The sequence below is a fragment of the Bacteroides luhongzhouii genome (assembly GCF_009193295.2).
In the GTDB taxonomy this organism is placed as follows: domain Bacteria; phylum Bacteroidota; class Bacteroidia; order Bacteroidales; family Bacteroidaceae; genus Bacteroides; species Bacteroides luhongzhouii.
Map to the genome: position 1 here is coordinate 2,595,209 of NZ_CP059973.1, position 57,671 is coordinate 2,652,879.

Sequence of the window (57,671 nt, forward strand, 5' to 3'; positions counted from 1 at the left end):
GCTCCTGAAAAATTGCATCATTTTTGCAGATGTTAGTTTTTATTCTCTCTTTATGCGATTCATTAACACCTCTATATTGAACAAACGCCTATATTTGCAACACGTTTTTTTCATAGAGATTTAGATTTAAGGTTAGAAGAATTGTGGAAGTCGTGAGACTTCCCTTTTTTTCATCTTAACGTTTACTATACTTCATTATAGGAATGCAAAAACACTGTTTTTAGTGTTTCGGTTAAAAAATTTGCAAGAGGATGATGCAGGATAAGTAAACCTAAAAAGCCTTCTTCGTGAGAAGAGGCTTTTTTATTTTTCATTTTTTGAATAATTGGTTAGAAAACAAAAGAGTAACTCGGCGACGAGTTACTCTTTTGTTTTCTAACGATTCTATCTGTACGAATAGATTTAATCCAATACGATAGGTTTGTATTTCGGAACTAAAGCCTTCATGATAACCCAACCCAACAGATAAGCTACTGCACATACGCAGAAGATAACGAAATATCCGGCCGGTTTACCTTCGAATCCCATGAATGTCATGGCAGGGTGTACAAATTGTGCCCCTTGTTCCAACAGCTCTTTCGTCATTTCCACTTCATGACCGTCAACCATCGTTGTTCCGGAAGCATACACGAATAAGTTACCTGCCACTTTCTGAAGAATCATAGAGCCTACGCCTCCTGCCATACCACCTATACCGGTGATACTTGCAATAGCTGTTCTTGGGAACATATCGCCTACGGTAGAGAATATATTGGCCGACCAGGATTGATGAGCAGCTCCACCAATACCGATTAAGATAACCGGGAACCATGGAGAAACAGTACCTAACGGTTGTGCTAACAGTACAACCAGCGGGAAGAAGGCGAAAATTAGCATCGCTTTCATACGGGCTGCATACGGATTCATACCCGTTCTGTTGATGAAGATAGTAGGTAGTTTACCACCATAGATAGATAACATAGTCACTGCATAAAGTGTAAAGATCAACGCCATACCCAACGGGTCGGAGGTTTTGATACCGAATTGAGTATTCAGATAAGACGGAGTCCAGAAAAGGAAGAACCACCATACGCCGTCAGTCATGAACTTACCGAAGACAAAGGCCCATGTTTGTTTGTAGCTGAAACATTGCCAAAACTTCATTCTCTTTTCATCTTTCTCGTCTGTCATCGGAGCACTGCCTACTTCGCGATGGTCTTGCTCGATATAGTCAAGCTCTGCCTGATTGACATGTTTGCTTTTCGATGGGGCATCATACATAAACACCCAGAATCCCATCCAAATAAAGCCAAGTCCACCAATTACGATAAATGCCATTTCCCAACCGAACATTTTTGCCAGGATAGGAATGGTAAGAGGAGCGATCAACGCACCGATAGATGCACCGGCATTGAAGATAGAAGTAGCGTAAGCACGGTCTTTTTTAGGGAAGTATTCCGCGGTTACTTTAATGGCGGCAGGGAAGTTACCAGCTTCTCCTAAAGCAAGGATACAGCGGGCAGCGAGGAAGCAGTACATACTGACCGTAGCAATAGTCACCACTACATCTCCTGTGGCACCTGCCAGTTCTGCTGCGCTATGAAGACCTACCTGTGCTTCTGTGATAACACCACAAACGGCATGAAGACAAGCACCTGCCGACCATACACCGATAGCCCATAGAAAACCTTTTTTAGTTCCCATCCAGTCGACAAAACGACCGGCAAACAGCATACATATAGCGTATACAATGGAGAAAACAGAAGTAATAGTACCGTAGTGAGATTCGTCCCAGTGGAATTCCGGTTTGATAAATTCATCCCACGTCAATGAGAGAACCTGACGGTCGAGATAGTTAACTGTAGTAGCAAAAAATAGCATAGCACAGATGGTCCATCTGTAGTTTGTCATCTTTTCACCTGTTTTTTGAAATGCATTCATGATAATGGATTTAAATAGATTTTGTTTCGTTGACAAAGGTCGGTATTTCGACTGAATTTTATTTGTAAAAATTGGTCAAAATCATGTATTATTCGTTGCATTATAGTTGGATTTTGTTACATCCTATATATAATATGGTAACGAGGTGTTTGTTCTCTGGGGGAAGAATACGTAAAATCCGGAAAACTTCATCCCTTTCTCTCGGAAGAGAAAAGGATGAAGTTTTTCGGATCATTGATTATATGTATGAACAGGAATACGCAACGGTTAGCGCATTTCTGTATATTTGATCTTGTCCATGTCTCCGTAGTCGAGGTTTTCACCTGCCATACCCCAGATAAACATGTAGTTGCTTGTTCCGGCAGCAGCGTGGATAGACCATTCCGGTGACATAATAGCTTGCTCGTTCTGCATCCATACGATGCGTTCTTCTTGAGGTTCGCCCATGAAGTGACAGATAGCATTTCCAGCCGGTACATTGAAGTAGAAGTATGCTTCTACACGACGAGAGTGAGTGTGTGCCGGCATAGTGTTCCATACGCTACCCGGTTTCAACTCTGTCAGTCCCATCTGCAATTGGCAAGGGCCTTCTTCAAGTACGTTGTTAACAATCAACTGGTTGATAACGCGGTCGTTGCTTTCTTCCAGCTTTCCGGCAGCAAATGAGTTTGCTTTCAGTGAGCCTTTGCGTCCGTCGATAGTAATCAATTGAGTCTTGTATTCCTTGTGAGCAGTAGCCGAGTTGATGTAGAACTTGGCAGGATTGCTGGAATCTTTGCTCTTGAAAGTCACTTTCTGTTTGCCTCTACCTACGTACAGAGCATCTTTGAATTTCAGCGTATATTCTTTACCGTCTACCGTTACGATACCTTCGCCACCAATGTTGATGACACCCAGTTCGCGGCGTTCGAGGAAGAATTTAGATTTCAACGGGTCGATTGTTTCAAGTACCAATTCTTTTGTTGCAGGTACTGCGCCACCGAAGATCAGACGGTCATACATAGAATAAGTAACGTTGATTTCGTTCGGGACCATTACTTTTTCCATCAGGAAGCTACTACGCAAGCGGTTAGTATCGTACGTTTTCACGTCTTGCGGACTGCAAGCCACTTGCATCTTGTAATTCACTTGGGCAGAAGCAGACATCGCTGCGATACCCAACATCATTGCAATTGCTAATTTTTTCATCATCTTTTCTTTATAGTATTTATATTATTCTTTATTGGTTGATGCGTTTTTTGCGTCGTTTCTGGTCATGCGGATACGGTTGTAGATAGCCATTCCGAGTGCCAGTGCCACGAGGATGGCAGGGCCGATAATCTTCAGACTGTAAGTCAGGTGGAAGATACCCCAGCAGAAGAGGCTGGAAGCAAAGTCGAGTGCTCCACCTTCAAAACCGGCGGGGATATTCACTGTCGGGTCGCCTGTTGCGGCATATACGTCTTTGGCGGCCAGTGTGAAGAAACCTGCCAGGCCGGTTACGAAATACAGGCCGATTGTCAAAGCTACCAGGCCGATGATGAATGATTTCACTACGTTCCCTTTTGTAATAGGCAGAATCATCGGGAACAAGTAGAACATACCTGCCAGAGAAGCCAGCGGTAAGAAACGGTTGCCCGGAAGGATAACAGCCAGGAAGATAGTGACAGGGATCAACAGCAGAGATACCACCAAGGTAGTCGGGTGACCGATAACCAGTGCAGGGCTCATACCGATGCTCAATCCGGTGTTATTCTTATATTTCTTAGCGATCAGTTCGCGGGTAGCGTCAGAGATCGGTTTCAAACCTTCGATAAAAAGACTGGTGATACGTGGAATCAATTCCATCACCGCACCCATCTTGATACCCAGACCCAATATACTTGGGATACTGTCCACTACTTCTTTCCAACTTCCGCAGCCCAATGCACCGATACCGCAACCAATTACGATACCCAAAAACAGCGGTTCACCCATCAATCCGAATTTCTTTTTCAATCCTTCAGAATCGATATTCAGTTTGTCGAATCCCGGAATTTTATCCAATAGTTTATTGATTATAAGAGCAAACGGAACGAAACTTTGGCAGAACGGTTGAGGAATAGAGATGCCGTCCATTTTATCATAGAACTTCTGGAAAGCAGGAGCAGTCATATCAGCCATTACCAGCGTAATGATGTAGCAGATGATGGCAGCGAAGAATCCCCAATAGATATTGTCGGAAGCAAAGTACACGATAGCACCGATAAATGCGAAGTGCCAATAGTTCCAAAGGTCGATATTGACGGTACGGGTTGTTTTGGTAAGCAACATTAATAAGTTAACTCCCAAGCAAACAGGGATAATGAAAGCACCGACTGAAGTGTTGTAAGCTACCGCCGCAGCAGAAGGCCAACCCATGTCGAAAATTCCCAATTCCAATCCGTAGATTTCAACCATTTTACTTAATGCCGGACCCAGACTGCTGGTGAGCAATGCCGTCACTACTGATAAACCAACGAAACCGACACCAACCAACAAACCGCTTTTTAGCGCTTTGGGAAATTTAATACCGATACATACTCCTAAAATCGTGAAAATGATTGGCATCATTACTGCCGCTCCAAGACCGATAATGTACTTAAATACTTCTTCCATTCTGTTCTATTTTTTCTCTGTTTTAATGATAAATTACCTGTGTTTCCCCAGAGGGTATTAGTTGTAAACCGTGCCAAAAGTAAGACCTTTTTTGCTTTCTTCCAAAACGAAACTCTTAATTTATGAGATATTGCATCAAAAATGGACATTTTTGACGTTTGCGTGCACAAAATTAGTCGTTTCCGTGCACGAAAAACAAAAAATGCACCTACTTGACTAAAAAATCCCACTGGGTTTGGAGGAAAAACACTACTTTCGTAGCGTGAAAAAAGACTATGTTGAATCCTTAAAATAACAAACCATGAGACTAACTCCTTTTTATAATTTTTTTATAGTGGCTTTATTGGTTACAATGACCGTTTCCGTATCGGCACAACAGGTAGACAGCAAGCTTCCCTGGTCTGTACGACTGACTGAATCGGAAATGATCCGTTACCCCGAATCCTGGCAGCTCGACTTTCAGCCGAAACTGAAGTGGGATTATTGCCACGGACTTGAACTGGGAGCCATGCTCGATGTGTATGATACTTATGGCGACAAGAAAATTCGCGATTACGCTATCGCGTATACAGATACAATGGTGCACGAAGACGGAAGCATTACCGCTTATAAATTAACCGATTACAGTCTCGATCGTATCAACTCCGGAAAAATCCTTTTCCGTATCTATGAGCAGACCAAAAATCCTAAATATAAGAAAGCGCTCGACTTGCTTTATAGCCAGTTTGAAGGACAACCGCGTAATGAGGACGGTGGTTTTTGGCATAAAAAGATTTATCCCCACCAAATGTGGCTGGACGGAATTTACATGGGAGCTCCTTTCTATGCGGAATATGCATTCCGTAATAATCTTCCGCAGGACTATGCAGATGTAATCAACCAGTTCGTCACTTGTGCTCGTCATACATACGATCCTAAAAATGGTCTTTATCGTCATGCGTGTGATGTAAGCCGCACCGAACGTTGGGCGGATCCGGTGACCGGACAGTCGAAACATACGTGGGGACGTGCGATGGGATGGTATGCGATGGCATTGGTGGATGTGCTCGAATTTATTCCGCAGCATGAAGCCGGAAGAGATTCTTTGCTTGATATATTGAATAATGTAGCTGTGCAGGTGAAGAAACTTCAGGATCCGAAGACCGGAGGATGGTATCAGGTGATGGACCGGAGTGGTGATAAGGGAAATTACGTAGAATCTTCCTGTTCCGCCATGTTTATTTATTCGCTCTTTAAGGCTGTTCGTTTAGGATATATTGATAAGTCTTATCTGGATGTGGCATTGAAAGGCTACAAAGGATTCCTGGATAATTTTATCGAAGTGGACAACAACGGATTGGTAACCATCACCAAAGCTTGTGCAGTGGCAGGATTGGGAGGAAAGGTATACCGTTCCGGCGATTATGACTATTATATTAATGAAACTATCCGCAATAACGATCCTAAAGCCGTAGGACCTTTTATTATGGCTAGCTTGGAATACGAACGTTTACAAAAGTAATTTCCGACGATGAAAAGGACTATTTTTAAAGGAATGATGTGTTTGCTTCTACTGGGTGTGGGAGCAACATCTGTTTATTCACAACAACAGCAACGCAAAGATACATTAGTCGTGGCACGCGACGGGACAGGGGAGTATCGTAACATTCAAGAAGCCGTGGAAGCTGTCCGCGCTTTTATGGACTATACGGTGACGATTTATATCAAGAACGGTATATATAAAGAAAAACTGGTCATTCCTTCCTGGGTAAAGAATGTGCAATTAGTGGGTGAAAGTGCAGAAAAAACGATTATCACTTACGATGATCATGCTAATATCAATAAGATGGGTACTTTCCGCACTTATACGGTAAAAGTGGAAGGAAATGACATCACTTTCAAAGACTTGACGATTGAAAATAATGCGGCTCCACTGGGGCAAGCGGTAGCTCTTCACACCGAAGGTGACAGACTGATGTTTGTCAACTGTCGTTTCTTGGGAAATCAGGACACTATTTATACAGGCACCGAAAGGGCTCGTCTCTTATTCACGAATTGCTATATCGAGGGAACTACCGATTTTATTTTTGGCCCTTCCACCGCCCTATTCGAATATTGTGAACTGTATAGTAAACGTGATTCGTATATCACTGCTGCTTCCACTCCTCAAAGTGAAGAGTTTGGTTATGTTTTCAAAAACTGTAAGCTGACAGCCGCTCCGGGAGTGAAAAAAGTATATTTGGGTCGTCCGTGGCGTCCTTATGCGGCAACGGTCTTTATCAATTGTGAGTTTGGTAATCATATCCGTCCCGAAGGATGGCACAATTGGAAGAATCCGGAGAACGAAACAACAGCTCGTTATGCCGAGTTCGGAAATACAGGTGCGGGCTCGGATACTTCCGGGCGTGTGATGTGGGCTAAACAGTTGACAAATAAGGAGGCAATGAAGTATACTCCACAAAACATCTTTAAGGAAAGCAGTAATTGGTATCCTTATAAATAAAACAAGTAATATGGACAATCGTTTGTCGGTTTGTTAATCCGGTTTCATGCTTTGATACATTTTGTTTCACGGTGAGAAACTAAAGTTTCCACTAAGGGGAAACAATGGTTTCATTACGGGGAAACTATAGTTTCCCTATATGGAAACTATCAGTTCCAAGCCATTGAAACTAAAGTTTCAAGTAATAAATAAGAGGTGACAGGTTGAATAAAGAACCTATCACCTCATCTAACCCCGATGAATAAGGCTTTTGCTTGATGGCGGTGATAGAGGAAAATGATTTTTTTGTATGGAGAGTAGCATAATAATAATAGTAGGTGGATATGAAGACACAAAGACATAAAATGATGGGGTTGCTGGCAGCCGTTTTTATTCTTTTTTCTGCATTTCGTGCAGACAAACCGGTAATCACTATCTTTATGATAGGCGATTCGACAATGGCTAACAAGAAAATAGACGGAGGAAACCCCGAACGTGGTTGGGGAATGGTACTTCCCGGATTCTTCTCCGAAGACATACGGATAGACAATCATGCCGCCAACGGTCGAAGTTCCAAGAGCTTTATCAGCGAAGGACGCTGGGAAAGAGTAATTTCTAAAGTGAAAAAAGGAGATTACGTTTTTATTCAGTTCGGTCATAACGATGAGAAAGCAGACTCTACCCGTCACACCGATCCGGGTAGCACTTTTGATGAAATTCTTCGTCGGTATGTGAATGAAACCCGCGCCAAAGGTGGAATTCCGGTATTGTTCAACTCTATCGTCCGTCGAAACTTTGTGCAGCCGAAGGATGATGCCATCGCAAAAGATGTACGTCGCACACCGGGGGAAAAGGAACAACCGAAGGAAGGAACTGTTTTGTTCGATACGCATGGTGCCTATCTGGATGCTCCCCGCAATGTGGCAAAAGAACTGGGAGTGACTTTTATCGACATGAACAAAATCACCCACGACCTGGTGCAGGGACTTGGACCTGTAGAATCAAAGAAGTTGTTTATGTTTGTCGAACCTAACCAGGTGCCGGCTTTCCCGAAAGGTCGTGAAGACAATACTCATTTAAACGTATACGGAGCACGAACAATTGCCGGACTGGCAGTGGACGCTATCGGCAAGGAAATTCCGGAACTGGCGAAATATATCCGTCATTACGATTATGTGGTGGCCCAAGATGGTAGCGGTGATTTCTTTACCGTACAGGAAGCAATCAATGCTGTTCCTGATTTTCGCAAAGATGTTCGTACCACTATCCTGATTCGTAAAGGAACTTATAAAGAGAAGCTCATCATTCCTGAATCCAAGATTAATATCTCTTTGATTGGAGAAGACAGTGCGATACTGACTTATGACGGTTTTGCAAACAAGAAAAATGTATTAGGCGATAACATGGGAACTTCCGGTTCGTCCAGCTGTTACATCTATGCCCCTGATTTTTATGCGGAGAATATCACATTCGAGAACTCATCAGGCCCCGTAGGACAAGCAGTTGCCTGCTTTGTGTCTGCCGACCGTGTCTATTTTAAGCACTGTCGTTTTCTAGGTTTCCAGGATACGCTCTACACATACGGTAAGCAAAGCCGCCAATATTACGAAGACTGTTACATCGAAGGAACGGTTGATTTTATTTTCGGTTGGTCTACGGCTGTTTTCAACCGTTGCCACATTCATAGTAAGCGGGACGGTTATGTCACCGCTCCTTCTACTGATAAAGGCAAAAAATATGGCTATGTATTCTATGATTGCAAACTGACTGCGGAACCGGAAGCCACAAAAGTGTATCTGTCTCGTCCCTGGCGTCCGTATGCGCAAGCTGTATTCATCCATTGCGAACTGGGGCAACATATTCTTCCCGTTGGCTGGAACAACTGGGGCAAGAAGGAAAACGAAAAAACTGTCTTTTATGCCGAATATGAAAGTCGGGGAGAAGGAGCCAATCCGAAAGCACGCGCTGCTTTCTCCCAACAATTGAAGAATCTGAAAGGATATGAAATAAATGCTGTTTTGGCGGGAGAAGATGGATGGAATCCGGTAGAGAACGGAAACAAACTGATAACGGTAAAGCGTTGACCAGCTGACCAGGTAAAGAAACAAATGACTAAATAAAAAACAAATTAGCCGGTACAGAAGCAACGATAGCCGCGGCGGAAGTACCAATTAAACGGGCAGATGAACAAAAAACAGAATCCGACAAGATATTTTGTTTTTTGTTCATCTGCCTAAAATAGATAACTTGTCTTATAGAATGGCCCGATTCTGTTAAATAGCCGCTAAAGATTGCATTAAACTACAAGTATTTTTCTATCTTTACGCCACAGAACCGAGTGATATGATGAAGAAAACCTTAATTTCAGTAATCCTTTTGCTAGCTATTGTGTTCTCAACACATGCGCAGCAACACTGTTTTTTCACCCACTATTCTACTGAAGATGGATTATCCCAAAATACGGTGATGAACATCTTGCAGGATCACAAAGACAACCTCTGGTTTGCCACCTGGGATGGCATCAACCGTTTCAACGGTTATACCTTCAAAACATACAAGGCCCGTCAGGGAAACTACATCAGTCTGACCAATAACCGCGTAGACCGTATATATGAAGACCGTTACGGCTTTCTGTGGTTGCTGACTTATGACAACCGTGTTCATCGTTTCGATCCGAAGACAGAGACTTTCGAACAAGTGCCAGCTGCCGGAGAGGAGGGAAGTACTTTCAATGTACATACCATTGAAGTGATGCCGAACGGAACCGTCTGGCTGCTGACGGAAAACGACGGAGCCATCCGCATCCTGACGCATCCGGATGAGAATAATCGCTTGACATGGGATATTTATTCCAGTAAGACGGAACTGTTTCCTTCTTTACATGTATTCAAAGTTCATCAGGATAAAGCAGGCAATGACTGGCTGTTGACGGATAATGGCCTCGGTATGATCCATCCCGGAAAGAAAGAACCGGATTCCTATTTTACGGAGACAAAAGGAAAGTTTGGCGGAATGAACCAGGCTTTCTATGCTGTGCAGGAACGTGACAAAGATATTTGCTTCGCCTCAGACCATGGACGTATCTGGTCTTATCAGAAAGAAAGTGGAGAATTTACGTTGATCGAGCTTCCCACAAAAGGACAGATCACCTCCATTCATCCCGTTGCACCAGACGTATCCGTTATTACCACCGATTCGGATGGTTTCTTTACTTACAACCTGCGAACAAAAACAAATGTACATTACTCGTTCCTGACTTGTAGGGCGTTACCCGCAAAGCCGATCCTTTCTGCTTATGTAGACCGTTCCTCGGAAGTGTGGTTCGAACAGGAAGAACCGGGCGTTGTAGCTCATTTCAATCCCTCGACCGGAGTGGTGACCCGTGAACAAATTCCTATAGAATACAGTAATCCTGAACGTTCCCGTCCGGCTTTTCATATCCATGAAGACGTAAACGGTTATCTTTGGGTACATCCTTATGGAGGAGGTTTCTCTTACTTCGATCCTCAAAAGAAATGTTTGGTTCCTTTCTATAACGGACTGGGTAGCCGTGACTGGCGTTTTTCCAATAAGATTCATTCAGCCTTTTCCGACAAACAAGGTAATCTGTGGCTTTGTACCCACTCTAAAGGATTGGAGAAAGTGACTTATCGAAATGTACCCTTTGCGATGATGACCCCTATGCCTCATGAACACGAATCGTTGCATAATGAGGTGCGTGCCCTGTGTGAAGACAAACTGGGAAATTTGTGGGTTGGCTTGAAAGACGGTATACTTCGTATATATGATGCAGGCAAAACTTATAAAGGATACCTCACCGAAAGCGGCACTATCTCTATCACCGGTACTCCCATGCAGGGAACCGTTTATTTTGTTATTCAAGACTCAAAAGGAATCATCTGGATTGCGACAAAAGGAGACGGCCTTGTTCGTGCCGAGCCGACTTCCTCTAACGGAATGTCCTATAAACTGACCCGTTATCTTCATCGTGAGGATGATATGTACAGTTTGAGCGATAATAATGTATATTGCGTCTATGAAGATCATTATGGCCGTATCTGGCTGGCAACTTTTGCCGGAGGTATCAATTATATCACGGAGAATGAAGCAGGAAAAACATTGTTTATCAATCACCGGAACAACCTGAAGGGCTATCCTATTGATCCTTGTTACAAAGCTCGTTTCATCACTTCCGATAATAACGGACGCTTGTGGGTAGGAACAACTACGGGTGCCGTTGCTTTTGACGAGGACTTTAAGAAACCGGAGGATGTGCAGTTCTATCATTTCTCCCGTATGCCGAATGATACGCAAAGTTTGAGTAATAATGATGTCCATTGGATTATCTCCACTAAGAAAAAGGAACTTTATCTGGCTACTTTCGGTGGGGGACTCAATAAACTGGTATCTATCAGTAAGGACGGTCATGGAGAATTTAAATCATATTCCGTACTGGATGGTCTTCCATCCGATGTCCTGCTTTCCATCCGCGAAGATAGTAAGCAGAATTTATGGATTAGTACGGAGAATGGAATTTGTAAGTTCATCCCCTCTGAAGAACGTTTTGAAAGTTATGACGAACGTAGTATTACTTTCCCTGTACGCTTTAGTGAAGCCGCTTCGGCATTGACTGCTAAAGGAAGTATGCTTTTCGGTGCCAGTGGCGGAGTCTTTATATTTAATCCTGACTCTATCCGTAAGAGCAGCTATATCCCGCCTATCGTATTCTCCAAACTGACAGTGGCCAATGAGGACATTACCCCCGGAGTCAACTCATTGTTGAAAGTGGATATTGACGACGCTGATAAATTGGTGCTTTCGCATAAAGAGAATATTTTCTCCGTTCATTTCGCGGCACTCGATTATACCAATCCGCAGAATATACAGTATGCTTATATTCTCGACGGATTTGAGAAACAATGGACCTTTGCCGACAAACAGCGTAGCGTGACTTATACGAATCTTCCGAAAGGAGAGTATGTGCTTCGCGTCCGTTCTACCAATAGCGATGGTGTGTGGGTGGATAATGAACGTATCTTGGATATTGTCATTCTGCCTTCTTTCTGGGAAACGCCGATGGCTTATGTGCTTTATATACTTTTCATTCTGATTATTATTCTTGTGGCTGTTTATATCCTGTTCACCATTTACCGGTTGAAGCATGAAGTGTCGGTCGAACAGCAGATTTCGGATATAAAACTGCGCTTCTTTACGAATATATCCCATGAGTTGCGTACTCCGCTTACGTTGATAGCAGGTCCGGTAGAGCAAGTTTTGAAGAATGATAAATTGCCGGCTGATGCCCGCGAACAGTTGGTTGTGGTTGAACGGAACACCAGTCGTATGCTTCGTCTTGTTAATCAGATATTGGACTTCCGTAAGATTCAGAATAAGAAGATGAAGATGCAGGTACAGCGAGTGGATATTGTGCCTTTCGTGCGCAAGGTGATGGATAATTTTGAGGCTGTAGCCGAAGAACATCGGATTGATTTCCTGTTTCAGACGGAAAAGGAGCATCTTTATCTTTGGGTGGACGCCGATAAGCTGGAAAAGATTGTATTCAATCTACTTTCCAATGCATTTAAGTATACGCCAAATGGCAAGATGATAACGATGTTTATTCGTGAAGATGAGAATACTGTTTCTATCGGTGTACAAGATCAGGGAATCGGAATTGCGGAAAACAAAAAGAAGTCCTTGTTTGTCCGTTTTGAGAATCTGGTAGACAAGAATCTGTTCAATCAGGCTAGTACGGGTATCGGACTTTCATTGGTGAAAGAGCTTGTAGAGATGCACAAGGCTACTATTTCCGTGGATAGTCGTTTGGGAGAAGGAAGTTGTTTCAAAGTCGATTTCCTGAAAGGGAAAGAACATTATGATAAGGAAGCCGAGTTTATCCTGGAAGATACGGATGCTCCGGCAAGAATGGGGCAGGTAGTGGATATAGCCAACTCTTCCATTCAGTCTGAAACGCTGGTGGCCGATGATTCGGAGAAGATAGAAGATGTTTATGAGGAGGAATCTGCAAAAGAAGAAAACTCTAAAGAACTGATGTTATTAGTCGAAGATAATCAGGAATTACGTGAATTCTTGCGTAGTATATTTTCTCCGATGTACAGGGTAGTGGAAGCTGCCGATGGCAGGGAAGGAGCGAATAAAGCATTGAAGTATCTCCCGGATATTATTATCAGTGACGTGATGATGCCCGAGAAAGACGGTATCGAAATGACGCGTGAACTGCGTGCGGATATGACGACCAGCCATATACCTATTATCTTACTTACTGCCAAAACAACGATTGAAAGTAAACTGGAGGGACTGGAATACGGTGCGGATGATTATATAACGAAGCCTTTTAGTGCTACCTATCTGCAAGCTCGTGTGGAAAATCTGTTGATGCAGCGTAAAAAACTGCAAAGTTTCTATCGGGATAGCCTGATACATATCAATATTTCTGCCGGTCAGGAGGATACACCTGTTGCTACGGATGTGCCATCGGCAGAAGAAGATACTTCCGAAACTGTACCTGCAACGCTCGATATGTCTCCCAACGACCGCAAATTTATGGATAAATTGGTGGAATTAATGGAGCAGAATATGGATAATGGTGAACTGGTGGTCGATGATTTGGTTCGGGAACTGGCTGTCAGCCGCTCTGTCTTCTTCAAGAAACTGAAAACACTAACCGGACTGGCTCCTATCGAATTTATCAAAGAAATGCGTATCAAGCGGGCCACGCAATTAATAGAGACCGGAGAGTTTAATATGACGCAGATTTCATATATGGTCGGTATTAATGATCCGCGTTATTTCAGTAAATGTTTCAAGGCGAAAGTTGGGATGACGCCAACGGAGTATCGGGATAAAGTGGGAAGATAATAAGAAAGGCTATCATTTATCTGATAGCCTTTCTTATTCAATATGTATTTTCGGACATTCTATTCTCTTATTATTCTTTCCAACGTGGATCGCCTACATTAGCTGTAAACAATGGATCCTTAATTCTGAAGTCTCCATTTTCTGCGTCGACAAACAACTCGTCAGATTTGCTACATTCTATCCCGTCCATTGTGCTGTCAAATGTACAATCGGAGGTGACATAGACCTTACTATAGGTACATTTGTTCTTTACATTACAAGCTTTGATTGTATTGGTTGTAGTTCCTTTGGCAATGATTGTATTTTCCATATACATACTTGTGTCAGCTTCTTTATTAGATAATTCGAGAAATGCTTTTGTGCTACCGATTCCATAAAAGGTACAGTCGCTGACTTTTATCTGCGATTGGTTAATCAGATAGAAGTATTGTTGAGTGATATTCATCACTGTACTGTTTGTCAGTTCTATGACAGGAACTTGCGCAACAGCTGATTCTTTAAATGCAAACAGGGCTGCAGAGCTTCCGTTGATGATACAATTATTGATAGCTGCTTTTCCGATACGTACAACTGAACCGTTCTTTGCGCGAATTACACCCTTGCTCTTCTCTACTACACAGTTTTCTACTAATACAGTGTTAATATCAGCATCCACATCCTGAAGGTTGAACATATAATCACCTTGTGGATCGATATGCAAGTTGTAGAAACGTATCATATCCTTTGTTCCTTCTGCTGTAATGGTTTTAATTTTCATCGTGGCTTGTGCCTCGCCACCACTTGCTCCCCAAAATATGATTGAAGTTATGGAGCTAGGAATTGTAACTTTCTCATTGAAATCAATAGCTGTAGAGTGAGGGATGACAAATACTATATTTCCACTTTGTGCAGCAAGTACCTCGTTTGGATCATCAGCAGCAGTAAGATATACAGGTGTGTAACCATCCGGGAAGTTTTCTGTAGTTTGGAATGATTTCTCACCTCTCAATACATCTTCACCGTTAACAGTATTGTATATACCGATAGTGTATGCGGTAGAAGCTGCCAGACCTGTAAGTTGATAACTGCCTTTTGCATTCATTTCCGAAGAAATTGGAATGTTTGTTACTGTTGAAGTCTCTGTGTTCGTCAGTAAGAAGTGGGTTACGCTCTGATTCTTTTTCCATGTGATAATGGCAGTAGAACCAGTGATGGTTGAGATATCCTCAATTAACTGTTCTGTCTTGGTCTTAAAGCTTGTATTTTCCGGATATACCCATTTGGAAGGTGAAGCTGTTTCAGAGCATGAACGGATACGAATATAATAACTGGTATTTGCATCCAATCCTTCAATAGTGTACGGAGAGCTTTTTATACTCTTATCCTCTCCGAAGATAACAGATCCTTCCTGATAATTTTCAGCTGTAAGTTCAGAAGTATTTACTTCAATGATGTAATAATCTGTATTGATCGTATTATTCCAAATAACTTCTGCATTGTTAATGCTAGGGCTGACTGCCAATTTAGTACTACGGAACAGACGGTTATAGGCACTATCTGTTTCCCAATCATTTGCTTTCTCACACGATGAAAGCATTACGGTCAGGGCTATAAAAAGCCCTGATAAAACCGTGTATCTTGTTGATTTGATAAAATTCATGTTCATGAGATCAGTTATTGAATGATATTCATAATTTATTAGAAATTATAAGAGTTCTCTATGTAACCGTTGGCATCCGAAACAGTCTTGGAGCCTATCGGTAATAGATGTCTATTTTTGATCGTAGCATTTAAACCACTGCTGATATCATCTACATACTCAAGATTTGTATCATTGGTTGTTTTACTAGTATCTGCTACTCCCTTCTTCCATTCATAGTTGGTTCCCCAACCGGTAACATATTCATAACCTGCAGTTTTAGCTGCTTCCTTCACTTTATCAGGATCTTCAAGGTCTCTAAGTTCATTAGGAATTTGTTCAGTACGCCAAGTGATACTATTCATGTCAATTGAATACGGATCATCTGTCTTCATTTTATAGAAGATAAATTTGGGAGCAGTCTCAATCATAGCTTTGTAGTCTGTTCTGAATTGATCCAGCTTTTCGGAAAGTGTTCCCCAACGTATCAGATCATATTTACGAACACATTCACCTGCAAACTCCCATGCACGTTCTTGATCAAGCGCTTCCATGAAATTGTTTCGGGCGGATGCTTCAATAGCGTTTTTAGCGGCATTTTGGGTAGCAGTGTCAAAGGCACGGATATGTACTTCTGTCAAAGCTTCAAGTGCAGTTTTTGTAGTGGTACCATTGGGATTGCTGCCTTCTAATCCATACAAGTTATACATCACTTCAGCATACATTAATAAAATATCGGAATAACGCATCACTACCCAGTTAATACCTGGAGCCCATTTCTGGTCTGTGTTTTGTGCCAAAGAGATGATTGCATCATCCATTTTACGAATGTCCCATTTTGCTACATAGGCACTGAAAGGAGCATTAGAAAGCAATGTCTCTTTTATAACAGCTTTATTGTCTACTGTCGTTTGTTTTAATTCATAGTAGGCGCATGTAATATCTCTACGGCTGTCGTTATTATCAAAAGATAAAATATAAGAAGCTGTAAGTCTGATATTACCACTGCTATTACCTTTTGCGCCATATTTGTTGCTGGCACCATTGATACGAACTCCGGTACTGTAACCCATTTCGCCAGATCTACCTAATCCGTGAGCTACCTCATATAGATTTTCATAATATTTAGTATCCAGTGTCCGCTTATTGATTAAGTCCCATTGGTTTTCAAAAGATGGATTCAACTTATGAACTTGTTTGCTTACTACAATATCCAAATGTGCTAATGCACGTTCGTGCAATTTTTGAACTTCTGCTTCTGACGGACGTTGAGTAGGGAATTGTCCGTCACTGCAAGTCGGATGGTTTCTATAACCTGTTTTTGCTTGTTCGCGGATGCTATATCCGGCGCGTGATAAAGCAATACGTGCAAATAATCCATGTGCAAAACCTGCAGTGGCATGCTCTGTTGTGTATCCGTCTTCACCTGCCCAAGGAAGGTAATTGGCAGCTTCGTCCAAATCATCTAACAACTGGTCTAAAATAATATCCCGGTCTGTTTTTGCTGCATACATGTTAGAACCATCAGGTTGGGTAGGCTCAAAGCGCATCGGAACATCTCCGTAATTCTTAACTATATCATAATATACCATTGCACGCATGGTTAATGCTTCTCCTAAATAACGGAGCATTGGTTTACGGGTGGTAGTTCCTTCTGCTAATAAGTCGCTATTACGAATACCGTCAATAACGATATTGGCATTTTCAATAATAGCAAAACATCTTTCCCAGTTCGTATCAAGTTTATCCCATCCTTTGCTTAGATAGTAATTACCTAATCCTCTTTCTGAATTTTGATGAACTTCCGATTGCTTGGTTGCATTTGCTAGTTCAATATCCGTATTATTACCGAAATTGATAGGGATACGAGAACCATACGTGTGGTCGTATGTCAAATCGGCATATACCTTGTTTAACGCTTGCTCTGTATACACGACAGAGTTAAAAACATTTTCTCCTTTCAACTCCGAAGGGGAAGACTGGTCGAGAAAGTCACTGCATGAAAGCAAGCTCAACAATCCGGTTCCTAGTAATATTGATTTTATATAAGTTTTCATATATGTATTTCCTTTCTATTTATGGGTTAGAATGTAACATTAATACCCCCTACAAATGAGCGGCTTTTGGGATATGCAGAATAATCTACGCCCGGAGTCATTGGAGTACTGCGACGTGTATCTACTTCCGGATCTGCTCCCGAGTATTTTGTGAAACAATACAAGTTGTAACCAGTCACATAGATACGTACGTTTTGCATAAATATTTTGTTTACAAAAACTTTAGGTAGTGTATATCCGATTGAAATGTTATTGACACGGAGGAAAGAACCATCTTCTACTGCCCAGTCAAGTAATGGCATTTCTGTGATTGAGCCTGGATTATACATGGAAGCTCCGGCATTTATTTCATTTAAACGATTAATAGTATAATCGAGCCCATTACTCTTGATATATGAACTTTTCAGCATGTTTTCTCCTGTTGACGGATCAATCCAGGAATAACGTTTGGCTAATGTAAAGTTATCATTTAAGTTCCATCCTTTTTTAGTATCATTATAGTAACTTGAACCTAACTTGGTTGCATTCACAATCTTGTTACCAAGAGAGTAATTGAAGAAGGCTGATAAATCAAAGTTCTTATAACGCATGTTTATACCGAAACCACCGGTAACAGTTGGAACTGTATTTCCTAGACGTTTCTTCGTAAATTTGCCATCTTCATCAGCTTTCAGTTTTAGTGCACCCGGACCAAAATTGTTATATTTAATCAGTTCTGTCGGATCTGTGAGATTTTCGTTAAGCACCCACTTGCTGCCGTCCCATGAAAAATCGTCAGTAGTATAGAAGCCATCCAATTCATATCCGTACACTTCTCCCAGACGTCCTCCTTCCTCAATGAAGAAGTCGTTTTGTCCGGCAGGTTTACCTCCCCAGTTACTACTTTGCCAGGTTTGTCCTCCGGCTAGCTTATCAATTTTAGCTCTATTATAAGAAATATTGAAATTGGCGTTTAAACCAAAGTCCTTAGTATCTACTATGACTGCGTCTAATGCTAATTCTATACCTTTATTTGATGTCTGTCCAAAGTTCTTATATTGGGTAGAAAAACCAGTGCTTGAAGGTATTGTTGCATTCATCAACAAGTCTTTAGTTGTATTCCAGTATGCATCAATACTACCGGATAAGCGGTTATTCCAGAATCCGAAGTCAATACCTAAGTTACGGGTAAGTGTTGTTTCCCATTTTAGGTCAGGATTAGAAAGATTAGAAGCATGTTGTAATACAACAGCACTTGTTTCATTGAAATAAATGTTTTTATCACTTGTTTCCGCTAATGAGAAAGTAGAATTAATGGCACCCGATTTAATACGGTTATTACCAGCTGTACCTACACTTAAACGAAGTTTTAGGTTGGATAACCATTCTTTGCTTCTTTCCATCCATGCTTCGTCAGATATTCTCCATGCTAAAGCTAATGATGGGAAATATCCCCATTGGTTTCCTTTTGAGAATTTACTGGAACCATCGGCACGCATTGTGAAAGTCATTAGATACTTGTCTTGTATCGTATAGTTGACACGTCCGAAGAACGATAATAGATTGTCCTTAAAACCAATATAAGTAGAGGTAGGCAATGCCGTTCCGTTACTCATGCCGGAGAGTACGTCATTAATAGTCATATATTTGGAGAAAGCAACGGAGGTGTTGATAGTCTCGTGATCGTAACTACTTGAAACTTCATGTCCTAACATAACATTTAGTTTGTGAGTGTTATTCAAGAACTTAGTATCATATGTTACTGTATTTGCATTACGCCAGTTTTTATTAACGACCTTATTTAACAGAGCTTGTGGCTGTCCATAATAACCATATTTAGAATTACTTGTAGCTTCCACTCCCCATACTTGGTCAGTATTGTTATATCTCCATCCATAACCAAACTCACTTCTGAATGTTAATCCTTTGATTGGTTTCCAGTTAAGTCCTACGTTATAGTTTTGTTGCAAGCGGGTTTGTTTCTTGTAAGTTGCATTTAAACGTTCCAGTGGGTTATATTGTGCATTGTTCACATTCTCATCATCATCGCTGTCCGAACTTGTTGTATTAATTTCCTCTACCGGTTTGTAGATGACGGAACGTGATATTAGTGAATTGGCTGCACTTGATTCGTTTGCATCTGCTCCACCACTGATACCATCAATTGTTTGGTAACTAAAACGGGCATTAAAGTCCATTGTTAACCATTTGTTGATATTGGTATTAAGTTTGGCATTAATATTCTCTTTTGAGAAACCCGAACCAAGCATGATACTTTTTTCTTCGTTATGTGCATAACTAACACTGAATTTGGTATCTTTATTACCTCCACTCACACTCACATTGTATTGTTGTTGATTTCCTGTACGACCAAAAATCTCATCCTGGTAGTCGGTGCCTTTCATAGATTTGTAAATATCCAAATCATCAAACATACCATATTTCATCCCTTCTTGGTCAATTTCTTGTTGCCATAATACATATTCGTAAGGGTTCAGTACATCTACCATTTTAGTAACTTTACGAACACCGAACGAGGCCCCCAAATTCACCTGAATCTTACCTTCCTGACCGGATTTAGTAGTAATGATGATAACACCGTTTGCACCGCGGGCGCCATAAATAGCAGTAGAAGAAGCATCTTTCAATACATCTACCGATTGAATATCTGTTGGAGCAATATCAGAGATACTTGATACGGGAAATCCGTCTACAATATAGAGTGGTGAATTATCTTGAGATAGAGAACCGCCGCCACGTACGCGGATTTTTACATCTGCATCAGGTGAACCTTCAGTGGTTGTGATAGATACACCAGCCATTTTCCCTTGTAGTGCTTCCGATGCGGAAGATACCGGAATAGCAGCAATCTGTTTGGCACTAACGGAAGATACAGAACCGGTCAAATCCTTTTTTGCAACGGTCCCATAACCAATTACCACAACTTCGTCCAACGCTTGTGTATCATCGGAAAGAGTGACATTAATTTGACTTTGTCCTTTTATAGCAATATCCTGAGTTTTCATTCCGATATAAGAAATTGTAAGGGTTGCTTTTGAAGGAACCTTGATAGAATAGTTACCATCTAAATCGGTAATTGTACCATTGGTAGTATTACCTTTCTCTACTACAGAAGCTCCGATGATCGGTTCTCCCGTTGTGTCTTTCACATTACCTTTTACGGTAATTGTTTGCGCTGATACGCTAAGCGATATCGCTGCAAATAGCATTAGCAGCCAACTGCGCATGTTTTTCACCTTGTTAGACATTCTTTGCATGTTTATTAATTAATGGTTATTGTTTTTAATTATGTACTCACATTTAGGGTTAATTCCTCGATACAAAAGTATATGAATGTGAATATAGGTATGTGCAATATTTGTTTTTCACCTAGTATTTTTTGTTTTTTAATAGCCGGTCGGCATTTTTATAATAGTTTTAAAACAAAAAATACACATGATAGCCCGAAAAGCCTTGTTTTGTCGATTTCAATGACCTCGAAAAACAAAATTTGAACAAGACTTTTTTTTATCCTGCCTACTTTTGCCCTTATTAATCTAATAATGTATGAAAATGGATATAATTCTAAGTAAATGGTGTTTAGCCATTTTGTTTGCTTTTGGAATTCTGGCGTGTACTGATGGTGGTGACGCTAATGAATTGCCTAAAGAACCTGAAGGGACTGGAGAAATTCAAGATGAAAAGATACCAGCTTTTCCTGGGGCAGAAGGACATGGACGCTACACAGCCGGTGGGCGTGGTGGTGATGTATATATTGTTACTTCATTGGAAGACAAGTTACAGAACGGAACTTTACGTTATGGTATTGAGAAACTAAGCGGAAAACGTACAATTGTTTTCCAGGTATCCGGAACCATTCATTTAAACGGTGATTTAAAGATTAAGAATGGAGATTTAACAATTGCAGGACAGACAGCTCCGGGGGATGGTATTTGTTTGGCTGGTTATCCGGTCTTCTTGGAAGCAGACAACGTTATTGTCCGTTTTATGCGTTTTCGAATGGGAAATAAAGAAGATGTCAGTGCGGACGGAGCTGATGCCTTTGGCGGTCGGTATCATAAAAATATTATGATTGATCATTGTTCTATGAGTTGGTGTACTGACGAATGTGTCTCTTTTTATCAAAACGAGAATTTCACATTGCAATGGTGTCTTATTTCTGAAAGCCTGCGTTTAGGTGGACATACAAAAGGCCCTCATGGCTATGGTGGTATATGGGGAGGTATGAAAGCTTCTTTCCATCATAATCTATTGGCACATCATGATAGCCGTAATCCTCGTCTAGGTCCTGGGGTTAATTCGACAAAAGAGAATGAAATTGTTGATATGCGTAATAATGTCATTTATAACTGGTGTGGAAATTCTTGTTATGGTGGAGAAGCCATGCATGTAAATATTGTGAATAATTTTTATAAGCCGGGTCCTGCCACTCCTACTGGCACTTCTAAACGTGGACGTATTATTGCCATTGACAAAAAAGTGAGTGAGTCGGATAAGAAATCATATCCAGCCATTTTTGACACTTGGGGAGATTTTTTTATCCAAGGAAATGTGGTGGATGATGGGCAAATTAATGGTGCGGTTGATTACGAACGTTGTGTGAAGGCTACAAAGGATAACTGGGAGTATGGAGTTTATAATCAGTTTGATAAAAAGTATGGAACGTTGGATGAAGATACAAAAAAAGCTCTTAGACGCACCACTCCCGTAGAAACAGGTACTGTTACCACTCATGATGCCCGTACGGCTTTTGAGCGTGTTATGGATTATGCAGGTTGTTCTTTGCACAGGGATAGAGTAGATGAACGTATTGTTCGGGAGACTCGTAGCGGGACTGCGAACTACCAGGGAATGAACAAGCATAATGGTCAGGGAGTTGTTGAGGGTATTGATTGGAAAAGTGTAGGGTATCCCAAGAAAGGTATCATTGATAGTCAGGATGATGTGATTCCTGTCGGGGAATCTTCAGCATGGCCTGAATTGGTACAGGGTGTTATTTTAAAGGATTCGGATAATGATGGTATGCCTGATGAATGGGAAAAAAAATATGGTTTGAATCCGGATGATGCTTCTGACCGAAATGGTAAAACAGTAGATGAGGAAGGAACATATACAAATCTGGAGATGTATATGAATAGCCTGGTACAAAAGATTGTTGAAGAGCAGAATAAAGGAGGAGTACAATAAATAAATTAGGTGTATTTTTGTATTATTCCATAAATAAAAATATGAATATGAATTTGATCTTTCGTTGTTTAACCATTTTATTAACTCTGATCGGGAGTGGGGCTGTTTTTGCCTCTTCTGGTATTGGTAATACTCTTGATTTCGGAGAGTTGGCTGCTTTTCCCGGAGCAGAAGGATATGGACGTATGACTACAGGCGGACGTGGGGGTGAAGTGTATATTGTTACTTCTTTAGCTGATGATGGAATGCCTGGTACTTTACGTTATGGTATAGAAAAGTTGGATGGTCCTCGTACTATCATTTTTCAAGTGTCCGGTACGATATTTCTGCATAAAGACCTAAAAATACGGAAAGGGAATTTGACTATTGCGGGACAAACTGCACCGGGAAACGGTATATGCATAGCAGGTTATCCGGTGACAAATTATGCCAGTAATGTAATTCTTCGTTTTTTACGTTTCCGTATGGGTAATAAAGAATGTGTACATCCTGACGGTGCAGATGCTTTAGGAGGAAAAGGGGCAAAGAATGTGATTATAGACCATTGTTCTATCAGCTGGTGTACAGATGAATGTGCTTCTTTTTATGAGAATGATGATTTTACCATGCAGTGGTGCATTATTTCTGAAAGTCTTAGATTAGGTGGGCATACCAAAGGTCCTCATGGCTATGGAGGAATTTGGGGAGGCGAACACTCTTCTTATCATCATAATCTATTAGCTCATCATGATAGCCGGAATCCCCGTTTCGGATTAGGAGCTAAGGCACGTAAGAGTGGAGAATGTGATGGTGATTATGTAGACTTTCGCAATAATGTGATCTATAATTGGGGTATGAACAGTTCGTATGGTGGTGAAAGAATGAATATCAATATAGTGAACAATTATTATAAACCAGGTCCTGCAACGGTGACAGGCTCTAAACGTGGACGGATTTTTGCTATAGATGCAACAGAAAATGAGAATGGGGAGTATCTGTGGGGAAAGTATTATATCGATGGTAACATTGTAGATGGAGGGGCAGATGATAAAAACAGCCAGAAGGCTACAGCTAATAATTGGGAATATGGAGTTTACAATCAATTTTCGAATAATTATAAAAAAGTAATTACACAAAAAACAAAAGACTCGATTCGAGTGGACAAACCTCATGGATTTGCATTGGTAACGACACATTCAGCTTTCAATGCTTATAAACGAGTGTTGGATTATGCGGGGTGTTCATTGCATCGAGACGATGTAGATGCACGTATTGTGAAGGAAACACGTACGAGAACAGCTGGATATAAAGGTTTGAATGCTCATAATGGAGAAGGAGGCGTTTGGAAAAGCGAAGGGTATCCGAAGCCAGGATTGATAGATAGTCAGGATGATTTGTTACCATTAAATACTCCGGGATATGTTTCTCCATGGCCTGTTCTTTTACAAGGAAGTGTTTTGATTGATTCGGATAATGATGGTATGCCTGATGCATGGGAAAGAAAATTCGGATTAAATCCGGATGATGCTTCTGATAGTAATGGAAAAACGATTGATAAACATGGCCAGTATACAAATCTGGAAATGTATATGAATAGTTTGGTGCATGACATTATTGAAAAACAAAATAGCGGTGGAAAGAAGTAATCTGCAAACATCGTATTAAGAATTATCTTTATCAGGTAAGATACTTTATAGTCAGTTTCACCGGTTTTTATCCGGTATTCATCGGAATTTATACCGGAAATCAACAGAAAAGGCTATAGAAGCCGTGGGAAATGATGTATCTTTGAACCATTAATCAATTAATAATAGAGACAATGGAAGAGAAACAAAAATTTCCCACTGCTACAGGCTTTTCCGGTAAAATACTGATAGCTTCGCTTTTTATCCTTTCCGGGATTCTGCTGTTTGCCCGTAATATGGGATGGATTACATCTGAAGTCTTCGATATTATCGTATCCTGGCACTCACTCCTTATTATATTAGGTATATATTTTATGATTCGCCGCCATTTCATCGGTGGAATCATCCTTTTGTTGATAGGTGTGTATTTTTTGATTGGAGGGCTTTCATGGCTGCCTGAAAATTCACAGGCAATGGTATGGCCTATCGCTCTGATAACAGCAGGTGTCTTATTCTTTTTTAAATCCGGCAAGAACAGACGGGGGCAGTGGGCGCACCATCATGCCATGCAACATCGTCAGAAATGGATGAAGATGCATCAGGGACAACCCGGCATGAATTTTGAAAGTGAGCAACAGCAGGCAGAGTCGGTAGATGGCTTTCTGCGTGCCGAGAATGCTTGGGGAGCTGCCCGTCACGTGGTACTTGACGAATTGTTTAAAGGAGCTGTAATTCGCACATCCTTTGGAGGAACAACGATTGATTTGCGGCATACCCATATTGCGCCCGGAGAAACATATATAGATTTGGATTGCAGTTGGGGAGGAATTGAGATATATGTCCCTTCTGACTGGAAAGTCGTGTTTAAATGCAATGTTTTCTTTGGAGGATGTGATGATAAACGTTGGCAGAGTGGAAATATAAATAAGGAAAGTGTATTGGTGATTCGGGGAACACTTTCTTTCGGAGGCTTGGAGGTTAAAGACTAGCGTATGAAAGCACATCCGATTATAGATAATCCTTTTCGCTGGATTCCGATGCTGGTGCTGGCATTGATTCTGGTTGCATTCCAGGTCGTTTTAGTCTGTGGATATACCGGAAACGATTATCTTCCTGCTTTGGTAGATGGAATAGCGACGATCGGTTGGCTGGCGGCTATCGCCTATCTGGCATGGTTTGTGGTCGGTCTTGTCTCGTTGTTCCAGACGGATGTAATTATGATCATCATTGGAAGTATGCTTTGGTTGGCAGGGAGTTTTATGGTCTGTGATATAATGGTGAGAATTGTAGGAGTACCCTATGTTTCTTTTGCGCAGACAATCCCTTTCCGACTATTGTTCGGACTACCGGTTTTGATTGCCATTACTCTCTGGTATCGTCTGATAGTCACAAAAGAAGAAGTGCAAAACCAAGAACTGGAAAAAGAACTGGCTGTACATCAGGTGAACGTGGCTGGACAGCAGGAAGAATTACCCATGGAATGGATAGATCGTATTACAGTGAAAGACGGCTCCCGGATTCATTTGGTGAAGGCAGACGAATTGATCTACATACAAGCGTGTGGAGATTATGTGATGCTGATAACCCCCACAGGTGAATACCTGAAAGAGCAGACCATGAAGTATTTTGAAACTCATCTCTCTCCGGATACATTTGTTCGGGTGCATCGTTCTACGATTGTGAATGTTACGCAGATTTCCCGGGTCGAGCTTTTCGGAAAAGAAACCTATCAGCTACTATTGAAGAATGGAGTGAAACTTCGGGTTAGTCTTTCCGGTTACCGATTGCTGAAAGAACGATTGGGGATATAAAATCTGTTCAATCTGATCGTAAAAACTAATTTATCCTGATACCCGAAAAGGAAAGGCAACTTTCACAGGAGAAGGAAACAAACCCGGATTTATCAATAGCAGGCTTTTCTGTACCGTAGATTCGGATGGTGATGGTGCCTGACGAGTGGGAAATAAAAAACGAAGGATCCGAATAGACAATATACGAATCTTGAGATATATTTAAATAGTTTGATGCAAAATATAGTCGACGCACAGAACAAATAGATAATAAGTAATTCTCCGTTCAATACGGTGAATTTGGATGATATGCCCTTCAGGTGTTTGATGATAACACTTGAAGGGCATATCGTTTGGATGCATGGCTCATTGGAGGGGTACTTTTTTACTCAAGCTCGTTTTTTACTCCTTTTCTACTGAATCTTACTCTATATTCTCTTGCTTAATCCTCAATTTTGCACTGGTGAAAGAACAAAGAATTCACTTTAGCGAAAAACATCCTTTATGTATAATGAAAATCTAATCAAATGAGAAACATGAATTTATTGCGCCTGATAGTAAAGCCTCCTTAGAATTTTATTTCTCTTTTATAAAAAGGAAATAGAATTACTGCTTATAATTATATTTTTTAAAACTATACAAACTAATATTTATGAAACATCTAATTAATACATTTCTTGTATTGTGTCTGTTTCTTGTCTCTTGTTCGCAGAACTCGGATGAGGAATGGAATTCTGATACTTCAAATGTTCCTGAAGTCCAAACTGTTGGTTTTCGTTTTACAAGAGCAAGTCTTGAAACGTTTGCTGCTCATGGAATAACCGAAATTGGTATTTATGTGTATTTGTCAGATTCTCTGGTTTATGGAGAGAATCTTTCTTTGAATGACGGCAATTTGGAAGTGGATGTCCCTTTGGGGGAAAGACTTCAAACATTTGCCGTGGCTAATGCAGATCATCTGGAAAGAACTGACAGTCTTTCTAAAGTGATTATTTACCAAGACTTACAGGCCCAAAAAGAGATTTATCTTTCAGAAGTGACCGAGTTCATGTCAGATCGTACGGTCAGCCAGGTAAACTTGGAATTAAAAAGAATTGTGGGACAAGCTACTTTTCAACCTTCTGAAAGCGGAGAAGATATTGCGGCTATTACTCAATTTGACAGGCTGAATATGGTATTTACCAATGTTGGCATCGGTTATATGGTGAACACCGGAGAGTGTATACAAGAAGATGTGGAAGTCAGTGCAGATCTTGCATCAGGTTTCACTGCATCCGTTTATTCTTTTCCGACTATCGGTCAGAATTCTACCGGACTGGATCTTATTTATATAAAGGATGGGCAGGAAGTGAATCGTACAAAGCGTGTATTGGATACGAATATTACATTTGAAATTTCCAAACGTACGGTTGTTAACATACCGGTTCTGGACGAAAGTTATCTGCAGGAGGCTTTTACTCGTGGTCGTATGCTAAAGACTGCTACTAATCAAGGGTTGACTATCAAGGAATATGATTTTTAATTGAAAGCTTTATGAAGAAAAATATACTATATTCTTTAGTAGGATTAACAGTCCTATTTAGTATGTCTGCCTGTTCGGAAGACAGATATGAAACCTCTGTTGTGAAGCAGATCGAGTTGTTCTTAAATGATGAAGAATGGTTCGTGAATGTGGGAATTAATACAAAGCCGCTTTTTATCTATAATGCCGGCAGTGGAGAGTATGTGGCGAATTATACTTCTCATTATCGTTTTCCGCTGGAGAATGGCACTTATAAAGTGGTGGCTACTCCCTCACCCGAACAGTTGATTCCCTCTCCTGTCAATTTGAATGAACTGGTTATTGAGCAAGACCCCGAAGCTAGAAGAAAGGTGGAGATCTCCTCTCCGGTAGAGTACAGTTCGCCTTTCGATACTCCTTTGAGTATCCGTATGTATAGCCGTACCGGCGTACTTCGATTAAGGGCGACAGATAAAAAGTCCGACAGGAGTTATTCGACGGTACGTGCCATTGTTTCTGCTCCTATATCGGGGTATCGTGTGATGGATGCTTCTTTCATAGAGTCACCGGTCGAATTGGTACGCGACAGGGCTACCTCCACTGGTGGTGTAAACTATACGGATGATTTCGTCACTTTTGAAACAGCAACTATCGGGCAGGCAGTAAATGTTCGTATTGATTATTTGGACAATCAGGGAAATGTCATTCAATCCAAGCCGATGGAAGGTTCTTTCCCTATTCATCCTAATGATACGACACAAATTGATTTCCCGTTAAATGATACGGAACACCCGATTATTCAAGATTACACAGTAACTATACTTTCTGAAGGCTGGAATGAAGAAACAGTAGTTCCGGAGGTGCCGATTATTGTACCGGAAGGATATACTTATGTAGCTCCCGGCACTAATTTGCGCAACCTTTGCAATGAAATGTTCGATAATGAGGAAGTGACAGAAGTGCGACTTTTCCTGAAAGCAGGAACTACCTATGAACTTGGCCGTTTGGAAATAAAGAAGCCGCTTTCAATACTAGGACAAGAACCTTCGACAGGCGAAACACGGACCGTTATGAACATGGGTAATGCTTCTATCAATGGAGAGTTGGATTATTTACGTTTCGAAGGCATGGACATTAATGTCACGGACGACTATATGTTCAGACTGGCGCAACTTTCTTTCCATGTAAAAGAACTGACAGTTAAGAGCTGTGATATAAACGGTCTGCGACGTAGTATGTGGTATGCCGAGATTTCAACAGACGATCAGCAAATGGTGGATCATTTTGTATTGGACGACTGCCGGTTACTGAACTTCAATGCAGGTGACAGGAATTATTCGATGATAAGTCTGGGAACTAATAATCCGATTTATAATATTACTATACGAAATTCTACGGTTCATACGGCGACACAAGGCTTGAGAAACACTTTAATCGGTGGAACCAGAAATCAAAAAGAAAACATGAGTATTACGTTAGAGAATAGTACATTCGTTCGTTTAGGCCCTGCCAATATGACTTTCTTTGATTTGCGTACAGGTAGTGCAATGACGGAATTGAAATTGACAGTTAAGAATTGTCTTTTCTCGGGAACCACAGAATCGGGACAAGGAAGATGGATGTATCTTGACGGAAAAGTGGTGAAAGATTTTTCTGATAACTATCGCACCAGTGATTTTGTCATGAGTAATTGGGGAGTTGATACTGCTGAAGTACCTGCTGCTACGGTAACTAAAGACGAATTGTTCGAAGATGTCGCAACCGGAAATCTGATTGTCAAAGATAAGAGTTCGGAAGTATATACGAAGCGTATCGGAGACCCGCATTGGTTTGAGTAATATAAAAAACAGATAAAGAATTAGCACATGAAATCATTTATATTCATATTACTATTATCTTGTGTATTGGGGGCATGTAGTTCTTCGGATGAGGCTGACGAAACATTGATTGCCAATTCATTGGAACTATCTAAAGAGAGTGTAAAACTTTCTAATATACAAGGATCATATACTGTCTCTGTGACGGCCACGGGTGAATGGAGTGCTTCTGTGATAAATGGCGGAGATTGGTTAAGCATTTCCCGCTCAACCGGTAACGGCAGTGCCGATTTGCGCCTGTTTTTTACAGACAATACGCAGGGAGAGAAACGCGAAGGCATGATTAAAGTCGTGCAGGAGTCGGGAAACACTACCATTGAAAAAGAAATTGCCGTAGAGCAATTAGGAGGAGATCCGGATATATTACTTGATTATTCAAAAGAAAAACTCTCCTTCAGGGGAGGGGAGTTCTCTGTTACGGTAGTGGCTAATGTGGACTGGGAAGTATCGATCGATGAAGAATACGCTTCTTGGATACGGCCTGTAGAAGATGTTTTAAGCAGAACACGTGCTTTTACAAGTAATGAACGCATTTTCTTCCTATCGCCGAATAACGGATTGGAAAGAGTAGGAAAAATTGTGTTCAAGACTACCGGTGATTATGTACTTGGCAGAACCGTTGAGTTGACTCAAGAAGTATCACAAGCTTTTCTTGAACTGGCGACAAAAGAATTTGTCCTGCCTTATCGTTATCATACGCTGTCGATTCCTGTGGATTTAGGAGAATTTGACGGTGCAGAATACACGATTGAAACAGGAGAATCCTGGATTACTTGGGATCGGGAAGCCTCTACCTCTTCACAGATTGTACTGCAAATAAAAGATAATGAAACGGACTTTCCACGAAAGGCTAAAGTAACAGTGAAAAATGTCACATTGGAAGAAACTGTTGATATTCTCCAGTATGGTAAAGCCAATATGACTATTGGTGACGATGCGGCTACTTTATTGGCATTTCCCGGAGCGGAAGGCTTTGGACGTGTCACTACCGGTGGACGTGGTGGAAAAGTGTATCATGTGACCACTTTGGAAGACGGAGAGCAGGAAGGAACCTTACGCTATGCCATCAATCAGCGGGACACCCGTACCATTGTGTTCGATGTGGCGGGTACGATTTTCCTGAAAAGTGATTTGAGGATTCGATATGGTAATCTGACTATTGCCGGGCAAACAGCCCCCGGACAAGGAATTTGTATTGCCAGCTATCCGGTAGTTCTGGCAGCGGATAATATCATTCTTCGTTATTTGCGTTTTCGTGTCGGTAATGAGAGTGGCGGTGAACCTGACGGGCTGGGAGGTATGGAAAATACCAACGTGATTGTAGACCATTGTTCAATTAGTTGGAGTATTGATGAGTGTTTATCAGTATATGGTGGAGAAAACTTGACTATCCAATGGTGTATTGCTTCGGAAAGTCTCCGTACAGCAGGGCACGGCAAAGGTACGCACGGTTACGGTGGAAACTGGGGAGGTACGAATGTGTCTTATCATCATAATTTATTGGCACATCACGGAAGCCGTGTGCCCCGTCTTGGCCCTCGTCCTAAAACACAGGAGAACGAATATATGGATATGCGTAACAATGTGTTCTACAATTGGGGTGGAAACGGTTGTTATGGCGGTGAAGGTATGAACGTGAACATAGTGAACAACTATTATAAGCCGGGACCGGCAACTCCGAACAATTATGTCCGTTATCGGATCGCCGGAATTGGGGTCCGTACTTATGATTATTGTCATGAGGAAGATGGGACACCGAATGCATGGTTCCCGATGATGCACAAATGGGGTACGTTCTATGTAGATGGCAACGTAGTAGAAGGCAATGCCGAGGTGACAGCGGACAATTGGACGAAAGGTATCTATGAGCAAATTGATAATTCGCGATGTGATGACACATTTAATGATCAGGTAAAAGCAGAAATGCATCTTACCACTCCTTTGGCAACCGGTAGAGTAACTACTCACTCTGCACAGCAGGCCTTTGATCTTGTTGTTGATTATGCAGGATGTTCGAAGGGACGTGATCTGATTGACGACCGGATTGCCATGGAAACCCGGAACGGAACAGCAACCTACATCGGTAGTGTGACTCCGAATGCGGGAGATTCACCGGGGCTGATCGATCTTCCGGATGATGTAAAACCTGCGGGGGCAGTGAGTGCTTGGCCGGAGTTATCGGGTAACGGTGTATCATCTGCAAACTTGAAAGATACGGATGGAGACGGAATACCTGATATTTGGGAAGATGCGTATGGACTGGATAAAGAGAATGCGGCAGACGCTTCCGGATTCACGCTTAATTCCCGTTATTCAAATCTGGAGATTTATCTCCACAATCTGGTACAGCACATTGTTTATGCCCAAATTCAGGGAGGAACAGTAGAATAAAAGCTGTCTACTTAAATATGTAACTAAAAACTTATACTGTAATGAATAAAATTATCATAAGTATTTTTACTCTCCTACTGGTTGCGGTAGGCACTTCCGCCCAGGTTGTGACCGGTACGGTGACAGATGATTTGGGACCTGTAATCGGAGCTGCGGTGATGGTAGAAGGAACAACCATTGGAGCTACGACGGATCTTGACGGGAATTTTTCCATCAATGTTCCCGATGCGAAAACCGCTGTACTGGTGGTTCGATATGTCGGGATGAATGAAATAAAGGAGCCATTGAAAGGGCGTACATCAGGTATTCTTATTAAAATGACGGAAGCAGTCGGACAGTTGGACGATGTGGTTGTGATAGGCTATGGCACTCAGAAGAGGGGAAATTTGACCGGTGCAATCGCCAGTGTGTCAGGAAAGGTATTGGAGAAGGTTCCGACAGCTTCAGTGGCTGAAGCTATGGTCGGAAAACTTCCGGGTGTACAGATTACTTCCGTAGACGGTTCGCCGGATGCAGAAATAAAGATTCTTGTTCGTGGTGGAGGATCCATTACGCAGGATAACACTCCGCTTATTTTGGTGGATGGTTTTGAAGTTGGAAGCCTGAATGATATTCCTCCTACCGATGTGGAGTCTATCGAAGTATTGAAAGATGCTGCTTCAACAGCAATCTATGGTGCCCGTGGTGCGAACGGCGTTATTCTTGTTACCACTAAAAAGCCAATGGAAGGACGGGTGAGCATCAATGTAAATGCTTACCTGCAAACCAAGACTTTGTCGAACAAACTGGATGTTATGGACCCGTATGAGTTCGTACTGATGCAGTATGAATACGAGCGTCAGAGAAGTTCTAATCCTACCGGTTTTTTTGACAGGTATGGCAGGGCCAATGAACTGTATATTTATCAGGGTGACGAAGGTACGGATTGGCAAGATGAAGTGTTCGGTACCAATCCGGTGGCTAAGTATGTAGATATCAGCCTGAATGGAGGTACGGAGAAAACGAAATATAAATTCTCTTTTATCCATCAGGATCAGCCAAGTGTAATGGTGAATAACGGACTGAAGCAGAACAACCTGAATATGACGTTGAATACTAAGATTCTTGATAAACTGACCTTTGAATATCGTACGCGTGTGGTACATAAAGTGGTGGACGGTTCCGGGACAGAAGGAGTGAGTTTGCTTTCTGCACTCCGTCAAGCTCCAACAAGAGGATTGGATGAATACATGACCTTACCGGAAGATAATATATATTTCGATCCGGAATCCTATGATGAAGAGGTACGTTTTAATCCGATAGAGGAATCGGAGAGAAACTACCGGAAACGAATTTCAAAAACGTTCAATACGATGGGAGCACTGACTTGGGATATTTTGAAAGGACTGACTTTCCGTTCGGAATTTGGCTATGAATATAGCACGACAGAGAATCGACGTTTTTGGGGAGTAGATACCAGTACGGCCCGGAGTCATAATAATCTGCCGTTTGTAGAATGGGGAATGAGTCAAACCTCCAAATGGCAATTAAGCAATGTACTGAATTACAACTTCATGTTGAATGATGTACATGACTTCCGGTTAATGATCGGACAGGAAATGAAACATAATATCACAAAGGGGAAGACCTATACGACCCGTTATTTTCCTGCCAATACTACAGCAGAGAAGGCGTTTGATAACTTGGCGTTGGGTACGCCTTATGAGAATTCTTCTTCAGCGGGATCTCCGTCGCGTATAGCTTCTTTCTTTGGTCGTATCAACTATGGGTATGAAGATAAGTATCTGGCAACATTGACGTTGCGTGCCGATGGCTCTACAAAATTTGCTTCCGGCAATCGTTGGGGATTTTTCCCGGCAGCTGCTATTGCCTGGCGTATGTCTAATGAGGATTTTCTGAAAGACAGCCCGATCGTTTCCAATTTGAAATTGAGGTTGAGCTACGGTACGTCCGGTAACGACCGGATTCCTGCCGACCTGTATGCCAAATATTATGGGGTAAGCAGCAACCGTCCGGCGGGATGGGGAGAAATTTCCCGTTACTATTATCGTTTCTACAATACCAGTTATCTTTATAATCCGGATGTGAAGTGGGAAACAACGATCACTCGAAACTTGGGTGTGGACTTCGGTTTCTTCAAAGAAAGGTTGAGCGGTTCGCTTGATATTTACTGGAATACAGTAAAAGATTTGCTCGTTCCTTCGGATATTCCTGGCTATACTGGTTATACGAGTCTCATGAGCAACGTGGGGCAGACTTCCAATAGAGGTATTGAGCTTTCATTGTCAGGATACATTGTTGAGACTAAAGATTTTAGTTTAAATGCAACCTTTAATATCGGGCATAATAAGAACAAAATCGATAAACTGTCGAGTGGAGAAAATGAATGGATTCTGTCTTCCGGATGGGCGGGGACACAGTTGCTCAATACTGATGATTATCGGGCGCGCGTAGGCGGAACCAGTGGTCTCATCTACGGATTTGTGAATGACGGCTTTTATACAATGAATGATTTCGAGTCTTTTGATTCTGCCGCCAGAACCTGGAAATTGAAAGACGGAGTAGTGGACTCCAGCCCGTTGTCAGGAACACCACGTCCGGGTAATGCTAAATTCAAGAAGTTGACTCCGGTGGATGAGAATAGTGCCAATCCTTATCAGATTACGGATGACGACCGTACTGTAATTGGTGAAACGACTCCCAAGTTTTCGGGAGGATTCGGACTGAACGCTACCTATAAAGGCTTTGATTTGAGTATGTTTTTTAATTTCATGTATGGTTTTGATGTGTATAATGCAAATAAAATCATGATGACTACTTGGTATGATAATAGTGGCAATAACCTTAGTATGGATGTTGCTTCCGACAAGCGTTGGCGTAATTTTGATGATATGGGAAATGAGATCCGTTATAATCCGGAAGCATTGGCCAAGTTCAACGAGAATGCAACGATGTGGAATCCGACCTCTATCGGACGTCCCATTGCGATGTCGTATGCTATTGAAGACGGTTCGTTCTTGCGTCTGAATACCCTTACACTGGGATATACTCTCCCGCAGGCATGGACTCGTAAAGCTGGATTGAACAGAGTGCGTTTTTATATGTCGGGCTATAACCTTTGGACGATCACAGGTTATTCCGGGTACGATCCTGAAGTAAATATCGCTACCGGATTAACACCGAATATCGATCATGATGCCTATCCGAGAAGCCGTACTTACACTTTTGGCGTGCAACTGACATTTTAACAATTAATACAGAAGAACTATGAATAAGAAATTAATATATTCGGCTATTGTTTGCCTGGGACTGTCGATGTCTTCCTGCAATGACTTTCTGGATGTGGAACCTCCGGCAGGATTTACTCCCGAGTATCTTTTCGAGTCGGAAGATGAAATCAATTCTTTGATTACTAATGTTTATTCGGCAATGACCAGAGATCAGATATATGGAGGAGCATTTGCCTACAATTTAAATACGAATACTGATGTAGAGATGTCTTCTTTCACCAATAATACGGTCAACTCTGCCGGATCGGACGTCGGTTGTTTTGATGTGAAACCTTATTGGAGTACTCTGAACGATACATGGAATGCTGTTTATTCTGCCATTAATGTGTCTAATGACATCATTGAGGGAATTGAAAACTCTCCTTTGTATTTGCAGGGCAGAACCAGCGAACAGTTGAAACACATGTACGGAGAGATTAAAACCCTCCGGGCCATGCTTTATCTGGATTTGATCCGTACGTTTGGAGATGTGATATTTGTTACAAAACCGTCAGAGTCTACTGATAACTTTTTGGTAGGAGTGACAGACCGCAATGAGATTCTGGAGTTTCTGATTGACGATCTAATCAGTGTGGAGCCGGGTATGAAATATGCTGCCGATCTGGATTATGGTGTGGAACGTGCTTCCAGAGAATATTGTCAGGGGTTGATCGGGCTGTTGGCTATGAATCGTGGCGGATGGACTTTACGTCCCGATAAAGATAATCCCTCCAGTATCGGTTACATGGAACGCGGAGAGAACTTCGAGCATTATTATGATATTGCCATTGAATATCTGGGTAAAGTGATTGGTGAAGGAAAACACGATCTGAGGCAGAGCTATGAGCAAGTATGGGCGAATGAATGTAAGTGGACAACGGTCAGCAATGACGACATCATTTTTGCCGTGCCGATGTTGAAAGGTACTACCGGACGCTATGCTTTTAATATCGGAGTGACAATAGCGGAGGGAGACCATGAATATGGACGTGCCAGAAACTATGTAACGTTCTGTGGGACGTATATCTTCTCTTTTGATAAGAATGATTTGCGTCGTGACGTGACTTGTGCTCCTTATAAATATGATGAAGATTTGAATCAGGAACTTGATATGGGGATTGCCGGTATGGGCGTAGGAAAATGGTCAAAGTTGAAAATGGATGCGCCGATGGGCTCTTCCAGCCAGGGTAATACAGGTATCAATGCTGTCCGAATGAGATTTGCGGATGTGTTATTGCTTTATGCGGAAGCTGTAAATGAACGTTTCGGACCTCGCGAAGATGCGAAAGAGGCATTGAAGCGCGTAAGAAGAAGAGCTTTTGACGCTTCGATGTGGACAGACAAGGTGGAATCGTATGTGGAAAGTCTTGGCAGCGAAGAAACATTCTTTGAAGCGTTGATGAATGAACGGAAATGGGAATTCGGAGGTGAAAGTATTCGCAAATATGATTTGGCGCGTTGGAACAAGTATGGAGAAGTGATATACAATTTATACAACGAAATGGTAAATTGGGGGCTTGTGGCTAACGGACAGTACATAGAAGGAATTGATGATGTGCCGACTAATATTTATTATAAAGATATACCGGACCCGGTGAATAATGGTCGTACCATCCTTGATATTCAGGGAATTGATGAATATATGCATGCTCGTCCGGCTGGATATGAAGATCAGGAATATGCTATTAGTTGGAGGGTGCTCGATAGGGAGACACAGACTTACAAAACAGCTGATGCCATATCCTGGAGTTTCAGAGGATTTATCAATATGAATAATGACCGGATAGTGAAACCCACCGATCCATTAAGATACTTGTGTCCTTATCCGACGAAAGTTATCACCGATCATCGCGGATTGATACAGAACTATTACGGTTTTTAATTCAACAACTCAAAAGTAAATTGAAAGAACTATGATGAGATTAAAATATATATGGTTGGCAATGACCATGTCCGTGTTGCTTTCCGGTGTGCTTTTCACCGCTTGTAAGGAGGATGAATATCATAAGATAGACGACCTGTTCCAGCCTCGTTATGTGTTGGAAGAACCGGAAGTGAAGAGCAACTCCATTGCCTTGGTGTGGTATAAAGTGAATGAAGCAGTTTCTTATACGGTAGAATATCATTTGGATAACTATTACAGAAATCTTTTTGCTTCGGTGGAAACAACAGAGCCTTATATTTTCATGGACGACATACCATACGGGACCACCTTTTATATTCGTGTGCGTGCCAATGCTGCGAATGCTATCAATAACTCACAGTGGGCTTATGCCTCGGCTACCACAGAACCGCGTCCCGACTATGCTAAAATTGTGGAGGATGTCTCCAGAGGAGAGATCACTGAAAACACAGCGGTTATCCGTTGGGCGATCGATCCGGAAAACCCGGTAGATAGTATCAGCGTGAAGCCAAGCATGGACACTACGCTGGAAGAGGTGACGCGTTATTTGACAGCGGAGGAAATGGCACAGGGGTATGCAGAAATCGACGGATTGACTAGAAATACGTTGTATGCAGCTAATTTGTACGATACGGGTAAACCCCGCAAGTATGACAAGCCGTACAATCAGGTGACTTTCCGTACGGCAGGTCCGTCTATGGAAACGATTATAATAGGATGGGATGATAATCTGTCTGAAATACTAAGTACGAACAACGATAATGCAGATATTCCGGAGGGAACGGAATATTTCTTGCCGGCGGGTTCTTCTTATACGGTGACTCCGTTTGAGATAAAGAAAGGCTTTAAACTGGTAGGTAGCACCGAAGGTGAAATGGCAGAGGTTGTATTGACAAGTTCGTGGAGAATTGCTTCCGGGTCTTATATTGCCAGTCTTGAATTTGAGAATATCAAGTTCAAACAGGAAGTGCTTGACAATTACTTCTTTAATTGCGGTAATTCTTATACATTGGAAAATATTAGCTTCTTCAATTGCATATTCACCGGACTGAATCGTGGCTTCTGGCGTCATCAGGGATCTAACCGGAAATATATAATGGATTTCTCGATGGAAGATTGTACGTTGGATTTATGTGGAGCACGTGCCGGAGGTACGTATGGTACGATCTATTTAGGTTCGGGAGCAGGCAACGATACGATGGACAGAGCGGTATTTAGAAATTGTACGTTCAGCAGAGATCATCAGGGATTACCGGCAGGTACGGGAAGTTTCGGCAACTTATTCTGGGCGCGTGACATGAGTACGCCTATTCATCTGGAATATAAGAATGTGACTGTTTATGATTTCTGTATTAACAGCATGATGATTAATATGCCGGCTGCCGTTGGTTCAGAGTTGATTATGGAGAAATTCCTGTTGGCATCACCTTGTGGACAGGCTTACTCTCTTGGTGCAAACACGACAACTACTTTCTCTGACAATTATATTACTACCGATTACGCTTTGGGAGGTAGTAACCTTCGTGCGACGGAGTTGGGCGTCAGTGCTGCCGATTTGTTTGTTGATCCTGCGAATGGGGATTTGACAATCAAGGATGCTTCATCACCAATTGTAACCAATCGTGTGGGGGACACCCGTTGGATTCCTTAATATAAATATTTATGTATCACCATTTTCCTTTTAGGAGTGAGCATCTCGCTTCTAAAGGAAAATGGAAATAGTTGTTACGTCATGCAACCATGTATTCGTAATTAAAATCAGGCTGAAAAAATGAATAGATTATTTGAAGAAAAAATGAGAACGCTTCTGATTATCCTTTTCTCTGTTGTGTTAGGACAGGGCTGTTCAGATTCTAAATGTGAGGGAAACAAGTGGGGGGATGTATATAAAGACCTTCCCTTCTCGATGCCTGAAGTAGAGCAACCTTCTTTCCCCGATTATCAGGTGGACATTTGCGATTTCGGAGCAAAAAGTGATGGCGTGACGCTGAATACGGAGGCTATTAATAATGCGATCAAAGCGGTGCATGACAAGGGAGGTGGCAAGGTGGTCATTCCGGAAGGCTTATGGCTGACAGGACCTATTGTTTTGCAGAGTAACGTCAATTTGCATGCGGAAAAGAATGCGTTGATTGTATTTAGTAGTGATACTTCGTTATATCCGATTATCACCACTTCGTTTGAAGGACTGGATGCAAAACGTTGCCAGTCGCCTATCTCGGCAATGAATGCGGAGAACATAGCCATCACCGGTTATGGTGTTTTTGATGGAGCAGGGGATAGATGGCGTCCTGTCAAGAAGGATAAGATGACGGACAGGCAATGGAAGAATCTGGTGAACTCCGGTGGTAAGGTGGATGAGGACGGAAAGGTGTGGTATCCTAATGAAGGAGCGCTGAAAGCATCTGTTCTCATGGCCGGCAGCGGAGATAAACGGACTGAAATCACGAGTGAGGAATGGGAAGACATGAAGAGTTGGTTGCGTCCTGTATTGCTAAGTATCGTGAAGAGCAAAAAGATTCTTCTGGAAGGTGTGACCTTCAAAAACTCTCCGAGTTGGTGTCTTCATCCCTTGTCGTGCGAGTCTTTGACATTGAATGATGTAAAGGTATTCAATCCCTGGTATTCGCAAAACGGTGACGCACTGGATGTGGAATCATGCAAGAATGTGTTGATTGCCAATTGTTTCTTTGATGCGGGGGATGATGCTATCTGCCTGAAGTCGGGCAAAGATGAAGATGGTCGCAGAAGGGGCGAACCTTGTGAGAATATAATTGTGAGAAACAACACTGTTTTGCATGGTCATGGCGGATTCGTGATTGGTAGTGAAATGTCCGGTGGTGTGAAAAATGTATATGTGTCCGAATGTTCTTTTATCGGTACGGATGTCGGATTACGGTTTAAAAGTGCCCGTGGACGCGGTGGTGTTGTGGAGAATATTTATATCAATAATATAAATATGATTGATATTCCTAATGATGCCTTGATTGCCGACTTGTATTACGCGGTCAAAGGTGCTCCCGGCGAACCGGTTCCGAGTGTGAGTGAAGAAACGCCTGCTTTCAGAAACATTTATATTTCAGATGTATTTTGCAGAGGAGCAGGACGGGCAGCTTATCTGAACGGACTTCCCGAAATGCCGATCGAGAATATTTCCATTAAGAATATGGTGGTTACGGGTGCTAAAGAGGGTATTGTTGTGAATAAAGTGGCAAAGCTCAACATTGAGAATGTGGAAATTGACACTCCCGATCAATCTATGATACAGATAGAAAATACGACGGATATCACCATTAACGGAAAAGAGTTGGGAACGATTTCAGAGAAACGGTTACTAACCAAAAACTAATTTAACCAGCTGTTTATACTGTTTTTATTGTCAATCTGTCAGGATGGCAATTAAATGTTTGAGTAACAGTATTATACCCGCTGACAATAGAAGCTGATAATAGGCTGACAATAAAGATCTCTGTCTTTTATTGTCAGCCTGTTTTAGTATGCTCGGCATGGTTATTAGCTACCGGGTGCAAGTCCCCAATGAGCCCTAATAGCGGGAATCATACAGCCAATAGCAATGGTGTCCCTCGCGAGTTGGAATCTGAAAGAAGCTGGCGGCAAATATCTGGTCTGACGAACAGAAACTTCATATAAGGCATATGACCGTGGGTAAGGTTGCTGAACAAACCAAAGCCCTATAGCTATTCGGAAACGGTTGGTGTAAATGGAGCAGACATAAGATAGAAAGTTAATACCCTTATCCGAGGAGGTCTCACGGACATACAGAATAGTTGTCTTTACGAAATGTATGGAGTAACGCTTGCCGTGAGAAGTCAGCAGAGGTCATAGTAGTGGGACTGTCGATATTCCCATGAAGGACCGAACCTAATAATTAAACGATAGTAATTGCAAGTTACCAAATGAAAGAAAGAATGCAGAAAACATCAGCCCAAGCTCATGACTTCCCTCAAAGAGCTAGGACGGAATCCGAATGGTATGAGGGAGTGCAGACTTTCATGTGGATGACCGAAGACAACATCGTGGAAGTACCATTTGACAAAGAACACCTATTGGAAATCATCCTTAGTCCATCGAACCTGAACAAAGCCTATAAGGCGGTAGTCAGGAACAATGGAAGTGGCGGTATCGACAAGATGTCATGCGAACAATTATTGCCATGGCTAAAGGCCAATAAGGATGAACTGATAATCTCTTTGCAGTCCGGGACTTATCGTCCCAACCCTGTACGCAGGGTAGAAATACCAAAGGACAATGGCAAAAAGCGCCTCTTAGGAATCCCCACAGTGGTAGACCGATTGGTGCAACAAGCCATAAACCAAGTGTTGACGCCGATATACGAGCGTCAGTTTTCCAAGACAAGTTACGGTTTCCGTCCCAAAAGGGGTTGCCATGATGCTCTCCGTAAGGCGCAAAAGATAGTGAGTGAAGGTTATATATATGTAGTCGACCTCGACCTTGAACGCTTTTTCGATACGGTAAGTCATAGCAAGCTGATAGAAATACTCAGCCGTACCATAAAGGATGGAAGGGTAATAAGTCTGATACACAAATATCTTCGTAGCGGTGTAATAAACCGAGGAATGTTCGAGAGGAGTACAGAAGGAACTCCCCAAGGAGGTCCTCTAAGTCCTCTGTTAAGTAATATCATGCTCAATGAATTGGACAAGGAACTGGAAAGACGTGGACACCCCTTTGTCCGTTACGCAGACGATGCGATGATATTTTGCAAATCCAAACGTGCCGCCAAACGTGTAAGGGAATCGATAACTCTGTTCATAGAAGGGAAACTCTTCCTTAAAGTGAACCATGAAAAGACGGTCGTATCTTATGTGAAAGGAGTAAAGTTCTTAGGGTACTCCTTTTATGTGAAGAAAGGGGAATGTATTCTACTTGTACACTCAAAATCCAAAAACAAGATGAAATCAAAACTCAAAGAATTGACAAGTCGGAGTAATGGATGGGGATATGAGAAAAGGAAACAGAAACTCAAAGATTACATAAGAGGATGGATTGCCTACTTCTGCCTTGCACAAATGAAAAGGCTTTGTAGTGAAACCGACGAATGGCTAAGACGACGTATTCGCATGTGTATCTGGAAATCATGGAAGAATGCCAAAACCCGAGTAGCAAACTTAAAGAAATGCGGTGTCTCTGAGTGGCAGGCATATCAATGGGGAAACACTCGTCTTGGTTATTGGCGTGTCTCGAACAGCCCAATAGTAACCTTTGTAATGTCCAATGATAAATTGCGTAAGGCAGGCTATATGGAGTTCATGGACTGCTATCTCAAATGGTGCCCAAAATAGGAACCGCCGTATGCCGAACGGCACGTACGGTGGTGTGAGAGGTCGGAAAACGAAAAAGTAGGAAGAATACCAATTCGTTTTCCTCCTACTCGATTTGTTTCAAGATGCTTATATAATTGTTTCAAGATACTTGTATCGTTGCATTAAGATACCTGTATAGTTGTATTAAGATGCTGGTAAAGTTAAGTCAGTGTGTCGGTATCAATGGCTTCCCACGGCCGTGACGAGAAGCTACCACGGGCGTGGGAAGATGTTACCACAGCCGTGGAGAGATCTCGTCACGGCCGTGGAGAACTAGTAAGACCGGTGCTTTAGGGGAACAATAGCGGCATCCTAATTGAATAATAAAGGTATCTTGGTGGAATAATGCCAGCGTGCTGAGTGAAAGGTAATGGTGGCATAGTGTAGTATTAAACAATCATGAGGTTGTGTCAAAATGCTGACACACCCTCTTTTTCATATTTTATAGTCCTGGTATATTCTCTTTTTTCTATGCCGCGTTTTTTTGATTCATTTGGTAACAAGTTGCTATATTCCAATTGTCCTTTGTTACAAATAGCCCAATAAACATAAATTTAACAGCTTTGATGAGCCGCTTTCCTTCTTTTATCAGTTTAGCACACATCTTTTTGATATTAAAAGCTATAGCAAAGAATGCAAAGTCCATCGTAACCATTTCTTCTCCAATATGCCGGAACCGGCGGTATGCCATGTTGTATTTCATTTGTCCAAACACAGCTTCGGGCTCTATGCACCTCCTGCCTCTATGCTTGAGACCTTCTTCTGAGAGCAATCTTTCCCGTGCCTGCTGTTTATATTGGTTTAATCTGTAGTTGACTTCTATAATACGATTCCCCCGTGCTTTAAAGCAACTACCGCGCAAAGGACATCCTTGACATCTTTGTGCTTTATACCGGCCGCTTTCGGTGATGTATCCGCTTGCCGTTTTGTCATGTTTGGTCCCTATACGGTTCATATGCTGCCCCATAGGGCAAACGTAATAATCCTCTTCTGCATTGTAATAGAGACTTTCCGCATGGAACGGGTTGGGAGTATAACGGGGACGCTGTTCTTTATGGAAGAAGTTGTACTTAACAAAAGCTTCTATCCCGTTCTCCTGCATGAACCGGTAATTTTCTTCCGAACCGTAACCGGAGTCTGCCACACCGATGTTGGGCAAGCGGTTATAGCGATTTTGGAAGGAGTGGAAGAAAGGGATGAGGGTCAGTGTATCGGTAGGGTTAGGAAACAGGCTGAAGTCTATAATAAATTGGTTTTCAGTACCTATTTGCAAATTATATCCGGGCTTGGTCTGCCCGTTCTTCATGGCGTCTTCTTTCATGCGCATGAATGTGGCATCAGGATCGGTCTTGGAATAGGAGTTACGTTCTCCAAGGGTATCAAGGTGGCTGTCGTATTCCATAAGCTTGTCACGATACCCTTCAAGTTCCCTGAGTTGTTTCTTCTTTTCACGAAGGGCTTTCTTCTGCTCCTTATCCTTTGTTGCAGGCTGGCGTTCCAGGACTTCTTTAAGTTCATTCACTATATCAGAGAGCATGGCGGGAGTAAATTCAACTGAGGTGTCTTTTACCGAGTTCTCTTGTGCGATAGTTTCATCCACCTGTTTCAAAAGGATGCGAATCTTGTCCAGCAACTTCGCACGGTGCTTTTCAACACTCTTGCGCCAGACAAAAGTATATTGTGTTGGCTTTGGACTCAATCTTAGTGCCGTCGATATACTCCACGTCAAGACTGATGAAACCTTTGTCGGCAAGAACAAGAACCAACTGGGTGAATACATGATTTATCTCCTCCTTTACACGGTTACGAAAACGGTTGATCGTGATAAAATCCGGATGCTCATTACCGGAAAGCCAAATATAATGAATGTCACGAAGAAGAAGCTTCTCTATTTTACGGCAAGAATAGATATTGTTCATGTAGGCATAGATAATCACCTTAAGCATCATCTTAGGATGATAAGGACAACGCCCGTTGTCCTTATACAGCTTCTTGAAGGTATCAAGATTGAGATTATCAACGACAGTGTTGACTATGCGGACCGGATCGTTCGCCGCAATATTTTCATCAATTCTTTGAGGAAAAAGAACTGTTTGGTTGGGAATGTAAGGACGAAAATGTAACTTTGCCATAACGAAAACTTATGCCTAAAGATACTAAAACTTTGGGTAATAACAAAGCCCGGGCTTGAGAAAGTCTGGGCTTTGCGTATAAAAAAAGGTTGTGCCAGCATTTTGACACAACCCCATTGTCAGCTTCTATTGTCAGTAGGTAATAGCCTGAAAACAATTACTTTATGAAGCCATAACTCTTGCCCTGACAATAAAAACCATTTTTTATAAATTCTCAATGTAGCCTAAGTTCAACTTAGCCTCAAATTATATATGGAATGGCATTACCTATTGAATCTGAATACTGCACGTTTGCAAGTCTTTTTCATTTGAACTGTTTCCGTAAAGTATCTTATATGTTCCGTTTAAAGGACGTATGGTATTGGTTGCTGTATCAAACCATTCGAAAGAATCGTATGGAAGCTCTATGTGGACATTCTGCGTCTTACCTTTAGCGATGTTAACCCGTTGGAAACCACGAAGAGTTTTTTGTGGACCTCCTTTGTCATCAGGACGGCAGATGTACACTTGAACCACTTCTTCACCATCTCTCTGTCCGATGTTGCTTACCGGGATAGTAAGGATCGCTTTTTCACCTTTGGTCAGCTTCGATTGGTTCAGGGTAGCTTTTCCATAAGAGAAACGGGTATAACTTAAACCGTAGCCGAATGGATAAAGAGGTGTTTCCGTCATGAAACGGTAGGTACGTCCTTTCATTGAATAATCTTCATAATCCGGTAATTGTTGTATGCTTTTATAGAAAGTGATAGGCAGACGTCCGGCAGGATTATAGTCTCCGAAGAGAACATCGGCAACGGCTGTTCCGCCTGCCTGTCCGGGATACCATGCTTGCAGGATAGCGTCGCAGTTCTGTGTTTCGGGTACGATGGCCATTGCCGAACCGGAGAAATTGACAAAAACAGTTTTCTTTCCATTCTTTTTCAGGAGAGCGAGCACTTCACGTTGGATGGCGGGCAATTCGATTTCCGTACGGTCGCCACCTTTGAATCCGGGATCAGATACCCGCATCGATTCTCCTTCCAACAGGGGAGAGATACCTCCGGCGAAGATGACTACATCTGCATTTTTCAACTTGTTTAGGACTTCACGGGCATCCATTGGAGTCTGTTTGGCCAGATCGAAATGAAGTGTTGGGTTGTCTTTTACCTGAATAAAATGCAATTTAATGTCATAACTCTTTCCTGCTTCATAATTGAACGAATACAGGTTGGTGTGATTCTTGATATTGGTTGCTTCCGCTATCTGCTTGCCGTTGAGGAATAAGGTAACTCCTCCATTCGTCATCACGCGGAAAGTGGCGGCGCCGGAATCTGTCGGACGGAAAGTAGAACGATAGATGGCGGTGAAGTTCTTCAATCCCACACCCGGAGCAAATACGGTAGAACCTTCTGCGCTGAAATGGAAAGGAGTAGTCAGACGGTCGGTTGCGGCAATCTTACCTTTATATTCACGGTTATTCCAATAGGTAGCGTTGAATCCGGTCTTTCCGTCGATGCTGCATTGGTTGAACAAGCTGTGCAGGGTGGTATCGTTTGTGTATCCGCACACAGGTTCGTAGATGATTTGTGCGTCGGGGAGTTTGGCGCGTATTCCTTCCAGTAAAGTTACGGTGTGTGAAGGGAAACCGTTGTAATTACCCCATTGCATTACCGAGTCGTTGGCGTTGGGGCCGATCACTGCGACTTTCATCTGGCGGTTTAATGGAAGGATATTGTTATTGTTTTGAAGCAATACAAGACTTTCATGTGCCATTTTCAGTGCCAGTTCTTTATGCTTGGGGCAGTCGATAACAGAATAAGGAATGTTACTCCACGGATGAGTCGGATTCATTTCTCCCAGTTCAAAACGGGCTTTCAGCAATCTTTTGACTGATGTGTTGATTTTCTCTTCCGAAATCAGACCTTTTTTCACGGCATCAGTGATACTTTTGAAGTTACCGCCACATTCGAGGTCTGTTCCGTTTAAAACAGCGTCGGCGGAAGCGTGGGTGGCGTCGGGATGCGTTTCATGTTTTTTGCGTTGGAAGAAATCTCCGATTGCTCCGCAGTCAGTTACTACGATTCCCTTGAATCCCCAATCGTTACGGAGAATTTGGGTTAACAGGCGATTGCTGCCACAGCAGGGATCGCCCTCAAAACGGTTGTAAGCACACATCACCTCTTTGACTCCTGCCTTTTGTACCAGCTCTTTGAAAGCTGGAAGGTAAGTTTCCCATAAATCTCTGGGAGCGATGTTCTCTGCATTGAAGCTATGGCGGTTCCATTCCGGTCCCGAGTGAACGGCAAAGTGCTTGGCGCAGGCGTGAAGTTTGTCATATTCGGCATCTTCCGGTCCTTGCAGACCTCTGACGGCTGCCATTCCCATGCGTCCGCTCAAATAAGGGTCTTCGCCGTATGTTTCCTGTCCCCGTCCCCAGCGAGGGTCGCGGAATATATTGACGTTGGGAGTCCACATGGTCAGTCCCTGATAACGTTTATACTGTCCTCTTTCATTGAACTGGCGGTTTTTGGCACGTGCTTCGTCGGATACGGCATCAAAGACTTCATATAGTAATTCGTCGTTGAAAGAAGCCGCCATGCCTATGGCTTGCGGAAAAACGGTAGCCAGTCCGGCACGGGCAACGCCATGAAGGGCCTCGTTCCACCATTCATACGGCTTAATGTCAAGTCGGGGAATAGCCGGAGAATTGTTTTGCATCAACGCTACTTTTTCTTCTAATGTGAGGCGTTGAAGCAAGTCGTCCGCCCGTTGTTCGGCAGTTAATTTCGTGTCCTGATAGGGATACTTGTTGGGTTGTTGTGCCTGTACATTTACCCCTTGAATTCCGATAAGACAGGCAATGATCCATTGCTTTTTCATTTTCTAGTTCTTTTGGTTTTTAGATTTGAGACTGCAATAGTACGTGCTTTTCATTATTTTTGTGGGGATTATCCGGTAGAAAAGGAGGATTTCTTCACTTTTTCCTCTCTTTATATTCTGATGGTGTAATTCCTATCACTTTCTTGAAGCATTTGCTGAAATACTTCGGATCGTTGAATCCCGTCATATATGCTACCTGCGAGAAGTTGTATTCGTCGCTGTCAATCAATTGGACGGCACGTTTGATACGTATTTCCCGTATAAAGTCCACTGGTGTCAGTCCGACGATTGATTTTAATTTCCGGTAGAAGATGGTACGGCTAAGCATCAGTTGTTCCGCAAATTGGTCAATGGTTAGTTCGGCATTGTCCATCTGTTCTTCCATGTAAGCCATTACTTTCTCCATAAATTGCTCGTCGTACGGAGTAATTTGTGGTTGCGAAGGAGTAAGAAGATCTGGAGAAGAGGCAGTCTTTCCTTCCATCAGCCTATTCATGTAAATTTCCTGCAATGCTTTGCGCTGACGCAGCAGGGAAGCGATACGGGTTTTTAGATAAGTGGCACTGAAAGGTTTGGTGATATAATCGTCAATACCTTGTTCCAATCCGGCGATGCGATCGTCCAAAGAAGCCTTCGCAGATAACACAATGATAGGTATATGGCAAATATTATTGTTCTCTTTGATTTGCCTGATCATCTCTAAACCATCCATCACAGGCATCATGACATCACTGATAATCAGATCTGGCAAATTGTCAACAGCATGCTGCAATCCTGCTTCACCGTTGGAAGCTGTTATCACAGTGTAGTTCTCCGATAGGATGTTTTTCAGAAATGCTTTCAACTCTTCATTATCTTCTACCACCAATATGGAGAAACCATCCGAATTATTCTCGAGGTCTTCTTTTTCCTCCACCTCTTCCGGCGCTTTCATGCTATCGACCGGATGAGGCGTTGAACTTTGGCTGTCGTTCAGGATAAACTCTACCTGCACATCTTCTTCGAAAACCTCCCGTTGTAAAGGTAAACTTACTGTGAAACGACTGCCTGCTCCCGGCTGACTGTCTACTGTAATAGTGCCATGATGCATTTCCACCATCTCTTTCACCAAAGACAATCCGATGCCGGAAGAGGGTTGCAGAATATTCTGTTTTACCAATGATTCGAAACGTTGGAACAACGAATGTTGTTTTTCTACTGCAATTCCGATTCCTTCGTCTGCCACCTCTATCTCTATCATCTTTTCTTTCGTCGTAATATTGACTGTTATTGATTTATTGGCAGGTGTATACTTGAACGCGTTGGAAAGCAGATTGAAGAATATCTTTTCAAATTTATCTCTGTCCACCCAGCTATAAACCGATTGGATGGTAGAGGTCAACTGATAGTTTATGTTCTTTTCTTCGGCTATCGATTTAAAGCTACTCATCACCTTTTGCAAAAGTGGAATCAAATCGGTCTCTTCAATCAATAGTTTCATCTTTTGATTCTGAATCTTACGAAAATCCAAAATCTGATTCATCAGCCGGAGCATGCGTTCTGTATTCTGATGTACCAAAGTCAGGTGTTCACGGGCGGAAGGAGAGAGGGGTTCATTCTCCAGGATTTCTGTCACAGGACTACTGATTAATGTCAGCGGAGTGCGTAACTCATGAGATATGTCAGTAAAGAATCGCAGTTTGATATTTGCTAATTGTTGCTCCATATCGACTCTGTGACGTAACCGGTAGATGTAAAACAACACATATACGATACTTGCCGTGAAGAGTATAAACAGAGTGAAATAGAGCAGCCATGCCCAATATGTTTCCCAAAAGGTGGGGAGCACGTGTATTTGCAGAGTTCGTACATTGTCTACCCAAACTCCGTCACTGTTTGTTGACTTTATCTGCAACTGGTACTTGCCGGCAGGCAAATTGATGTAACTTGCAGAACGGTTATTATCAGCTTCATTCCATTCATCCTCTAGCCCTTGCAGGCGATAGGCGTATAGAATCCCTTTCGGGTTGACGTAATCAAGTGCAGCAAACTGAAAAGTAACATTCCTTTGTGACGGCTTCAGTTCCAGTTCTTCCAGATCGTCGATAGAATGAGCGGTGGAATGTCCTTGAATCTTGAGTCCTGTAAATACAATTGGAGGGACATAGCCACTCTTTCGCATCTTCTCCGGAGAAACTTCCAGAAAACCTTTATCAGTTCCCAATACAATTTGATTGCGGGCATTGATAATAGGAAGAGCTTCGGAAAAATTGAAATCCTGGTAGATGGAACTCAACTCATAATTCTCAAATGTTTCTTTGGCAGGATTGAATTTGGAAAGTGCAATTTCCGAAACAACCCATAGTTGATTCTGCGCATCTTCAATCATCGATAGTGCCAAGTCGGAAGCCAATCCGTCATTCTTGTCATAGTTTTTGAATTGGATATTCTCACTAAGCAGATGGGGAGATATCACTTTGTTTATGCCTCCGGTAAAGCTAATCACATAAGTAGTTTTATTTTTGTCTGTATAAATGTGCATGATATCGTTGGCGTTAAGGCTGTTTTTATCTCCCGGCCTGCGGATATTCCGGTAGAATTTAATCTCTTCCAGACGTTCGAAATTGTTCGAGAATGTAAGCAATCCATTAGTCGTTCCCACTAAAATAACTCCTCCCGGAGCTTCAGCGATATTACGTACTTTCATTCCGTAAGCTATGGGATAGTTTCTTAATTCATTATTACTATGGATAAATGAGGTCTTTCCATCTTTAGTTTGTGTCAGCAAATTTAACCCGCCTCCATAACACCCTACCCAGATATTATTGCGACTATCCTGAAAGATTGTATAAATGCTGTTGCTGCTTAAACTGTAAGGATCATTGGGCTGATGCTCAAAATGGTGAATAGAGTATTGATTTTCTCTTGCTTTTTGGTTTGCTTTTATCTTTTGCGGGACTCCTGTTCTTTTTAGTTGGAAGAGACCGATATCTTTTGTCCCCAACCAGATATTTCCCTCTTTATCCTCTAAAATAGAATATACTCCATTGAAGAAGGCTTGCTTTTCTTTTGTGATATTCCCTTGTTTGGATAAGTATCCTACCAGGCTGCCATCCGGTGCAAATATTTGAATATAATTAGACTTCGATGCTGTCCATAAACGATTATGGCTGTCTTGCAGGAATGCCCGTGTTTCCGCTTCGTAATCAGTCAAATTGAATTGATAACTTTGTGGAAAGAAACATAACTTTTCTACGCCGCGTGCTGTCGCGAACCAGCAGTTTCCCTGATTATCCAATGTATAATACCTGACTAACGGGCTGAAAATGGATTTGGGATTATTGATGTCCGTAAGAAGCGGTTTGAGTGTTCTTTCTTTTCTGTCATAATAGCAGAAGTTTCCTTCTGTGGGGAGTAGCCATAGGTTTTTGGCATTATCTTCAAATATAAGTTTGCGACTTTTGCGTCCATGCTTGATAATTTCATCTTTGGGAGTGAACAGATGTTCTTTCTCATTGGCCACTAGATTAAGACGGACGATGCCAGGATCTTTTGAGAAGACCCAGATCTCTCCTTGACAGTCCTGATAGACAGATTCTACAAAGTTAGAAGTTTGTGTAGCTGTGCGGATATCTATTTGCTGGAAACTGTTCTTTGGAATAGAATACAATATCAGTCCATTGTCTGTTCCCAATGCCAGTATATCTTTCCCTATCGTAGTAACATTGTTTATTTTATCGTGCGGATAAGGAATATCTACGAATTTCAGCTTTTTAGTATGAAAGTCATACCTGGCTAACTTATCTTTCTCTGCGATCAGATAGATCGTTTCCTTTATTTGAGTGATAAATTGAAAAGGAAAGTCAGTATCCAATGTTTTCTTCCCTATGATGGAAACTCCTTTGTCCGTCAATATCCATTCGTCTTCTTCAGAGTCTTGATAAACGTTAAATATCTGGTCTCCTTTCAGGTTGTGATTCGAAGTTGCATAAAGTGTGATACCTTCTCCTTTTTTACATAATTGCTCGTCCACTCTGAATGCATATCCATTTTCACAGAGAATCCAGGCAATGCCTTTCTCCAACGAATAGATACGTGTAACATAATTACTTTGTTTCGTGGAAAGTTCAATAGGTTGAAGAACATCAATAAACTTCTCGGACTCTACATCAAAAAGACAAGCTTGCCCATCGTAAGTGGGGCACCATATATCTCCGTATTTGCTTTCTGAAATAGTTCCCATACGATTACTTCCGAATGCGTATTTACTCTCTTGTGAAGTTTTGTAAGTCTTAAACGTGTATCCGTCAAACTTGTTAAGTCCATTCCAGGTACTGAACCAGACAAGCCCTTTCTGATCCTGTAATATACTCATCACTACTCCTTGAGCAAGACCGTCACTCACCGAAAAATGTTTTACCTGGCAGATGGGTTGGGCAATTAGAGTGAGCGTTATTGTTAGAAAAAGAAATAAAGTATGGAGCCGTTTCATAGTAGTTGCTTTAATGTTTATAGCAAAAATAGATAAAACAATGCAGAATAGAAAGCGCGATAAATGGTTTGAACGAATAATACCCATTTTTGCTTATTTTTTCCTCTTTTTACTATATCGTATTGATCTCTCTTCGTTGTTTTTGAAAAGTGAAAAGAATAATATTCATTAAAAAATCCTCTTTATAATCTTATTCAGAATATAAAGAGGATAATTTTATTGACAAGAGTTGCATGGGGTATGGTGAGATGAAATCATAAATTGGGGAATAAATTGCACAAGACTTTCACAAGTATCCTCCTGCCAATGCCTAAAATCATAACAAAGCTAATTAAATTGTTTTTTGAATCGCAATGTTTATTAATTTATCTTATAGTATTTATGATTTTTTTAATATATTGAAGATATTTTGTGCCAACTTTCCATAACTCGCTGATTTTGCTTATGTTTGTAGGTAAAATAAAGAAAGAAGTGAATGAACATGTCTACGCAGCTATTATATAATGATTTTCCTACTTTTTTGCGGAAATATTTTCCTTACAAGGTACAAAAGATTTCATTGAACGCAGGTTTCACTTGTCCTAATCGTGATGGAACAAAAGGATGGGGCGGATGTACATATTGCAATAACCAGACTTTTAATCCGGATTATTGCCGGACAGAGAAATCTATCACTACCCAATTGGAAGAAGGTAAATACTTTTTTGCCCATAAATATCCGGAAATGAAATATTTAGCCTACTTTCAGGCCTATACCAATACGTATGCGGAACTGGAAGGCTTGAAGCGTAAATATGAAGAAGCGTTGACGGTAGATGGGGTAGTGGGGCTGGTGATAGGTACACGCCCCGATTGTATGCCGGAGAGTTTGTTGCGTTACTTGGAAGAATTGAACAAACATACTTTCCTTATGGTTGAATATGGGATCGAAAGCACTTGTGATGAAACTTTAAAACGCATTAACCGGGGGCATACTTATGCAGATACGGTGGAAGCCGTCCGGCGGACAGCCGCCTGCGGTATCCTGACAGGTGGACATATCATCCTCGGACTTCCGGGCGAAACGCATGATACAATGGTGGCGCAGGCGGAAAGCCTTTCCGACCTGCCTTTAGCTACACTCAAAATCCATCAGTTACAGTTGATTCGTGGTACACGAATGGCACACGAATATGATGAGAATCCTGTTGGCTTTCATTTGTTTAGCGAAGTGGAGGAATACATTGATTTGGTGATTGATTATGTAGAGCATCTCCGTCCCGATATAGTTGTGGAGCGTTTTGTTTCCCAATCTCCTAAAGATTTATTAATAGCTCCGGACTGGGGATTGAAAAATTATGAATTTGTAGCGCGTTTACAAAAAAGAATGAAAGAAAGAGGTGCTTATCAAGGTAAGAAGTATAGGGATTCGGAAAAAAGGATTATTTTTGCAGACGATAAACTTGCCACTGAATAAATAGCTGTTTGGGCGGAATATAGATGGTGGAAGAAATATTAAATGGATTTGAAGAATGGAACATAAAACAAGAATTAAAGGAAATGTCCACTATGTGGGAGTGAATGACCGTAACAAGCATAGATTTGAAGGGATGTGGCCATTGCCCTATGGAGTTTCATATAACTCTTATCTGATTGATGATGAAATGGTGGCATTGGTGGATACGGTAGATATCTGTTATTTTGAAGTCTACTTGCGTAAGATTAAGCAAGTGATTGGCGAACGTCCCATTAATTATTTGATTATAAACCACATGGAACCGGATCATTCGGGATCGATCCGACTGATTAAGCAACATTATCCGGAAATTATTATCGTGGGTAATAAGCAGACATTCGGTATGATTGAGGGTTTCTATGGGGTAACCGGCGAACAATATTTGGTAAAGGAAGGTGATTTCTTAGCTTTGGGACATCATAAACTGCGTTTTTATATGACTCCGATGGTGCATTGGCCGGAAACGATGATGACTTTTGATGAAACGGACGGCGTTCTTTTCTCCGGCGACGGATTCGGATGCTTTGGCACTGTAGATGGCGGATTCCTGGATACGCGGATCAATGTGGATAAGTATTGGGGAGAAATGGTTCGTTACTACTCTAACATCGTAGGAAAATACGGAAGCCCTGTGCAAAAAGCTTTGCAAAAATTGGGCGGACTACCTATTTCTGCCATCTGTTCTACACATGGACCGGTATGGACAGAGAATATCGCAAAGGTAATCGGCATCTATGACCGTTTGAGCCGTTATGACGCAGACGAAGGCGTTGTTATTGCTTATGGAAGCATGTATGGAAATACGGAGCAAATGGCGGAAGCTATTGCTGAAGAGCTTTCGGCACAGGGTGTTAAGAACATCGTTATGCATAATGTGACAAAGAGCCATCCTTCTTATATTATAGCGGATATCTTCCGTTACAAGGGATTGATTATCGGTTCTCCCACTTATAGTAATCAGATATTCCCGGAAGTGGAAGCGTTGCTTTCAAAGATTCTGTTGCGTGAGGTGAAGGGGCGTTATTTGGGTTATTTCGGTTCTTTCACGTGGGCAGGTGCTGCGGTGAAGCGTCTGGCAGAGTTTGCGGAAAAGAGTAAATTCGAATTGATCGGTGATCCGGTGGAGATGAAACAGGCGATGAAAGACTTGACTTATACTCAGTGTGAAAATCTGGCACGTGCCATGGCGGATCGTTTGAAGAAAGATCGTTAAAACTGTGAATGAGATAATAATTTATTAACTAACCTATAAAACAATCGACTTATGAGACTTATTATTCAGCCGGACTATCAGTCCGTATCTCTGTGGGCTGCACATTATGTTGCTGCTAAAATAAAAGCTGCCAATCCAACCCCTGAAAAACCATTTGTATTGGGCTGCCCCACCGGGTCTTCTCCTCTGGGTATGTATAAAGCTCTGATCGACCTGAATAAGAAAGGAATCGTTTCCTTCCAGAATGTGGTAACATTTAACATGGATGAATATGTAGGATTGCCGAAAGAACACCCGGAAAGCTATTATTCTTTCATGTGGAATAACTTTTTCGGTCATATCGACATCAAACCGGAGAATACGAATATTCTGAATGGTAATGCTCCGGATTTGGATGCAGAGTGTGCACGTTATGAAGAAAAGATCAAGTCATACGGTGGCATCGACCTGTTCATGGGCGGTATCGGTCCTGACGGACATATTGCGTTCAACGAACCGGGATCTTCATTGACTTCACGCACTCGTCAGAAAACATTGACGATGGATACCATCATTGCTAACTCCCGTTTCTTTGATAATGACATCAACAAAGTTCCCAAGACTTCTTTGACAGTGGGAGTGGGTACTGTGCTTTCTGCAAAGGAAGTGATGATTATTGTAAACGGTCATAACAAAGCTCGTGCTTTGTATCATGCAGTAGAAGGTGCTATCACACAGATGTGGACAATCAGTGCATTGCAAATGCATGAAAAAGGTATTATTGTTTGTGATGATGCTGCTACGGCGGAATTGAAAGTAGGTACTTACCGTTACTTCAAAGATATCGAGTCTGCTCATTTAGATCCGGAATCTTTGATTAAGTAAGCATAAAATTGATTCTATAAAAAGAATGGGCTGCATCAGTGTTGAATTGATTGCAGCCCATTTTGTAAGTTAGAGATAGCTGTCAGTGGGAATTAATTCTCTTCCAGCCAGCCTTTTCCCTGTCGGACGATTTCCAGTTCGTTGTCCGTACATTTCACTACCGTTGAAGGTTCTATACCTCCGATACCGCCGTCGATGACCAGGTCGACGATGTCACCGAACTTTTCATCTATAAGTTCGGGATCTGTCATATATTCCAAGTCCTCATGTTCTTCGTGGGGCAGTGTGGTGGTCATAATGGGAGCGTCCAGCAGGCGTGCGATTTCACGGATGATGTTATTGTCCGGCATACGGATACCCACTTCTTTCCGGTTGCGGAAGATTTTGGGTAACCGGTTGGTTCCGTTCAAAATAAAGGTAAATGGCCCCGGAAGATTATGCTTCATCAGTTTGAATACATTATTGTTTACTTTCGCATATTCGCTGATACTACTTAAATCATAACAGATGATAGACAGATTGTTTTTTCGAGGGTCTATTTCTTTAATCCGGCATATCCGTTCTATTGCACGTTCCTTCAGACCATGACAGCCGATGGCGTACATCGTATCGGTAGGATAGATGATAAGTCCGCCATCATTCAGGATATCGATGATTCGTTGCAAATCCTGCGGATTGTTATTTTTGTCATATAACTTCAGAAGCATAACTTATCCTCCTTCACTCTTATTTGAGTTTCTTTTTTAAGAAATCCAGTGCCTTTTCCGCAGCTTTCTCTGTAACTTTTTGTTTGATTGAGTCTTTATTGGCGGTAGCGGCAGAGTCCAGTCCGAGTTTCTGCCCGAGTTTGCTGATTGCTTCATCCGCTACGGCTTCGACAGCTTGGTTGGCCATGCTTTTGGTATCTACGCTGACTTTCGGAGAGGTGAACGAACCTCCGATTTTCAAGTCAAGAGTCATTAACTTAGAGATATTGCCTACGGATGCGGGCAGTTTCACTTTACCGGAATAGTCGATGGTTTGATCGAGTCCTGTGCTGCCGGAAAGATTCAACGTATAGTCTCCCATTTTTATATCAAATGGTTTGGTTTCTACGCGTCCGTCTTTGATGGTGAAATCCAATGTCATGTTTTTCACTTTCATGTCTTTCAGACTTGGTTGTTTCACGGCATCGGCTATCTGGTCGATTGCTTTTACTCCGCTTAAACTAAGGTCGCGCGTGGAAAGGCTACCGTCACCTTGCATTGTATTCAGTACGGGGCTCATGGCTGCATCCAAATCTGTCAGGACATTGATGCTTCCGGAGAAATTACCTTTCAGGTTTTCGAAGATAGGAGCCATTTTCTGCACCATATCCAGCTCTTTGTAAGCTTGCGCAAAACCGATATCGGTGAGCTTGAATCCGGCTTTCATTTCCGGCTTCTTTACGTTGGCGGTGGAGTAATAGCCGTTCATCACGACATTACCACCCATGGTGTTCATGGAAAGGTTTTTCATATCCACTTTGCCATCTTTTACAACAAGTTTACCATTCATATTATTGAACGACATCTTGTCGAATAACACCTGTTTCAGGTTGGCGTCCATTTGGAAGTCGATGTTGCGGGGAACCTCAACAATGCCTGTGGTAGCTGTAGCTACGGAGTCGGCGGACGCAGCTTCTGATGGGGAGGCTTCATCGGTAGAAGCGGTTATGAAGTCGTTCAGATTGAAGTAGTTGGAACGAATATTCAGATTTCCTTTCAATGTAGTTCCTTTCAATGCATAACCGATATAGTTTTCAAACTTGCTGTCGGCTGTGATATCGTTCTTTCCGATGTTGACGGTTGTTTCACTCAATTGGAGGTATTTCGGGGTGAAGGTGAAGAGTGACTTTTTGATTTCTACGTCCGGCATATCCTTCATCTTGAGTTTCATGTCCGTCAGTCTGATAGTACCTGAAGCTTGTATACGCTCGTATTCTTCTTTTTCGATAGATGAGAGGCGTCCCGACATTTGCATATCAGCGTCGATAGTACCGTTCAGTTCCATGTCTCCAAGCGGGTAGACTTGTTTGATCATGCCTAAGTTGAGTACTCCTTTCGCTTCTGCTTTAAAATCAGGATCGCTGACCGGTGTTTTTACATTGGCGGTCAAGCTGAACGGATTTCCGGCAAGGCGGAAACTGAACGGATTGATGTTGACTGTAGTCTGGTCAATATTTCCTCCGGGATTCTGGA

The 57,671-nt window shown here is 42.0% G+C and carries 30 protein-coding genes and 1 pseudogene (2 of these 31 running past the window's edge); 20 read left to right on the top strand and 11 right to left on the bottom strand.

The features are described 5' to 3' along the window. A protein-coding gene (locus GD631_RS09325) for a DEAD/DEAH box helicase family protein (protein ID WP_143260432.1) crosses the window boundary here: on the top strand, window positions 1-8 show its 3' portion. Its footprint begins 3,550 nt before the window's first position; the window shows 8 of its 3,558 coding nt (coding positions 3,551-3,558); the start codon falls outside the window, past its left edge; the stop codon is at window positions 6-8. A gap of 394 nt (window positions 9-402) precedes the next feature. On the opposite strand, the gene GD631_RS09330 is transcribed toward GD631_RS09325, so the two are convergent. The 3 genes from GD631_RS09330 to GD631_RS09340 form a co-directional block, all read right to left on the bottom strand. Further along, a complete protein-coding gene (locus tag GD631_RS09330) occupies window positions 403-1,920 on the bottom strand; it encodes an MFS transporter (protein WP_185911612.1) in 1,518 nt (505 codons plus the stop codon). A 267-nt stretch (window positions 1,921-2,187) separates the two neighbouring features. Continuing rightward, window positions 2,188-3,108, bottom strand: a complete 921-nt coding sequence (gene kduI / locus GD631_RS09335) for a 5-dehydro-4-deoxy-D-glucuronate isomerase (RefSeq protein ID WP_004315058.1) — start codon at window positions 3,106-3,108, stop codon at window positions 2,188-2,190. Between the two features lie 24 nt (window positions 3,109-3,132). Continuing rightward, window positions 3,133-4,536, bottom strand: coding sequence for a PTS galactitol transporter subunit IIC (locus tag GD631_RS09340; protein ID WP_143260412.1), 1,404 nt, complete (start codon window positions 4,534-4,536; stop codon window positions 3,133-3,135). 301 nt (window positions 4,537-4,837) lie between these two features. On the opposite strand from GD631_RS09340, the gene GD631_RS09345 reads away from it, so the two are divergent. The 4 genes from GD631_RS09345 to GD631_RS09360 all read left to right on the top strand — a co-directional run bounded on the left by GD631_RS09345 (window position 4,838) and on the right by GD631_RS09360 (window position 13,876). Next, window positions 4,838-6,037 (top strand): glycoside hydrolase family 88/105 protein, encoded by a 1,200-nt coding sequence (locus tag GD631_RS09345; protein WP_143260413.1) that lies wholly within the window; start codon window positions 4,838-4,840, stop codon window positions 6,035-6,037. Window positions 6,038-6,046: 9 nt separating this feature from the next. After that, window positions 6,047-7,018 (top strand): pectinesterase family protein, encoded by a 972-nt coding sequence (locus GD631_RS09350; protein WP_143260414.1) that lies wholly within the window; start codon window positions 6,047-6,049, stop codon window positions 7,016-7,018. A gap of 323 nt (window positions 7,019-7,341) precedes the next feature. Beyond that, on the top strand, window positions 7,342-9,081 hold the full coding sequence (locus GD631_RS09355; protein WP_185911613.1) for a pectinesterase family protein: 1,740 nt from the start codon (window positions 7,342-7,344) through the stop codon (window positions 9,079-9,081). Window positions 9,082-9,340: 259 nt separating this feature from the next. Next, window positions 9,341-13,876, top strand: coding sequence for a two-component regulator propeller domain-containing protein (locus GD631_RS09360; RefSeq protein WP_143260415.1), 4,536 nt, complete (start codon window positions 9,341-9,343; stop codon window positions 13,874-13,876). 70 nt (window positions 13,877-13,946) lie between these two features. Here GD631_RS09360 and GD631_RS09365 read toward each other — a convergent pair whose 3' ends face one another. Genes GD631_RS09365 through GD631_RS09375 form a run of 3 tightly spaced genes read right to left on the bottom strand, consistent with a single transcriptional unit; the run spans window position 13,947 to window position 20,799 of the window. Continuing rightward, window positions 13,947-15,521, bottom strand: a complete 1,575-nt coding sequence (locus tag GD631_RS09365) for a DUF5123 domain-containing protein (RefSeq protein ID WP_143260416.1) — start codon at window positions 15,519-15,521, stop codon at window positions 13,947-13,949. A 32-nt stretch (window positions 15,522-15,553) separates the two neighbouring features. Continuing rightward, complete coding sequence (locus GD631_RS09370; protein ID WP_143260417.1) at window positions 15,554-17,551, bottom strand: RagB/SusD family nutrient uptake outer membrane protein; 1,998 nt, start codon at window positions 17,549-17,551, stop codon at window positions 15,554-15,556. A 26-nt stretch (window positions 17,552-17,577) separates the two neighbouring features. Next, complete coding sequence (locus GD631_RS09375; RefSeq protein ID WP_143260418.1) at window positions 17,578-20,799, bottom strand: SusC/RagA family TonB-linked outer membrane protein; 3,222 nt, start codon at window positions 20,797-20,799, stop codon at window positions 17,578-17,580. Between the two features lie 298 nt (window positions 20,800-21,097). Here GD631_RS09375 and GD631_RS09380 point away from each other — a divergent pair, with 298 nt between their 5' ends. From GD631_RS09380 to ltrA, 12 genes are all read left to right on the top strand, one after another. Then, window positions 21,098-22,738 (top strand): pectate lyase family protein, encoded by a 1,641-nt coding sequence (locus tag GD631_RS09380; RefSeq protein WP_143260419.1) that lies wholly within the window; start codon window positions 21,098-21,100, stop codon window positions 22,736-22,738. A gap of 47 nt (window positions 22,739-22,785) precedes the next feature. Further along, a complete protein-coding gene (locus GD631_RS09385) occupies window positions 22,786-24,363 on the top strand; it encodes a pectate lyase family protein (RefSeq protein ID WP_143260436.1) in 1,578 nt (525 codons plus the stop codon). Between the two features lie 173 nt (window positions 24,364-24,536). Then, window positions 24,537-25,331 (top strand): LiaF transmembrane domain-containing protein, encoded by a 795-nt coding sequence (locus tag GD631_RS09390; RefSeq protein WP_143260420.1) that lies wholly within the window; start codon window positions 24,537-24,539, stop codon window positions 25,329-25,331. 3 nt (window positions 25,332-25,334) lie between these two features. Further along, complete coding sequence (locus GD631_RS09395; protein WP_143260421.1) at window positions 25,335-26,153, top strand: LytTR family DNA-binding domain-containing protein; 819 nt, start codon at window positions 25,335-25,337, stop codon at window positions 26,151-26,153. Between the two features lie 631 nt (window positions 26,154-26,784). Next, window positions 26,785-27,654: a hypothetical protein gene (locus GD631_RS09400; protein WP_143260422.1), complete on the top strand. Its 870-nt coding sequence runs from the start codon at window positions 26,785-26,787 to the stop codon at window positions 27,652-27,654. A gap of 11 nt (window positions 27,655-27,665) precedes the next feature. Next, complete coding sequence (locus GD631_RS09405; RefSeq protein WP_143260423.1) at window positions 27,666-29,471, top strand: DUF5123 domain-containing protein; 1,806 nt, start codon at window positions 27,666-27,668, stop codon at window positions 29,469-29,471. A 27-nt stretch (window positions 29,472-29,498) separates the two neighbouring features. Next, a complete protein-coding gene (locus tag GD631_RS22330) occupies window positions 29,499-31,901 on the top strand; it encodes a BACON domain-containing protein (RefSeq protein ID WP_143260424.1) in 2,403 nt (800 codons plus the stop codon). Window positions 31,902-31,942: 41 nt separating this feature from the next. Next, window positions 31,943-35,149: a SusC/RagA family TonB-linked outer membrane protein gene (locus tag GD631_RS09415; protein ID WP_143260425.1), complete on the top strand. Its 3,207-nt coding sequence runs from the start codon at window positions 31,943-31,945 to the stop codon at window positions 35,147-35,149. A gap of 19 nt (window positions 35,150-35,168) precedes the next feature. Beyond that, complete coding sequence (locus GD631_RS09420) at window positions 35,169-37,052, top strand: RagB/SusD family nutrient uptake outer membrane protein (protein ID WP_143260426.1); 1,884 nt, start codon at window positions 35,169-35,171, stop codon at window positions 37,050-37,052. Between the two features lie 31 nt (window positions 37,053-37,083). Continuing rightward, window positions 37,084-38,724: a DUF5123 domain-containing protein gene (locus GD631_RS09425; protein ID WP_143260427.1), complete on the top strand. Its 1,641-nt coding sequence runs from the start codon at window positions 37,084-37,086 to the stop codon at window positions 38,722-38,724. Window positions 38,725-38,844: 120 nt separating this feature from the next. Next, window positions 38,845-40,422 (top strand): glycoside hydrolase family 28 protein, encoded by a 1,578-nt coding sequence (locus tag GD631_RS09430; RefSeq protein ID WP_143260428.1) that lies wholly within the window; start codon window positions 38,845-38,847, stop codon window positions 40,420-40,422. A 568-nt stretch (window positions 40,423-40,990) separates the two neighbouring features. Beyond that, a complete protein-coding gene (gene ltrA / locus GD631_RS09435; RefSeq protein WP_143260429.1) occupies window positions 40,991-42,397 on the top strand; it encodes a group II intron reverse transcriptase/maturase in 1,407 nt (468 codons plus the stop codon). A 490-nt stretch (window positions 42,398-42,887) separates the two neighbouring features. Here ltrA and GD631_RS09440 read toward each other — a convergent pair. The 3 genes and pseudogenes from GD631_RS09440 to GD631_RS09450 all read right to left on the bottom strand — a co-directional run bounded on the left by GD631_RS09440 (window position 42,888) and on the right by GD631_RS09450 (window position 51,880). Next, window positions 42,888-44,550, bottom strand: a pseudogene (locus GD631_RS09440) (IS1182 family transposase). 267 nt (window positions 44,551-44,817) lie between these two features. Beyond that, window positions 44,818-47,409 carry a xylan 1,4-beta-xylosidase gene (gene xyl3A / locus GD631_RS09445; protein ID WP_143257995.1) on the bottom strand — a complete coding sequence of 864 codons (2,592 nt, stop codon included), beginning with the start codon at window positions 47,407-47,409 and terminating at the stop codon, window positions 44,818-44,820. A 94-nt stretch (window positions 47,410-47,503) separates the two neighbouring features. After that, window positions 47,504-51,880: a hybrid sensor histidine kinase/response regulator transcription factor gene (locus tag GD631_RS09450; RefSeq protein ID WP_143257996.1), complete on the bottom strand. Its 4,377-nt coding sequence runs from the start codon at window positions 51,878-51,880 to the stop codon at window positions 47,504-47,506. Between the two features lie 475 nt (window positions 51,881-52,355). Here GD631_RS09450 and mnmL point away from each other — a divergent pair, with 475 nt between their 5' ends. The 3 genes from mnmL to nagB are packed head-to-tail and all read left to right on the top strand — an operon-like array spanning window position 52,356 to window position 55,452. Then, window positions 52,356-53,336, top strand: a complete 981-nt coding sequence (mnmL, locus tag GD631_RS09455) for a tRNA modification radical SAM protein MnmL/YtqA (protein WP_185911614.1) — start codon at window positions 52,356-52,358, stop codon at window positions 53,334-53,336. Between the two features lie 55 nt (window positions 53,337-53,391). After that, complete coding sequence (locus GD631_RS09460; RefSeq protein WP_143257997.1) at window positions 53,392-54,588, top strand: FprA family A-type flavoprotein; 1,197 nt, start codon at window positions 53,392-53,394, stop codon at window positions 54,586-54,588. Between the two features lie 51 nt (window positions 54,589-54,639). Continuing rightward, complete coding sequence (gene nagB / locus GD631_RS09465; RefSeq protein WP_004301540.1) at window positions 54,640-55,452, top strand: glucosamine-6-phosphate deaminase; 813 nt, start codon at window positions 54,640-54,642, stop codon at window positions 55,450-55,452. Between the two features lie 92 nt (window positions 55,453-55,544). Here nagB and GD631_RS09470 read toward each other — a convergent pair whose 3' ends face one another. Both GD631_RS09470 and GD631_RS09475 read right to left on the bottom strand, forming a co-directional pair. After that, on the bottom strand, window positions 55,545-56,159 hold the full coding sequence (locus GD631_RS09470; RefSeq protein WP_143257998.1) for an L-threonylcarbamoyladenylate synthase: 615 nt from the start codon (window positions 56,157-56,159) through the stop codon (window positions 55,545-55,547). Window positions 56,160-56,178: 19 nt separating this feature from the next. Continuing rightward, window positions 56,179-57,671 carry the 3' portion of an AsmA family protein gene (locus GD631_RS09475; protein ID WP_143257999.1) on the bottom strand. It continues 1,036 nt past the right edge of the window, so 1,493 of the gene's 2,529 nt are visible here — the last part of the coding sequence; the start codon falls outside the window, past its right edge; its stop codon occupies window positions 56,179-56,181.

Coding starts and splice junctions, on each gene's coding strand:
- GD631_RS09330 (WP_185911612.1), bottom strand. CDS start 1,920: ATGAATGCATTTCAAAAAACAGGTGAAAAGATGACAAACTACAGATGG.
- kduI (WP_004315058.1), bottom strand. CDS start 3,108: ATGAAAAAATTAGCAATTGCAATGATGTTGGGTATCGCAGCGATGTCT.
- GD631_RS09340 (WP_143260412.1), bottom strand. CDS start 4,536: ATGGAAGAAGTATTTAAGTACATTATCGGTCTTGGAGCGGCAGTAATG.
- GD631_RS09345 (WP_143260413.1), top strand. CDS start 4,838: ATGAGACTAACTCCTTTTTATAATTTTTTTATAGTGGCTTTATTGGTT.
- GD631_RS09350 (WP_143260414.1), top strand. CDS start 6,047: ATGAAAAGGACTATTTTTAAAGGAATGATGTGTTTGCTTCTACTGGGT.
- GD631_RS09355 (WP_185911613.1), top strand. CDS start 7,342: ATGAAGACACAAAGACATAAAATGATGGGGTTGCTGGCAGCCGTTTTT.
- GD631_RS09360 (WP_143260415.1), top strand. CDS start 9,341: ATGATGAAGAAAACCTTAATTTCAGTAATCCTTTTGCTAGCTATTGTG.
- GD631_RS09365 (WP_143260416.1), bottom strand. CDS start 15,521: ATGAACATGAATTTTATCAAATCAACAAGATACACGGTTTTATCAGGG.
- GD631_RS09370 (WP_143260417.1), bottom strand. CDS start 17,551: ATGAAAACTTATATAAAATCAATATTACTAGGAACCGGATTGTTGAGC.
- GD631_RS09375 (WP_143260418.1), bottom strand. CDS start 20,799: ATGTCTAACAAGGTGAAAAACATGCGCAGTTGGCTGCTAATGCTATTT.
- GD631_RS09380 (WP_143260419.1), top strand. CDS start 21,098: ATGAAAATGGATATAATTCTAAGTAAATGGTGTTTAGCCATTTTGTTT.
- GD631_RS09385 (WP_143260436.1), top strand. CDS start 22,786: ATGAATTTGATCTTTCGTTGTTTAACCATTTTATTAACTCTGATCGGG.
- GD631_RS09390 (WP_143260420.1), top strand. CDS start 24,537: ATGGAAGAGAAACAAAAATTTCCCACTGCTACAGGCTTTTCCGGTAAA.
- GD631_RS09395 (WP_143260421.1), top strand. CDS start 25,335: ATGAAAGCACATCCGATTATAGATAATCCTTTTCGCTGGATTCCGATG.
- GD631_RS09400 (WP_143260422.1), top strand. CDS start 26,785: ATGAAACATCTAATTAATACATTTCTTGTATTGTGTCTGTTTCTTGTC.
- GD631_RS09405 (WP_143260423.1), top strand. CDS start 27,666: ATGAAGAAAAATATACTATATTCTTTAGTAGGATTAACAGTCCTATTT.
- GD631_RS22330 (WP_143260424.1), top strand. CDS start 29,499: ATGAAATCATTTATATTCATATTACTATTATCTTGTGTATTGGGGGCA.
- GD631_RS09415 (WP_143260425.1), top strand. CDS start 31,943: ATGAATAAAATTATCATAAGTATTTTTACTCTCCTACTGGTTGCGGTA.
- GD631_RS09420 (WP_143260426.1), top strand. CDS start 35,169: ATGAATAAGAAATTAATATATTCGGCTATTGTTTGCCTGGGACTGTCG.
- GD631_RS09425 (WP_143260427.1), top strand. CDS start 37,084: ATGATGAGATTAAAATATATATGGTTGGCAATGACCATGTCCGTGTTG.
- GD631_RS09430 (WP_143260428.1), top strand. CDS start 38,845: ATGAATAGATTATTTGAAGAAAAAATGAGAACGCTTCTGATTATCCTT.
- ltrA (WP_143260429.1), top strand. CDS start 40,991: ATGAAAGAAAGAATGCAGAAAACATCAGCCCAAGCTCATGACTTCCCT.
- xyl3A (WP_143257995.1), bottom strand. CDS start 47,409: ATGAAAAAGCAATGGATCATTGCCTGTCTTATCGGAATTCAAGGGGTA.
- GD631_RS09450 (WP_143257996.1), bottom strand. CDS start 51,880: ATGAAACGGCTCCATACTTTATTTCTTTTTCTAACAATAACGCTCACT.
- mnmL (WP_185911614.1), top strand. CDS start 52,356: ATGAACATGTCTACGCAGCTATTATATAATGATTTTCCTACTTTTTTG.
- GD631_RS09460 (WP_143257997.1), top strand. CDS start 53,392: ATGGAACATAAAACAAGAATTAAAGGAAATGTCCACTATGTGGGAGTG.
- nagB (WP_004301540.1), top strand. CDS start 54,640: ATGAGACTTATTATTCAGCCGGACTATCAGTCCGTATCTCTGTGGGCT.
- GD631_RS09470 (WP_143257998.1), bottom strand. CDS start 56,159: ATGCTTCTGAAGTTATATGACAAAAATAACAATCCGCAGGATTTGCAA.